The sequence below is a fragment of the Trueperella sp. HMSC08B05 genome (genome assembly GCF_001808405.1).
In the GTDB taxonomy this organism is placed as follows: domain Bacteria; phylum Actinomycetota; class Actinomycetes; order Actinomycetales; family Actinomycetaceae; genus Trueperella; species Trueperella bernardiae.
Map to the genome: position 1 here is coordinate 18,008 of NZ_KV793231.1, position 55,778 is coordinate 73,785.

Consider the following 55,778-nt stretch of genomic DNA (forward strand, 5'->3'; position numbering starts at 1 on the left):
CACGGTGCCAACCGAGACCGTCTCATCTTCTCCGACCTCGATCGACTCGAGGACGCCGGCTGCCGGGGCCGGAACCTCGGTGTCAACCTTGTCGGTGGAGACCTCGACGATGGGCTCGTCGGCCTCGACCGTGTCGCCAACGTTCTTCAGCCACGTCGTGACCGTTCCCTCATCGATGGATTCGCCCAGTGCGGGCATCTTAATGGGTTCAGACATGTCTTGCTCCTAGGTCAGTTGTGGGTGTGAAGCGGCTTGCCGGCGAGGGCCAGGATGGCCTCGCCCACCGACTCGTTCTGAGTGGGGTGAGCGTGGATCAGGCCGTCGAAGTCTTCCGGGTAGGATTCCCACGCGACCATCAGCATGCCTTCGCCCACCTGCTCACCCATGCGGGCGCCGATCGAATGGAAGCCCACGATCGGGCCGTCCTTTTCACGGACCAGCTTAACGAAACCGGTGGTGCCAAGCATCTGGGACTTGCCGTTACCTGCGAGGTTGAAGGTGGAGGTCTCCACGTTGTCCTTGCCGAACTTCTCCTCGGCCTTCTTCTGCGACAGGCCCACGGAGGCGATCTCGGGGTTGGAGAAGGTGACCTTCGGGATGTTGTCCTCATTAACGACGGCGGGGTTGTTGCCCGCGATCTCGTCGGCCACGAACAGGCCCTGGAGGAAGCCGCGGTGGGCGAGCTGAACGCCGGGGACGATGTCGCCAACGGCGTAGATGTTGCCAACCCCGGTGTGCAGGCGCTCGTTCGTGATGACGAAGCCGCGATCGATGGTGATGCCCTGCTCCTCGTAGCCGAGGTTGGCGGTGGAGGGGCCGCGGCCGATGGCGATCAGCAGGTATTCGGCGTCGTACTGCTTGCCGTCCTGGGTGAAGACGTGAACGCCGCTCTCGTCCTCCTCAACCCGGTCGAACATGGTCTTGGTCTTGAAAGCGATCTTGCGCTTGCGGAAGGAGCGCTCGAGCATCTTCGACACGTCCTCGTCCTCGTTCGGCACGAGATGATCGAGGCCCTCGATGATCGTCACGTCGGCGCCGTAGGAGTTCCACACCGAGGCGAACTCGCAGCCAATCACGCCACCGCCAAGCACGATGACCGACGACGGCACAACATCCATGGTCAGCGCCTTGTCGGAGGTGATGACGCGGTCGGTGATGGTCTGGCCGATCGTCTTCGAGTATGAACCCGTGGCGAGCACGATGTTCTTGCCCTTGATGCGCTCACCGTTGACCTCAACCGTGTCCTTCGCAACCAGGCGACCCCAGCCGGCGATCGTGTCAATACCCGCGGCGTTCACAAGGCCGGTCAGGCCCTTGAACATCTTCTCAACCACGCCATTCTTGTACGTGTTGAGCGCCCCCATGTCGATGCCTTCGAAGGTGCCCTTAACGCCAATGGAGGGGCCTTCGCGCATTTCGTCTGCAACCTCGGCAGCGTGTAGGAGAGCCTTGGTGGGGATACAGCCGCGATGAAGGCAGGTTCCACCAACCTTGTCGCCCTCAATGAGCGCCACCTTCATACCGAGCTGGGCGGATCGCAGAGCGCATGCGTAGCCTCCGGAACCCGCGCCAAGAATCACTACATCGTATTCCTTTTCAGTCACTTACCTCTCCCTCGAGATCGCCATGGCCCGGTGGGTCCAGACCCGTTCCCTATAATTATTCCACTTTGCGGCCGACATTTCTTCCTCGGCGGGGACAATCGCGTGACTCCAACAGGGCGCGCGGTAGGCTGGGGGAATGTTGTTTTCGAAAAAGAAGGGGCCGCTTTCCCAGCGCCGCGCCAAGAAGGTAACGGTCGAACACCTGACCGAGTTCGTGGCCACCCGCCAGGGGGTCGCCGCCTACTTCGAGGCCGCCACCTCGCGTGACCCGAGCTCGATCGTGCTCGTGGCGAGCGACGGGGAATGGACCCGACGCAAAATCCCCAGCATCGCCGACGCCGCTGAGGTCGCCCGCGATCTGGGGATTGAGCTGTATGAGGTGGCCCGCACCGGTTATCCGCGCGAGATGCGCGAGTGGTCGGCGAAGAACCGGGGCCGCTAGTTCTCCACGGCGGCGAGCAGGGTGCGCAGCATGGCGCCGGTGGCACCCTTCGGCATCACCCCGTAGGGCTTGCCGCGGTTGAACGACGGGCCGGCGATGTCCACGTGCGCCCAGTTCGGCGCGTCCACGAACTCCTTGAGGAACAGGCCGGCCACCAGCATGCCGCCGTAGCGCGAGCCGGAGTTCTTCATGTCGGCAACGTCCGAGTCGAGGCTCTCTCGCAGGTGAGCGGGCAGCGGCATGTGCCAGGCGTCCTCGCCCACCTCGCCCGCCAGGTCGGTGAGGGTCTTGGCGTAGTCGGTGCCCATGATGCCGGTGGTGCGCTCGCCGAGCGCCACCATCTGGGCGCCCGTCAGGGTGGCGATATCAATGATGGTCTCGCTGCCCTCGGCGCTGGCCATGAGCAGGCCGTCGGCGAGGACCAGGCGGCCCTCAGCGTCGGTGTTGTTGATCTCTACCGAGGTGCCGTTGCGGTAGGTAATGACGTCGTCGGGGTGGCCGGCGATACCGGAGACCATGTTCTCCGCGATGCACATCCAGCCCACGATGCGGCGCTTGACGCCCAGCCGCGCGGCGGCCACGAGCACCTCGAGCACGGTGGCGGCGCCGCCCATGTCGGTCTTCATCTCGGTCATGGCATTCGACGGCTTGAGCGAGTAGCCGCCCGTGTCGAACGTGATGCCCTTGCCCACCAGCGCGATCGTGCCCTCCGGCGCGCCCTCCGGGGCCCACTCGATGCGCACCAGGCGCGGGTGGCGCTTCGAGCCACGGCCCACGTGGATGATGCCGGCGGCGTTGATCTCCTCCAGCTCCTTCTCCCGGTACACGGTGACGGTGCAGCCGGCCGCGCTCGCCTCGTCCTCGGCGATCTGGGCGAGCACCTCGGGGTAGAGATCGTTGGGGGCGAGGTTGACAAGGTCGCGGATACGGTTGCCCGCCTCGGCCAGGATCTCGCCGCGCGCCACGGCGTCGTCATCGGCCTCTGGCAGCACGAGCGCGCCGAGCGGTGCCTTCTTCGGCTCCTTGTACTCGTCGAAGACGTAGGCGCCGAGCAGCGCGCCCTCAACAGCCTCGGCCACCTCGGCGACGGGGGAGGCGACGTACAGCTCATCGACCCCGGCGGCAGCGCGCGCGAGCTCGCCAAACTTGTCGCGGGTAGAATCGCCGTTCACGACGACGAACACCAGCTTGCTCGTATCGGCCGGGTTCACTAGCCGGGCAACCCCCTCGCCGGGCTGAAGCGTGGTCAGCGCGGCAACAACGCCGCCAGTGAACTCCGCGTCCTCAACGAGCGTGTCGAGGGTGTAGGACTCGCCATCCTTCGACGCGAGGATCGCGAGGTGGCGAGAAAGGTCCTGGGTGAATTCGTGACAGATAATATTGGTCATTGCCCCAGTATATGTCGCGATAGCCAGAGATTTCTTTCCCGGCCTCCGCGGCTTGGATGGCGGCGGGGTAAACTGAGGCGAACCGAGTTGAGGAGAGGCCCGTGAGCCAAGAACTGACAGACACCCGCACCCGCGCCCACGGGTGGCCCTCCGTCCTCATTTATGCCCTCGGGGTTGGGGCCGTGATCTTCCTGTGGCGGGCCGTGGTGGCGGCCACGAACTCGATGGTGGGCGGGCACTACGGGCTGGCGGTCACCTCCATCCTCGCCGCCCTGTGCTGGGTGCTCGGATTCGCCGGCGCCAAGCACAACGGCCGGCGCATGCGCTACCTGGCCTTCGGGGCGTGGGGGATTAATGTGTTTGCCCCGCTCGCCGGACTGGTGGTGGACTTCCACTACTCCAACCCGTGGTTCGAGGCGGGGCGCACCTACTTCTACCTGCCGACCCTCGGAGCGATTGCGGCCTTCGCGTGGCTCATGTGGTCAAGGCCCGCGGCGATGGCCGCGCGCCAGATGGAAAAGTAGGGCCTACTTCGACTTTGCGCCGCGGGCTTCCTTCATCTCTGCGCGCGTGCCGCCCGCCGGGTATTCGCCCCGTGACACCTGCGGGGCGGGCAGGCGCCAGCGGCGCAGGTAGAAGCACCGGCCGAGCATCTGGAGGTAGAAGCCCGAGGGGACCTCGCCAAACTTGTGCATGGCCGCCTGCTTCGCCCGGCGGCTGACCCACATGGCGTGCAGTAGCATGATGAGGAAGACCACGTACATGCCCCACACTACGGGGATTACGATCTGCGGGAAGCGGCCCTGGAAGAGGATGAGGGGAAGCAGGAGTAGCGCGGCTGGCATGAAGAATGCAGAGATGGGTGCGGCGGCGTCGATGTAATCGCGCCCGAAGGAGCGGATGGGGCCGCGGTGCTGGGCGGGCATGTTGCGCTCGTCGCCCGTGCGCATGGCCTGCTGCTGCTTTTCGTACAGTTCATTCGAGCGGGCGCGCTCTTCGGCCTTGCGTTGGCGCTTTTCGGCCTTGGACAGGGACTTGGTGTCGGCAACAAGGGGGCGGCGGTTGCGCGCTTCGACGTCCTTACGCCGAGGCGTGGGCGCGCCCTTGGCAGCGGTGTAGCCCTTGCGCTGTGGCTCCACAGGAGTGGAGAGCGAGGAGTCTTCCAAATCCGACGTCTTCTTTGATCCGAACACGGCCATCCTTATCTTTGAGCTGTTGGTGTTCAGTCTAACGGCACGGCCCGACATTTCTGGAAACCGCGGCGGTTATGCCCGCCACGGTGTGCGCTAAAGTGGTGGGTATGTACCACGACGTAGTTTCTTCAGTAGATGAATCAATGAACGACTCCCTGGCCGCGCTGTCTGAGCTGGTCGCCATCCCGTCAATCTCCGCCGATTCCTTCGACCAGTCCACCCTTGCCGAATCCGCGCAGTGGATCGCGAACAAGGCCCGCGGCCTCGGCTTTGACACGCGGGTCATCCAGGTCGAGGGCGAGGCCGGAACGGGCCGCCCCGCCGTCCTCGCTACGCGCGCGGGCGAACCGGGCAAGCCCACCGTGGTCCTCTACGCTCACCACGACGTCCAGCCCGTGGGCGACCTGGCCCTGTGGGACACTGACCCGTTCGTGGCCACCGAGCGCGACGGGCGCCTATACGGCCGCGGCACCGCGGATGACAAGGCCGGCGTCGTCGCCCACCTCGCCGCTGTCGCCGCAGCGCGCCCGGGCGTGGGCATCACCCTTTTCATCGAGGGCGAGGAGGAGGTCGGCTCGCCCACGTTCGTCGACTTCCTGCACGCCTACAAGGCCGAGCTCGACGCCGACGTCATCGTGGTGGCCGACTCGAACAATTGGAAGGTGGGCACGCCGTCGCTCACCACCTCGTTGCGTGGCGTCACCCAGGTGTCGGTCACGGTCACCGCGCTCGACCACGCGCTGCACTCGGGCATGTACGGCGGCCCGGTCCTCGACTCGGTCACCCTCGCCTCGCGCCTGATCGCCACGCTCCACAACGACGCGGGCGACGTTGCAGTCGAGGGCCTGCTCGCCACCGACGACACGCCGGTCGACTACCCCGAGGAGGAGTTCCGCTCAGATGCGGGCCTACTGGAGGGCGTGCGCCTGGTCGGCTCGGGTTCGATCACCTCGAGATTGTGGACTAAGCCCGCGATCGCCGTCACCGCCATGGACGTCACCCCCGTCCGCCTCACCTCCAACACGATCTCCCCGTCCACCACCTTCGTGCTCTCCCTGCGCGTGGCCCCCGGCCAGGATTCGGGCGAGGCGGCCGAGAAACTCATCGATCACCTCAAGGCCCACGCGCCCTTCGGCGCGCACGTGGACTGCGTAATCAACGAGCGCGGCCCGGCCTTCCAAGCCTCCGGCCAGAGCGAGGCCTCCCAGCTCATGGAGTGGGCGCTTGGCGAGGCCTGGGGCACGGACCCGGTGGACATCGGCGTGGGCGGCTCGATCCCGTTCATTGCCGACCTAGCCCGTGAATTCCCGCAGGCTCAGATCCTCGTGACCGGCATCGAGGACCCGGACACGCGCGCCCACTCGGCCAACGAGTCGCTCCACATCGGCGACTGGCGTAATGCGATCGCCGCCGAGGCGCTGCTGCTCACCCGGCTCGGCGAGTAGATGCACGTCACCCTCGTCTGCTCGGCCCTCCCCGGGATGGGGCCGCGTGCCGTGTGTGAGCGGGCGAGCGCCGCGTGGCGTGAGGTCCGCCCGTACGACGACGTCCTCGCACTTCTCACGTCCGAAGGCGCGACCGTAGCCCACGCGGGCACGGGGCTCGACGACGTCGTGCAATCGCGCCACCTGAGCGCCCGGGCGGTTGAGGTGGGCGCCGGGGCGGAGCGGCGAGTGCACTGGGTGTGGGACGGCGGGGCGATGATCGACCTGGCCGATTCCTTTTCCTGGAACGGGCGCCCAGAGGGCTCCACGGCCTTCCTGGGCGCCGACCTCCTCGCGCTGCGCGATGCCGGCGCCCGGCGCATTCACGTGCACCTGCCCGACCTCATGAGCCCCACCGACCTCGGCCGCGGGGTCCTGGGGGAACTGGCGGGGGAGTCCCTCGGGGATGACGGGCTGGGGGCGGCCCTCGAGGCGGCGCGCGCGGCCCTGCGGGATATGGCACTGACCGTCACCTACCCCTCCGACCTGCCGCTGCTCGGGGTCAACGGGATGGCCCGGGCGTGGGCCACCCGTGGCTTCGACGGCTACCGCGCCCAGGACTTCGAACGCGAGGCGGGCGCGTGGATCCACGAGCTGGGTCAGGCCGCGGGTGCCAGCACGCGGCGCTCACTCGTGGGCGCCGATATCGACCCGCGGGCCGGGTACGCGGGCCCGGGAGGGGGACTAGGCCTCATGCTGCAGCTACTGGGGGCATCGACGTCGTTGGTGGGCGACCACCTCGTGGCCGGGCACATCCCGGAAACCGACCTCATCGTCTACGTGCTGGGAACCATCGGCGTGGATCTGCCCTCGGGGCTCCACGCGGCCGCCCGTTCGGGCGAAGAACAGGGCGTGCCCGTCGTCGTACTCAGTGACGCCGCAGGCATGCGCAAGGGCGAGCTACCCCGCCTCGGGCTGCACGGCGCCTACGAGATGCGCCCCGAACGCTTCGTCGACGACGCGGACACGCTCGCCGACCTGTCCCGCCTGCCCCAGCTCGTCACCACCTCGATGCGCACGATCGCCTCCACCTGGGGCTGGGATTAGGCCTGCCCAATCGATCACGCTCAGCTGAATGGGACGTGGCCAACATAGAGACTGCCAGCGTGAGGCGGTAGTGTGTGTCCAGAACACTATTTTATGGAGGTATTCATGAGCGAAACCGTCGCAACCCACGGCGTTACCCTCACCGAGGTCGCCGCAGCCAAGGTCAAGTCCTTGCTCGAGCAGGAGGGCCGTGACGACCTTCGCCTGCGCATCGCAGTTCAGCCGGGCGGCTGCTCCGGCCTCATGTACCAGCTCTACTTCGACGAGCGTCTCTTCGACGATGACGCGGTGGCGGAGTTCGACGGGGTCGAGGTCCTCGTGGACGCCAAGTCGGCTCCTTACCTTGACGGCGCCACGATCGACTTTGCTGACACGATCGAGCGTCAGGGCTTCACCATCGACAACCCTCAGGCACACGGCACCTGTGCGTGCGGAGAGTCGTTCCACTGAGACCAGAGTTCCCTGCCACGTGGTGGGGAACAACTATGTGAGGAGAAGAATGCGCGTACTTGCTAGTGTGACCGCTCTCGCGCTCGCCTTTGGCGCCGCCGCCTGCAGCTCGGAGTCCGATCCGCAGGCGCCGGAGGAGACCACCACGTCAGCCAACCAGACGCCGGGCACGCAGATGCCCACGCTCGACGATTCGGGGGAGAACCCGATCCTGTCCTTCCCCGACTCGAATGCGCCCGCGGGCTTGAAGGTCGAGGTGTTGGAGAAGGGCGAGGGCCGCGAGATCGCGGCCACCGACACGGTGGTGGCCCACTACGTGGGCCAGGTGTGGGGCTCGGAGGAGCCCTTTGATTCTTCCTTCAGCCGCGGGGCGCCGGCAGCGTTCTCGTTGTCGAAGGTGATCCAGGGTTGGACGCAGGGGCTCGCGGGGCAGACCGCCGGCTCGAAGCTCATCCTGTCCATCCCCTCCGACCTCGGCTACGGTCCGAGCGGTGGCAACGAGGCGGCGGGCATTGGTGAGACGGACACGATCGCGTTCTACATAGAGCTGGTCGACGCATACGGCGTGGACCAGGCGGGCGATGCGAACGCCACGATGCAGGCCGACCTGGCTGACCTCCCCGTGGAGATCGAGGGTGCGCTCGGCGAACCGGTCACGGTTACGGTCAAGGAGGGCGCTGAGGCCCCCACCGGCGAACCCGTGGTGACCGTGATCGCCCGTGGTAACGGCGAGCCGGTCGGTGGCGAAGGCACCACGATCTACGACCAGTACGCGATGTCCTTCTGGGACAACTCCGCCTCCGAAGTCACCTACGGCACTTACGGGCCGCAATCGCAGACACTCGGCGCGGGTAGCTTCTTCGATTCCCTTGCGGGGATCCCGGTGGGTTCCCGTGTGCTCGTGGAGGTCCCGGCCTCCGAGGGCGGTGAGGATGCGGCGGCGCCGGCCTACGCCGTCGTCATTGACATCCTCGGGCAGATCGAAGCCGCGCCGGCCGCGTCGTCCGGCAACTAATCGAGACTCGCCGGCAACTAGTCGAGACACAAAAGTGGGGCCCTCACGGGCCCCACTTTCTTATTGCGTCTTAGCGGACGATGAGGGTAGCGTTCTTCGCGTCGGCGTAGCGGGCAGCCACGTCCTGCCAGTTGAAGACGTTCCACACGGCCTTGACGTAATCGGCCTTGACGTTGAGGTAGTCAAGGTAGAAGGCGTGCTCCCACATGTCGAGCATGAGGATCGGGTAAGTGCCCACCGGGACGTTGGCCTGCTGGTCGAACAGCTGGAAGGTGGTCAGGCTCTTGCTGATCGTGTCGTAGGCGAGGACGGTCCAGCCGGAGCCCTGGATGCCGGTAGCAACCGCGGTGAACTGCTTCTTGAAGTTCTCGAACGAACCGAAGGCCTCGTTGATCGCCTCAGCCAGCTCGCCCTCGGGCTCGCCGCCACCGTTCGGGGAGAGGTTCTTCCAGAACACGGAGTGGTTAGAGTGTCCACCCAGGTTGAAGGCCAGGTCCTTCTGGAACTGGTTGATCTTGGAAAAATCGCCCGCCTCGCGCGCCGCGGCCAGGTTCTCGAGGGCCTTGTTGGCGCCGTCGACGTAGGCCTGGTGGTGCTTGCTGTGGTGCAGCTCCATGATCTTGGCCGAGATGTGCGGCTCGAGAGCGGCGTAGTCGTAATCAAGTTCGGGCAGTGCGTACACCATGTTTCCTCCAACGTTGAACCCGCGGGCCCTCGTGGCCGCGGAGGTCTACGCCCTCCAGTATCTCGCAAGGACAGGCCCATGTGGGTATTAAGTCCGTATATGCGCGCACAGCGAAACTCGTCCCGATCGGCGATCGTGGATGAGTTCTACGAAACTGGCACGAATCGGTAGTATTGGCTCAGAGCCGAGTTAGTGGAGGTAAAAATGACTCAGGACGCTGGCAAGACCTCGGTCGACGTGCTGGTGTATTCGGATAACCGCGATACCCGTAACGATGTGATGAGGGCCGTGGGGCGCCGCGTCGGCAAGGGTCCCGCCATCAATTGGACCGAAGCGGCCACCTGGGAGGGCGCCTACCTCTTGGTGGAGGAAAACCACTTCGATCTGCTCATCCTTGATGGCGAGGCGGCCAAGCTTGGCGGAATTGGCTTTGGAAAAATGGTACGCGACGAGCTGGTGGAGGACATGCCCTACATCGTGCTCATCGGCCGCCCGCAGGACGAGTGGCTGGCGCGCGTGTCCGCGCCGAACGCGATCCTCAACCACCCGGTCGATGCGCGCGCGCTCTCGGCCGCAGTCGCCGATGTCCTTGGGGAGACCCTGAAATCATGATGACCTGGCCGGAGATCACCGCCAAAGTCATTAGCCGCCAGGACCTGACGGCCGAAGAGACGGCCTGGGCGATGGACAAGGTGATGAGCGGTGAGACCTCTCCCGTGTCGCTGGCCGGCTTCCTCACGGCGCTCGCCACGAAGGGCGAGACGATCGACGAGATCCTCGGGCTTGCCGACTCGATGCAGTCCCACGCCACCCCGGTCAGCCTGCCCTCGGATTCGCTCGACATCGTGGGCACCGGCGGCGATCGGCTCCGCACGGTCAACATTTCGACCACGGCCTCCTTGGTCATCGCCGCGGCCGGGGTCAAGGTGGTTAAGCACGGCAATCGCGCCTCCTCCTCGAAGTCAGGCGCGGCCGACTGCCTGGAGGAACTCGGGGTTAACCTTGACCTGCCCGTGGAGGCGGTGGAGCGAATCTTTGATCAGATCGGCATCACCTTCCTCTTCGCCAACAAGTTCCACCCGTCGATGAAGCACGCGGCCACCGCGCGCCGTGAGCTCGCCCTCCCCACCGCGTTCAACGTGCTCGGCCCGCTGACCAACCCGGCCCGGCCCGAGGCAGGCGCGATCGGCGTGTCGAACGCGCGGCAGGCGCCGCTGGTGGCGGGAGTGCTTGCCCGGCGCGGCACGCGCGCTCTTGTCTTCCGCGGCACGAACGGACTCGACGAGCTCTCCACCGCCGCGCCGAACGAGGTGTGGGAGATTCGCGACGGCGAGGTCACCTATCATGGCCTGGACGCCACGGCCGATTTGGGCCTGGCGTCCGCCACGGTGGATGATCTGCGGGGTGAGGACGCCCGCTACAACGCGGCCGCCGCGCGTCGGGTGTTGGACGGCGAGCGGGGAGCGGTGCGTGACGCCGTGGCCCTCAATGCCGCCGGCGCGATTGTGGCCGACGGGCGGCTCGAGGGCGTGCGCCCTGGCGACGGGGACTTCGTCACGCGCATGCGCGCCGGTCTGGCGATCGCCGAGGATGCCCTCGATTCGGGCAAGGCCTCCGAGCTGCTGACGCGCTGGGCCGAGCTGGCCCGTGCCGAGAGCGCGCGGGGCTAAGGAGTACCGGGCCAGAGAGTTCGGATACGGGTGTGGGGGTGACGGCAGCGGCCGTCACCCCCACACCCGACTTCGCGGTGTTTAATCGAGCCCGATGTCGAAGGCCGCCTCGAGGTCAGCCTTGGAAAACTCCTGGAAGGCCAGGTAGGTCTTGACATTTTTGACTCCCGGCACCTTGGCGATGTTGCCGGGGATGACCTGGGCCAGGTCCTCGTGCTGGGGGACAGTGACGAGCGCGATGAGGTCCACGTCCCCCGTCACGGAGTAGACCTGGCGCACCGACGACACCCCTGCCACGGCGTCGGCAACCTCGGGGATCTGATCGACTTCGGCGTCGATCATGACAATGGCTGTGATCATGGGTGCTCCTTTTCGTTCGATCGATAGGTCTAGTTTAGCGGGCCGTGGCCTGGGATTATTCCTCCGCGCGCGACTGGGGCAGCAGGGGGAGGGCCACAGCGTAGCCGCCCGCGAGCGAGCGCGTGAGCAACTCGGGCCGGGCGACCTTGATGAGCCGCACGTCCTCGTGCATGAGCCAGGTGGACAACAGGCGTACCTCGTCTGCTGTGACGTGGGCGGCGAGCTCCGGTACGGGCAGCTGCTCGGTGGCCGCGTCCAGCCACGCACCGAGTGCCTCCGGGTCTTCGCCCGGCCGGGTGGCGGCGCTGGCCCGCAGCATGCCGTAGTCGATCACGACGACGTCGAAGCCGCGCCTGCCCCTGCGCGCGGCCACGATGCGCGGATTGCCCACGAGGCTGCGTAGCTCCTCGAGGCTCTTCGCCCCGCCGACCAGAGCGTAGAGGCGGTCCCGTTCGCCGGCCGCCTGCTCGTAGCGCGCCTCGGCGGCAAGGGAGCGGATCTTGGCCAGGGCGTGCGCGGCCGCGGGCGCCACGTTGCCGGCGAGCGCGCTACTCACTGCGGCTACCGCCTGCTCCTGGGGAGCGCCGGTGAGGCAGGGCGCGTCGCACTTGCCGAGCTCATGCAGGTGGCAGGCCGGGCGCCCGTCGGGGGTGGCGGGCAGGCGCGGCGTACACTCGCGCAGGCCCGTTGCCGCCTGTAACAGCTCGACCGCCCGACTCGCCTGCTTGGCGCTACCAAACGGGCCGAGCGCCTGGCCCAACTGGTCGAATCTCACCTTGCGTGTGACCTTGAGGCGCGGAAAGGGCTCGGAGGTAAGCGCCAGCCACGGACGTTGCGCGGAGCGGCGCGACCTGCGGTTGTAGGGCGGGTCCAGTTCGTTGATGAGGCGGACCTCGAGGACGCTGGCCTCGAGCTGGGTGGCGGTGGCAGTAGCCTCCACCGACACCGCTAGGTCGACCATCTCGGCCATCCGTGCCCGGCGTTCTGCCGCCGTGAAGTACTGGCGTACCCGCTTGTAGACGTTGACCGACGTGCCCACGTACAGCACCTCGCTGCCCGGGCCGATGAAGCGGTACACGCCCGTCCCGCGCGGCAGCCCGTCGGCCAGGTGGGCCCGGGCGCGGCGCTTGGCCGGCACCGGGTCCGTGGCAGTCATGAGGTCGGCCAGGTGCGTGACCCCGATCCCGCCCAGGCGGGAGAGGATGGCGTGGAGCAGATCGACAGTCGCCCGCGCGTCGTCAAGCGCTCGGTGGGTGGGCTGAACCTCCGCCCCGCACACGCGCGCGAGCGTGGCGAGCTTGTAGTTCGGAGTCTCGTCGCGGGTAAAGACCTTGCGTGCAAGCCTGACCGTGTCGATCACCGGGTGGGCGGGCAACGAGTAGCCCAGCTCACTGCAGGCGCCCTTGAGGTGGGAGATGTCAAAGCGGGCGTTGTGGGCCACGAACACGGCCGGCTCGGTGCCGACGAACCGGAGGAAGCCGGCCATGACCTCGGCCAAGTCAGGGGCGAGGGCCACCATCGAGTTCGTGATCCCCGTCAGCATCGTGATGTTGGCCGGGATCGGCACGCGGGGATTGACGAGCGAAGTGAACTCCTCGATCACGTCCCCTCCGCGCACCTTGACCGCCCCGAACTCGGTGATGGAGTTGAGGCCGGGCCGCCCGCCCGTCGTCTCCAGGTCCACTACCACGAAGGTGACGTCAAACAACGACGGGCCCAGCTCATCGAGCGCGAGCTGGACGGGCGCGGGCGGGGGAGCGCCCTCGCGATGGGCATGGCGCGGGGTGAGGTCGAGTGAGCGGCCGGGGTGTAATTCAGTCATGCCCCAAGCCTAGAACCCAGCTCCGACAATTAAACTCGGGTGCCGTCGTCGCCCTGGCGGTGGGCCCAGGGCGCGCTGAAATACACGCCGGCGGCAGCCGAGACCAGGCCGATCATGCCAAAGACCATCCACCAGTCGCGCGAGAAGTACAACACGTCGGCCACGCCCAGGATGAAGAGGACTGCGACGGCGCCGGTCACCAGGAAGAACAGGCGTGATAGCACGGGCTGAGAGGCAGGCGCGATGGGCTCGGCCGGCGGCAGGTCGGCCGGATCGAAGGCCTCGTCGTCGACCTCCGCCGGGGTCCACGTGCGAAACTGCTCGCGCGGCCCGCGCTCTATCTCCTGCTGGAGCTTGATCCACTCGCCATCCCAGTCGTGGCCATCTTCTTCACGCATGCGCCCACTCTACCGCGTCACGGGCTAGGCCCAAGCGCACGCACCGGCTTCACGATTGACGCTAAGATTGTGGCGGGCACATGTTTCTCAGTTAAGGAAGGTACCTATGACTATTCGCCGCATCGCACTGCTGACCGCAGGAGGATACGCCCCCTGCCTCTCCACCGCCGTGGGTGACCTCATCGAGCGCTACACCAAGGAGCTTCCCGACGCCGAGATCATCGGGTACCAGCACGGCTACCACGGCCTGCTCACGGGCAACTTCGTGGTGTTCGACGACGAGGCGCGCGCCAAGGCCAACATCCTCACCAAGTTCGGTGGCTCGCCGATCGGTAACTCCCGGGTCAAGCTCACCAACTCCCAGAACCTGGTGGATCGCGGCCTCATTAAGCCCGGCGAGAACGCCCTCGAGGTGGCGGCCGAGCAGCTGCGCAAGGATGGCGTGGACGTGCTGCACACGATCGGTGGCGATGACACGAACACCACGGCCGCCGATCTTGCCGCCTACCTCCACGAGCACGATTACGAGCTGACCGTGGTGGGCCTGCCCAAGACGATCGACAACGACATCGTCCCGATCCGCCACTCGCTGGGCGCCTACTCGGCGGCCGAGCAGGGCGCGCTGTTTGCCCAGAACATCGTGGGCGAGCACCGAGTCAACCCGCGCATGCTCATCATCCACGAGATCATGGGCCGCGGCTGCGGCTACCTCGCCGCGGAGACCAGCCGCTACTACCGTGAGTGGCTCGAGGCCCAGGACTGGGTGCCCTCGGCCGGCCTGTCGAAGGAGCGTTGGGACATCCACGCGCTCTACCTGCCCGAGATCACCTTCGACCTCGACGTCGAGGGCTCCCGCCTGCGCAAGATCATGGACGAGCAGGGCAACGTCAACATCTTCCTCTCCGAGGGCGCTGGCGTGAAGGAGATCGTCGAGGAGATCCTCGAGGACGGCGGCGAGGTGGAGCGTGATCCGTTCGGCCACGTCAAGCTCGACACGATCAACCCCGGCGAGTGGTTTGCGAAGAAGTTCTCCAAGATCATCGGCGCGGAGAAGGTCATGGTCCAGAAGTCGGGCTATTTCTCCCGCTCGGCGAAGTCGAACGAGCGTGACCTGGAGCTGATCGGCCAGATGTGCGACCTCGCGGTCGAGTCCGCGATCAAGGGCGTCTCCGGCGTGGTCGGCCACGACGAGGAGAACGGCGACGTGCTCACCACGATCGACTTTACGCGCATCGCGGGCCACAAGGCCTTCGACGTGACCCAGCCGTGGTTCACGGAGCTCATGGAGGCCATCGGCCAGGACTGGGAGCCCCAGCCCACGGCCGAGTAACGGCTGAGCAACTCATAGAAGGCGGGGAGCGAGCGCTCCCCGCCTTCCGTGTGCCGGACCAGATTCGCGCCGGGGCGGTTTATGCCTAGAATCGTTCTATGTTCGAAGATGCAGATGAGATGACCCGCGAGCTCCTGTCGGCATGGAAGGAGCGCTCGGCCAAGCACCAGCCGGCCTACCCGGACGCGGATTTTCTTGGCACCACGGTCGACTATCTGCGCTCCTTGCCCCCGCTCATCTTCGCGGGCGAGGCCGATTCCCTCACGGCGGAGATGGCGCGAGCCTCCCGCGGTGAGACGTTCGTGCTCCAGGGCGGGGACTGTGCCGAATCCTTCGTGGACGCCACGGCTGACAGGATCCGGGCGAAGATTCGTACGATCCTGCAGATGGCGGTGGTGCTGACCTACTCGGCGTCGGTGCCGGTGGTGAAGCTGGGCCGGATGGCCGGTCAGTACGCCAAGCCGCGCTCGAACCCGATGGAGGGCCGCGACGGGCTGGAGCTGCCCTCCTACATGGGCGACGCCGTCAACGGGTATGCCTTCACCCCTGAGGCGCGTACGCCCGACCCGCACCGGCTGGTAGAGGCCTACCAGCACTCAGCGGCCACCCTCAACTTGATCCGCGCCTTCACGGGCGGCGGTTTTGCGGACCTGGCGAAGGTCCACGAGTGGAACCGCGGTTTTTCCGCGAACCCCGCCTATCATCGCTACACGGCGATGGCACGCGAGATCGATAGGGCGATGCAGTTCATGCGCGCCGCCGGAGCCTACACCGATTCGCTGAAGACGGTTGATTTTTACTCTTCGCACGAGGCGCTCCTGCTTGACTACGAGGACGCGATGACCCGCATCGATTCGCGCACGGGCCTGCCCTATAACACGGGCGCGCACTTCCTGTGGATCGGCGAACGCACGCGCGATGCGGACGGCGCGCACGTGGAGATGCTCTCGCACGTCCAAAACCCGATCGGGGTCAAGCTTGGCCCGAACGCCACCACGGACGAGATCCGCGCGCTCATCGACAAGCTCAACCCGGAGGGCAAGGAGGGCCGGCTGACCTTCATCACGCGGCTTGGGGCTGAGAAGGTGGGGGATAAGCTCCCCGAGATCATCGACGCGGTTCGCGACGACGGCCGGCCGGTCACCTGGATGTGCGACCCGATGCACGGCAACACGATTTCGGTGGGGGACTTCAAGACCCGCCGGCTCGACGACGTGTTGGACGAGGTGCGCGGCTTCTTCCGTGTCCATCGCGAGCTGGGCACGATCCCTGGTGGCCTGCACATCGAGCTCACGGGCGACGACGTAACCGAGGTGCTCGGCGGTTCCGAGGCGATCGTGGAGGCCAAGCTGGGCGAGCGCTACGAGACGCTCGTGGACCCGCGCCTCAACCATCAGCAGTCCCTCGAGCTGGCCTTCCTCGTCTCTGAGATCCTGCGCGAGAACTTCTAGCGCAGGGCGCGCCTCGGACGCCTGGGCGCTAGACGATCGTGATCGTGATGACCGAGCCGGGCTTGACCTTCTCGCCCGCGCCGGGCGACTGAGCTCGCACGGTGCCGAAGTAGCCTCCGAGGAAGCGGTCGTAGGCGACCACGAATCCGGCGTCTTCGAGGATCTGCGTGGCCTCGCCCTCCTGCTTGCCAAACACGTTGGGCACTTCGATCAGTTCAGGGCCCTTGGAGACCGTGAGCGCGATGGAGTCTCCCCGGTAGCGCGATTCGCCCGCTACGGGCTCCTGGGTCATGACGACGCCGGCCTCCACCGTGTCGGAGAATTCCTCGGTCACCGTGCTGGTCAGGCCCAGTTCTTCGAGGCGGGCATTGGCCGAGTCCAGCTTGTCGCGGGTGAGGTCAGGTACCGAGATGGGTTCGCGCCCCTTGGACACGGTGAGCTGCACCAGGCTTGAGTGAGGCACGGATTGGCCGGGCTCGGGCGACTGCGAGATGACCGTGCCCGCGGGCACGGTCTCCGAGTAGGCCTCCGTGACCTCGAGGGTGAGGCGGCCGTCTTGCAGGATCGTGCTTGCCTCATCTTGGGTCTTGCCGGCGACGTCCGGTACGACCACGTGTTCGATCCCGAGCGAGACGACCATAGTGACGGGCTGGGAGGGGTGGATCGGCTCGCCGACGTCGGGATCCACGCTGATGACGGATCCGGCCTCGATGTCGTCGGAATAGTCCTCCGTGACCTCGTAGGTGAGGCCGGCGTTCGTGAGCGCGGCCTCGGCGTCGGCCTGGGCGAGGTTGATGACGTTGGGGACGTTGACTCGCAGGCCGGGGCCCTCCGAGTAGTACCACCACAGCCCGTAGGCGCTGCCCCCGATGAGGGCGATGAGCAGCAACAGCAGGACGGGCCAGCGCCGGCGGCGCGGCCTGTCTTGGCTGACCTCCGTGTGGTGGCGGCGTTCGAGCACCGCAGTGTGCGACATGGCTGGCGGGATGGACGCCGGCAGGGCGTCGTCGGCCGGCTCGCGTTCGGGCGACGCGTCCGAACGCGAGCCGCCGGGAGCCGGAGCCTTGGACGCGACCGGGGCTACGGCGTCGGCGGGCAACACCGACGTGCCACCGGAGGGTACCCGCGCCGACTCGGATGGGAAGACGGGAATGCGACGGATGAGCGTTTCTTGCGGGAGGGAGGCGATGACGTCGGTGAGCGCGTCGAGCGCGGCGCGGGCATTGACCGGGCGCTTCGAGGGGCTCTTGGCGGTAAAGAGCGCGATGAGGGAGTCGACGGTGGCGGGCATCCAGTCGGCCTGGTCGGACAGGCGCGGCATCGTCTCATTGACGTGTTTGAACGCGACGTTCATCGCGGTCTCGCCGCGGAAGGGCAACTGGCCGGCGATGAGCTCATAGAGCATGACGCCCACCGAGTAGATGTCGGCCGTCTTGGACGTGGTGCCATCCGAGATGAACTCCGGGGCCACGTAGCCCACGGTGCCCAGCATCGAATTCGTGTGCGTGGAGGTGGCGTCGGTGGCGGCGCGGGCCAGGCCGAAGTCGGTGAGCTTGGCCTGGAAGCGCGGCTCGAGTGCGGTGGTCTCCAGTGGTTCGGTGAGCAGGACGTTTTCGGGTTTGATGTCGCGATGGATGATGCCGGCGTCGTGAGCAACCGCGAGGCCCTCGAGCACCTGGCGCGTCAGCTCAAGGCTGATGCCGAGGGGGAGCGAGCCGTAGGTGTTGAGCTCCGAACGCAGGTCCGGCCCGGACATGAGCTCCATGACGAGGTAGGGACGATCGCCCGTGGGCAGCGTGGCCACCCCCTGGTCGTGGACGGCGACCACGTGCTGGCTGGACAGGCCTGCGGCCGCGCGCGCCTCCGAGATGAAACGACGCACGAAGTCAGGCTGCTCGGCCAAGTGGGCGTGGATGACCTTGATCGCGACCTTGCGCTCCAGGCGCCGGTCCGAGGCCTGGTAGACGGTCGCCATGCCGCCGCGCGCGATGCGCGCGCTGATTACGTAGCGATCGTCAATGACCTCGCCGAGAAGTGGATCAAGTTTCACGCTTCCTACCTTAGCGAAAGCCGGCCACTACCATAGGCAGTGACCGGCCGTGTCTTTCGCTTTAGAAGCGGGCCATGGCCGCCTTTACCTTCGCCACGTAAGCGACGGTGTCGGAGCGCATGCCGTACTTTTTCACGCCGCCAAGGCCCTGGTAGTAGCCCGCGATGCCCTCATCGAAGCTCGATGCATTGTTTTGCAGGTAGCGGATGATCGACACGCCCGCCACCACGTTGTCATACGGATTGAGCAGGTCGAGGTTGCGGCCGACCATCTGGGAGGCCCACTGGCCCGAGGACGGGATGACCTGCATGACGCCGATCGCGTTGGCGGGAGAGACCGCCGTGGCGTCAAAGCCGGATTCGACGAAGGCGTGCGCGAGGGCCAGGCACGGGTCGACCCCCATGTCACGAGCCACACTGACGATCATCGACTGGACCTCGGCGCGCGAGGGCTGGGCCTTGCTGATGAGCGCGTACTTGTTGTCGTTCGCGGCCTCGACCGTGGAATCGGCGTACGTGTAGCCGGGGAAGTTGTTCTGCACCAGCTGCGGGCGGGAGGTCTGCGTTCCCGACGACGACTGGCCGGTGTTCGCCTGCGGAGCGGACTGCGCCGCGCCGCTGATGACGAGGGTCTGGCCCACGCCGATGCGGTTCGGGTTCGAGATACCGTTGGCGGCCACGAGTGCGGCGACCGTGGTGCCGTGCTTGGCCGCGATACCCGACAGGGTGTCGCCCGCGCGGACCACGTAGGTGGTGGCGGCCGGGGCGACGGGCTTGGTGGCAGGAGCGGCGGGGGTGGCCGGCTTAGCTGCGGGAGCTGTGGTGGCAGGTGTCGTGGCCGGTGCGATCGTCAGGCGCTGACCCACGTGGATGAGGTTAGGGTTCGCGATGCCGTTATCGGCGGCGAGCTTGGCCACGGTGGTGCCGTGGGCGGAGGCGATCCGGCCTAGCGTGTCGCCGGCCTTGACCACGTAGGCCGTGGTGGCCGGGGCGGACTGGACGGGCGCCGCAGGAGCCGCGGGGGCCGCCGCCTGTGCGGCCGAGGGAATCTTCAGCTGCTGGCCGGGGAAGATGAGGTTGACCGGATTTAAGGAGTTGGCCCGGGCGATCGCGGTAATGGTGGTACCGGCGCGCTTGGCGATTGTGGAGAGCGTGTCGCCAGGCTTGACCTGATAAGTCATCTCGGGGTCCTTGAAGACCGGGGTCTTAAAGACCGGGGCTTGCGGGGCCGGAGCGGTGGCCGCTTGTGCGACGGGTGTGATGAACGTGGCGGCCGTGGTTGCTGCGAGCGCGGCACCGGAGCGCCGAAGCCATGAGGACATGGAACCTCCATTAGGGCTTTGCACGTGTGACATATGTGCAAAGTGGTAAGAATGTTATTAATGATTCACCTGAGACATTAGTCGACTCGGCGGCGTGTTTCCACCCAAATCTTGAAAAGTGGGCTATATTGTGCGCGTGTTTGACGACCTTGAGTATCTGTCAGTGCCAGAAGTCGGCCATCGGCTGGGGATTCGCCAGCAGGACGTGCGCACAATGCTAAACGACCGTCGGCTGCTCGCCGTGCGGCGCGGGCCCAATCGCGCGCTCATGATCAGCGTTGACCAAATCGCAACCAAGGATGGCGCCGACGTCGCCCTGCCTTCGCTTCACGGCACGCTTACCATGCTCGCCGACCGCGGTATTGACGAGGAGGAGGCCTTCGCCTGGCTCCACACCGACGAGTCGGAGCTGGGGGTAGCGCCGATCGACGCGCTACGCGCCGGCCATCACAGGGCCGTGCGCCGCGTCATCTTGGGGCTGGGCTAAGTGCTAGGAGCGCCGCTCTTCGAGGCTGCTCATCGCTGCGCGCAGCAGGGGTGCCTCGGGCAGGGCGTCGGCCGCCGCTAGCGCCTGCTCCTCGTAGTCCCGGATCATCTGCTCGTGCGCAGCGAACGCGCCCGAGGAGCGCACGATGTCACGCACCGCCTCGACGTCGGCGTCGGTGAGGTCGCGCCCGAGGGCGCCGTCAACCAGGGCGCGGTCGGCGTCGCTGGCCATCTCCCGTACGAGCGCGAGGAGGGCGGTGTGCTTACCTTCGCGGAGGTCGCCTCCGGCGGGTTTGCCGGTCTGGTTGGGGCTGCCAAAGATGCCGAGCTCGTCGTCGCGCAATTGGAAGGCGATGCCGAGTGGGCGGCCGACAGCCGAGAGGGCGTCGATATCGGCGGGGGAGGCCCCGGCGAGCGCGCCACCGATCATGAGGGGCAGCTCCACCGAGTAGCGGGCGGACTTGTGGCGTAGGACGAGGAGGGCCTCGTCCAGTGCGGTGCCGAGGTCGTCGCGCAGGGGGGTGGTTTCGGCGCGCAAGTCAAGGTACTGGCCGTAGGCGGTCTCGGCCGTCATCTCGTGGAAGAGCGTGCGGGCGCGGGAAAGCGCTGCGGCGTCGGCGGCCTCTGCCCGGTCAATCTCGAGTGCCGCGAGGGAGAGCAGGAAGTCGCCGAGCAAGATCGCGGCTTTGGCCCCGAAGTCCTCGGCCTGGCCGATCATGCCCAGGTCGGCGTGCGTGGCGCTGAAGGCGCGGTGTGAGGCGGGTGCGCCGCGGCGGGTGTGAGATTCGTCGATGATGTCGTCGTGGACGAGGGCGGAGAGCTGATAGAGCTCGGCCGCGGTGCCGGCGTAGACGGGGCGGCCATCCCCGCCGAAGGCCTCGTGGCCGGCCGCGATGAGGAGGGCGCGTGTACGCTTACCGGACGCGGCGAGCGTGCGGGCCGGGGCGAGGAACTCCCGCCAGTGGCAGGTGGCGGCGGGGTCGTCGATAAAGGGCGCAGATTCGTCAAGCGCGCGGATGAGGCTGTGCGAGACAGCCGAGCTAAAACTCTCCATGCCCTGAGCCTATCGGCAAGGGCGAAAGTTAACCACATCCGCGCTTCGCGTACACCCTATCCACATTTGTGGGTATACACGGCAAGGATTACGCAGGGCGTTCGCAATACTTGCGTCATGGAAAGAATACGACTCAATCACCCCCATGAAATGCTCGCCCTCTTCCCCTACCTCTTCGGCTTCAAACCGAAGGAATCCGTGGTCCTTGTGGCGCTGACTGGAATCCACGGAAGGGTGGGCGGGCCCGTCGCTCGCGTCGATGCCCCCAGGGTGCACGCGGGCATCATCGACGTCGCACTCGAATTCGTCGACACGTTCTGCGTCAAGGACCTCTACATCGGCTGGTACGGCTCCGACCTGCACACCATGCTCGATGACCGCGATTCGGTGGACATCCTCGACACGGTGGGCCTTGCCTGCCAGCAACTGATCAACATGCGCACGGGTGGCGACGGCTGCGTCACGGTGGGGATCACCGACTACGACTCGTGGGCCGCCTGCCTCGACGCCCGCCACGGCACCTGGGAGGACCTGTGCGCCGAGGATCTCGTTATGCCCTTCGCCGAACTCGAGGCTGCCCCCGCCGTCGCCCAGGCCGTCTTCGACGGCAACGCGCCCGCGGGCAGGGAGCCGCCGCAGAAGCGGATGCGCCTGGAGTGGCCCGAGCGTCGTGACGCCGTAGCCGCCGCGCGCGCCTGGAAGGGAGGCAAGCGGCGCGGAGTGAAGCTGTGGCAGGGCGTGCTCGACGCGCTCGACGCCGGGGCAGACCCCGCAAGCGCGATCGGAAGCGAGGAGACGGCCGGTCAGCTCATCGCCGCGATGCACGACATCCTGCTACGCGACCAGCTCATCCTCTTCGGTGTGGACAAGGGCACGGTGAAGATGGGAGGAATCTCGGCCCGGCAGCTCATGAAGAAGCTGAGTGCCCTTCGAGAGCCCGCGCCCGAGCGCATCGGGATCATGATCGACCTCTTCGAATACCTAGCGGAGCGTTCCGACGACGCCGAACCGGCGCCCGCCGCCATGGCCGGCTACCTCTCCTGGTGGCAAGGAGACACAGATCGGGCGCTGATGAACGCCGTGTTGGCGATCGGATCGGACTACACGTACCCGCTGGCCAAGCTCGTTATGCACGCGCTCCACGTCAATCTGCCCTCGCCCAAGGACTACCCGCCTAAGCTCGTGAGAGAGCGTGAGCCGTCTTGGAACGGGGTTGAATAAACGTGTACATTTGAGAATAAATCCGACATAAGGAGGGGCGATATGGCGGTTATTGTTCCTGTCAGTCACGGCGGACGCGACGACGCGCTGAGTAGTGCCATCAGGCTGTGCAGGCGCGAAGATCAACCGCTCATCGCCCTCCTGCGCCGCCCAATCGGCGAATTCGAGCAGGAAGAGATCGATTCGGAGATCGATGAGCTGACCGACCGGCTCGATGGAGCCGACATCGGCTTCAGGATCGACGTGCGGGTCGATGAGACCGACCTGGCCACGCAGATCTCGGAGCTGGCGCGGGAGGAGTCCTCGTTCGTCGTCGTCTCGCTCGCACACAAGCCCGCCGGCGGAAAGCTCAGGCTCGGCTCGCAAATCCAAAAGCTCCTCCTCGAGTGCCCGTGCTCTGTGCTCGTGGTCCGCGAGCAGGGCGCTGAGGGGAATAATTAGGCCACGCGTGCGTTGACCTTAAGCGCGGAATCATGATTCGTCACGATTACCGCTATAATGGGCGAGTTGTACTACGAAAGGTTGCATGTGGCCGCATCAAAGTCTCAAGCTGTTACCCCCTCTTCTACCAGAGAGGTGTCAGTCGATGTCGCTGCGTTGCCGGGGATGAAGGTCGCCGAGCTACGCGCGCTCGCAAAGGAGCTCGGGCTTCAGTTGAACTCGCGTGCGGTCAAGGCGGAGCTGGTTGAGGCGATTACCGCCGCGGCGCCCGGAAAGGTTGCCGGCACGGACGGCCCCGCGAAGGCGGAGACTCCCGCCAAGAAGGCACCTGCTGCCAAGCAGGCCGCCAAGAAGGAAGCGTCCGCCAAGGCGACTGCCGCTGACGAGCAGGCCACCCAGCCCGCACCCGCCGAGCTGTCCAAACTCAAGGTGGGCGAGCTGCGTGAGAAGGCCACCGAGCTGGGCGTGGAGAGCCCCTCGAAGCTGCGCAAGGCCGAGCTGGTTGAGGCTATTCTCGCCGCCGCCCCGGCCAAGGCCGCGGTCGAGCCGAAGGTGGAGGACGAGGACGAGCCCGAGGAGAGCCCAGCCTCCCCGGATGAGCCGGAGACGGACGAGGAACTCGATGAGGACCTGGATGATGAGGACCTCGACGAGCTTGAGCTCGATGACGACCTGGACGAGGACTCCGGCGAGGACGAGGAGGGCGAAGACGAGGAGCGAGAAGACGAGTCGGCCGACCAGTCGGTGGTCATTACCGCCGAGGCGGCCAAGACGTCCAAGGGCGCGTTCGTCGTCAAGGATTCGGACGATACCGACGAGCCGGCCCAACGCGTACTCGTGGCGGGTGCTACCGCCGATCCGGTCAAGGATTACCTCAAGCAGATCGGTAAGGTGCCCCTGTTGAACGCGGCCGAGGAGGTCGAGCTCGCCCAGCGCATTGAGGCGGGCCTGTTCGCCCAACACATCCTCGACACCACGGAGATTGAGGACCGCAAGTACCACCGCGAGCTCGAGATCATCGCCCGCGACGGGCGCAACGCCAAGAATCACCTGCTCGAGGCGAACCTGCGCCTCGTAGTCTCGCTCGCCAAGCGCTACACCGGACGCGGCATGCTCTTCCTGGACCTCATCCAAGAAGGCAACCTTGGCCTCGTGCGCGCGGTGGAGAAGTTCGACTACGCCAAGGGCTTTAAGTTCTCCACGTACGCAACCTGGTGGATCCGCCAGGCGATCACGCGCGCGATGGCCGATCAGGCCCGCACGATCCGCATCCCGGTGCACATGGTTGAGGTCATCAACAAGCTCGCGCGCGTCCAGCGCCAGATGTTGCAAGACCTCGGGCGCGAACCCACTACCGAGGAGCTGGCACGCGAGCTCGACATGACCGAGGAGAAGGTCATCGAGGTGCAAAAGTATGGCCGCGAGCCGATCTCGTTGCACACGCCGCTGGGTGAGGACGGCGATTCGGAGTTCGGCGACCTCATCGAGGACTCCGAGGCCGTGGTCCCGGCCGACGCGGTGGGCTTCACGCTCCTGCAGGAGCAGCTCCACCAGGTACTTGACACGCTCTCGGAGCGCGAGGCCGGCGTGGTCTCGATGCGCTTCGGCCTCACCGACGGCCAGCCGAAGACTTTGGACGAGATCGGCAAGGTCTACGGGGTCACGCGCGAGCGTATCCGCCAGATCGAGTCGAAGACGATGTCTAAGCTGCGCCACCCGTCGCGGTCGCAGGTGTTGCGCGACTACCTGGAGTAACGGCCGGGGCCGCCCGGGCCGCCCAGCATCACGCGCCTGGAGTAGGACGCCTAGCTGATGGGCGCCCAGCACCGGGCGCGTTCCCATTGGGCGGGGTAGACGGGGGCGCCGTCGCGGTTCGTGGCCGTGTCAGTGTAGCGCTGGCCGCGCTGTTCGAACTCCACGTAGTAGCGTAGGAGGCTGGCGCAGGTTTCGGCGTCGTGCATGGCGCGGTGGCGCGGTGCGGGCGGCAGTCCGAGCCGTTTGGCCACCCCGCGCAGCGAATGCGATCCCGGGGGCAGGTATATGCGTGACTGGTCCATCGTGCACACGCACGCCCCCTCGTCGAGGCCAAGGTCGTACCCGGCCCGCGCAAGCTCGCGGCTGAGGAAGGCGCGTTCGAAGGCGGCGTGGTGGGCCACGAGCACCCGCCCGGCCAGCAGCTCGAGCACCCGCCCGGAGATCTCCGCGAAGCGCGGAGCGCCTGCGAGCGCGGCGTCGGTCAGGCCGTGGATCTCCACCGCGGAGGTGGCGCGGCCGGGGTTGACGAGACTCTGCCACCGCCCTTCCTCGACTAGGTTGCGGTCAAGGAGGATGACCGCGATTTCGACGATGCGGTCGGCGCGGCGGTCGAGCCCGGTGGTCTCGACGTCGACAACGGCGAAGGAAGTCATGGCCACCATTGTTCCACACCGCCTTTAGGCCGCAGGCGAACGTGGGTGAGATAAGAGGAATAATGCGGGCGCGACGTGCTTTGATCGTAGTGTGAACGCAATACTTGATACTCCCGTGCTAACCGCCGCTGACCGCTGCGATGCCTGCAACGCACAGGCCTACGTCCGTGTGGAGTTGCCGTCGGGTCAGCTTCAGTTCTGTGCCCATCACTGGCGCAGGCACATGCCAGCCTTGGAGAAGGTGGCCATTACTGTCATTGACGAAACGAACCGGGTATAACACTCGTTCGCGGGGGCCGGCGCGAGCCGGCCTTTTTCTTTGCCCGAATGCGCTTCGTGGCGCGTTCTACTCCGCGTGCGTCCCTCACAGGGTGGCGGCGAGCGGCTATCATGCCAAGCGTGTCAAGTACTGAAAAGCAGGAATATAACGCCCGCCACCTGTCGGTCCTCGAGGGCCTGGAAGCCGTGCGCAAACGCCCGGGCATGTACATCGGCTCCACCGATTCGCGCGGGCTCATGCACTGCCTATGGGAGATCATTGACAATTCGATCGACGAGGCGACCGAGGGCTATGCGTCCTCGATCCGCGTGACGCTGTTCTCGGACGGCTCGGTTGAGGTGGAGGACAACGGGCGCGGCATCCCGGTGGACGAGGTGCCGGGCACGGGCGCCTCCGGCGTCGAGGTGGTGTATACCAAGCTGCACGCGGGCGGCAAGTTCGACTCGGCCAACTACGGTTCGGCCGGCGGCCTGCACGGTGTGGGCGCCTCGGTGGTCAACGCGCTCTCCCAGCGCCTCGACGTGGCCGTCAAGCGCGAGGGCAAGGTGTGGGAGATGTCCTTCCAGCGCGGCGAGCCCGGCGTGTTCGACGACGCCGGCGCCCCGGCCCCCGACGCCCCCTTCACCCCGTTCACCACCAGCTCCGAGCTGCGCGTGACCGGGAAGGTGGCGAAGAAGGTGACGGGCACGCGGGTGCGGTATTGGGCTGACCCGGAGATCTTCCCGAAGGATACCGAGTTTTCCTACGCGCACTTGATCGAGCGCGTGCGCGAGAAGGCCTTCCTCGTGCCGGGCCTCGAAGTCGTCGTGCGCGACGAGCGCGGCCTGCCCGAGCGCGCCGACGCGCCGGTGGAGGAGGTCTTCAAGTACGACGGCGGCGTGGTGGACTTCGTCGACCATCTGGCCACCGACCCGGCCGTGTCTCGCACCATGCACCTGACCGGCCAGGGCACGTTCGACGAGACCGTCCAGGTGCTCGACAAGAAGTCGGGCCATCTGCGGGCACGAGAGGTGGAGCGTGTGTGCGACGTCGACATCGCGCTGCGCTGGGGCAACGGTTACGACACGCGCGAGGAGACCTTCGTCAACATCATCGCCACCCCGAAGGGCGGCACGCACCTGGTGGGCTTCGAGCAGGGGCTAGTCAAGGTGGTCCGCGCCCAGATCGAGGCCAAGTCGCGCCAGCTCAAGGTCACGGCGCGCGATCCGCGCATCGAAAAGGACGACATCCTGGCGGGCCTCACGGCCGTCGTCGCCGTGCGCTTCCCCGAGCCGCAGTTTGAGGGGCAGACCAAGGAGGTGCTGGGCACGGCACCTATCCGCGCGATCGTGGCGAAGGTGGTCGAGGAGGGGCTAACGCGCGAGTTCGCTTCCACCAAGCGGGATGCGAAGGGCGAGAACCAGCGCGTTTTGGAGAAGGTGGTGGCGGAAATGCGCGCCCGCGTGGCCGCCCGCACCCAGAAGGAAATCTCGCGGCGGAAGAACGCGTTGGAGACGTCGTCGTTGCCGGCGAAGCTGGCCGACTGCCGATCGGACGACATCGAGCGCACCGAGCTGTTCATCGTGGAGGGAGATTCGGCGCTCGGCACCGCCAAGCTCGCCCGCGACTCCGAGTTCCAGGCCCTGCTGCCGATCCGCGGCAAGATCCTCAACGTGCAAAAGGCCTCGCACACCGACATCTTGAACAACCAGGAGGTCTCTTCGATCATCCAGGTGGTAGGGGCCGGCTCGGGGCGCACCTTTGACCTGGACGCGGCGCGCTACGGCAAGGTGATCTTCATGACCGACGCGGATGTGGACGGCGCCCACATCCGCACCCTGCTGCTCACGCTGTTCTTCCGCTACATGCGCCCCCTTGTGGAGGCCGGGCGCGTGTATGCGGCGGTCCCGCCGCTGCACCGGGTGGAGGTGGCAGGCCGCGGCGGAAAGAAGGGGGAGTATATCTACAGCTACTCCGACGCCGAGCTGCACCGCATCCTCGCCCGTCTGGAGAAGAGTGGGCGCACGTACAAGCAACCGATCCAGCGCTACAAGGGCCTGGGCGAGATGGACGCCAACCAGCTGGCGGAGACCACCATGGATCCATCCCACCGGATGCTGCGTCGAGTGTCGCTCGCCGACGAGGAGGCGTTGCGTTTCGCCGAGGACACCTTCGAGCTGCTCATGGGATCGGAAGTGGCGCCGCGGCGCGATTTCATCGTCGAGGGCGCGGACGATATTTCGCGCGAGCAGATCGACGCGTAGGCGTTGCACGGCACCATTGGTAGACTGAGGCATATGCAGACGGGAGAGATCACGGGACGTTCACTCGCACAGCGTTTGGCTGCGCCGAGCGAGCTGGCGGGGCCAAGCCCCCACCTGGGGTTGACCTGGGCCCGGCTCGCCGCAGGGGACCTCGACGAACTGTCCGAGCTCCTGGCCGAATCGGCCGACCCGGAAATCTGCGACGAGCTCCGCATCCTCCAGCAGGTCACGCCATGGGTAGAGGCCAGCGAGGAGGAGCGGAAGAACCTGGACGCGATCGTGGGACGCGACGCCAGCGGTCAGCTCCAGGCGATCGGGCTTGTCTTCAACAATCCCCACCCGCTCACCGAGGCCCAGGCCAACATCTACGGCGTGATCCGTCCGCACTGGCGCGGCCGTGGCATCGGCCGGGCGCTTCTCGAGTGGCAGGACGGGCGGGCGCGTCAGCTCATGCTCGACGCCGGCTACGACCTGCCGGCCTCTATCCGTTCCAGGGCACGGCTATCGAACATGGAACGACGCCGCCTGCTCGCCGCTGGCGGGTTCTCCCCGCACACGCGCTGGACGTACATGGACGTGGACTTGGGCGCCGAGCACGCCGAGCACGCGCGCGGTGCAAGGGCGCGCCTCGAGGAGCGCGGCATGGAGCTTATCGCCTTTGACGACAAGCATTCGGATGAGGTGCTGCGCCTGCACAACCGGATCTCGATGGTGATGGATCGGCGCCAGCCCATGTCGCAGGCCGAGTGGGTGGACTGGATGACGCCGGAGGATCGGGCGACGTCGGTGCTACTCACTGACGGGTCGAACCTGGTGGGCTACTCGCTCAACTCCGCCGACGGGTCCACGATGTGCGTGAAGTTCTACGGGGTGGAGCGCGGTTTTCGCCACCAGGGCATTGGCACCGACCTGGTGGTGGCCCAGATGGGAACCGCGTTGGAACGGGGGATCGCGCACATGCGCGTGCCGGTGATCTCCGAGGCGACGCCAGCTACCGACTTCCTTACGTCTTATGGCTTTTTCGAAGGCTCCTCCCAGATCCTCTACTCGATTGATATCTGATGGCTGACTGGACGTGGAGTGCGCTGAGCGCGGAGGACGGGCCTCACGTGTACGCGATCATCGCGGCGATTGAGGAGGCCGACTCCGCAGCGAACCGAACCACCCGGCACGAGGTGGAGGGATATTTTGCCGACTCCCACGCCTGGCGCGCCCAGGGCGTGTGGGAGGGGGAGGAGCTCGTGGCCTTTGGCCTGGCCCGGACCCCGGCAAAGAACGCCGGCGAGCACCCGATCACGATCTCTGGTGGGGTGGCGCCGTCGTGGCGCTCGCACGGGGTGGGCCACAACCTGCTCGAGCGCCAGCTCCGCACGGCCCACGATCTTGCCACCGAGCTTGGTCTGGACGACGCGCTGGTCCAAATGTACGTGGATGCCTCGCAGGGCGCCCTGTTTGAGATGGCCACCCGTTTCGGCTTCCGCGCCAATTCGCGCTACGTGCAGATGCGGCGGAGCCTGGACGTACCCGCCACGGTCACTGAGGTCTCCTCCTACATTCAGATCGTCAAGATGGGCACGGACTGGGTGAAGGATTCGCGCAAGGCCCATAACCGCGTGATGGCCGAAAACGAGATGTCCGCGATGAGCGGCAATGCGTGGGCCAAGCGCCTGGAGCAGATGGACGAGGACCTGTGCCTGGTGGCGATCGATCTCTTCGGGGATCGGCCCCGGCTCGCCGGCTACGTGCTGGCCTCCCGCTTCGCGTCGGGCCTCGACGGCCACGGAGTCGACAACACGGTGCCGGACGAGGGCTACATCGAGGAGATCGTGGTGCTGCCCGAATGGCGCGGCAAGCACGTGGCCTCTAACCTCCTGGCCACCGCCGTGGAGCGTTTCCGCGCGGCGGGTCTGAGCTACATCGGGCTGGACGTCACGGCCGACGGCGCGGACTCGGACCTCGTCACGGTCTTCGAGCACTTCGACTTCACGCGTGTGGCCGAGACTTATATCATGACCACGCGCGTCTAGCCGGCCCGGCCTTAGCCGATCGCCATGACCACCGAGCTGAGCTGAGTTCCGGAACCGTCGCGCCGCTCGTCAACGTCGGGGAGCGCCACCGGCTTGCCATGGGCGTCGCTCGCGCGCGGGGGCAGCTCACCCACCCACGCCATCTGCAGCTGGTCCTCGCCGCGCAGGAAGCGCTGTGTGCGCACGCCGCCGGTGCCGCGGCCCTTGGCGGGGTAGCGGTCGAGCGGGGTGACCTTGGCTGAGCCGGGCACGGTGCCGGGAAGCGATCCGGATGAGCCGGCGATGGTGAGCACACAGTGGGCCGCGAGGTCGCCCGCGGGCACTACTCCGAGCGCGATCACCCGCGCCTCGCCGAGGCGGATGCCGGCAATGCCCTGGCCTGCCCGGCCTTGCGGGCGCACGCCGGCCGCTGGGAAGCGCAGGAGCTGGGCGCCGGAGGTGACGAGGACAATCTCGTCGTTATCGGAGGCGGGGGCCGCGCCGATCACCTCGTCCCCGTCGGCGAGCTTGATGAGGTCGATCGCGCCGCGGTCGGGGTAGTCAGGGTTGACGCGTTTGATCTTGCCTTGGGCGGTGGCGAGCGCGAGGACGGGCGGCTCATCGAGGTTGACCAGGCCGACCACGTGCGAATCCTTGCCCGCCAGCAGGAGCTCGCGCACGGGCGCGCCGCCGGACAGGCCCGGGGCCTGCTCGGTTTCGGGGATCGCGGGGATGTCGACCACGTTCAGGCGCGTGACCGAGCCGTCGGAGGTGATGACCCCGATCGCGGACAGGTTGGTGGTTGCGACCTTGGTAACCACGGCGTCGTGGCGCTGGCGCGGACCGGAGCGCGAGGGCTCGGTGGGGGTGACGACGCGGGCGATGAGGCCGTCGCCGGACAGGAGCACCCAGCACGGATCGTCCTCGACCTTGAGCGTGGAGGTGGCCGTGGCGGCCTCGGATTCGAGTAGCACCGTGCGGCGCGCAGTGGCGAACTCGCGGGCGGTCTGGGCCAGCTCAGCAGAGACGAGTGAGCGCAGCTTGGCCTCGGAGGCGAGGATCTCGCTCAGCTGTTCGATCTGGCTTTCCAGCTCGCACTTTTCCTGCTCCAGCTCGATCTGGGAGAACTTGGTCAGCCGGCGCAGGCGTAGCTCGAGGATGTAGTCGGCCTGGACCTCGGTGAGGTCGAAGACCTTCATCAGGCGGTCCCTGGCGATCGCCGAGTCGTCGGAGGAGCGGATGACGGCGATGACCTCGTCGATGTCGAGGATCGCGATGAGCAGGCCCTCCACCAGGTGCAGGCGGTCCTTGGCCTTCTGGAGTCGGAAAGCGGTGCGGCGCCGGGTGACGGTGAGGCGGTGGTCGAGGAAGACCTCGAGCAGGGCCTTGAGGCCGAGCGTGCGCGGCTGGCCGTCCACGAGCGCCACATTGTTGATGCCGAAGGAATCTTCGAGCGGGGTGTGCTTGTACAGGTCGGCCAGCACGGCCTCGGGGTTGAAGGAGTTCTTCACCTCGATGACGAGGCGCGTGCCGTGCTTACGGTCGGTGAGGTTCTGCACCCCCGTGATGCCCTGCAGTTTCTTGGACTGCACCCCGTCCTTGATCTTGTCGATCACCTTTTCCGGGCCCACCAGGTAGGGCAGCTCGGTGAAAATGATGCCCTTCTTGCGGGCGGTGATGTTTTCGATGTGGGCGGTGGCGCGGGTGCGGAAGACGCCGCGGCCTGTCTCGTATGCCTGGCGGATCCCGTTCAGCCCCACGATCTTGCCGCCCTCCGGCAGGTCGGGGCCGGGAATGTAGCGCATGAGCTCGTCGAGCGTCGCCTCGGGGTGATCCAGCAGGAAGCGCGCGCCGGCGATCACCTCGCCGAGGTTGTGGGGGGCCATGTTCGTGGCCATGCCCACCGCGATGCCCGACGAGCCGTTGACCAGCAGGTTCGGGATTGCGGCCGGCAGCACCTCGGGCTGCATGTAGGTGTTGTCGTAGTTGGGCACCATGTCCACGACGTCCTCATCCAGGTCCGCCGTCATCGCCAGGGCGGCGGGCGCCATGCGCACCTCGGTGTAGCGGGCGGCCGCGGGCCCGTCGTCGAGCGAGCCGAAGTTGCCGTGCCCGTCCACCATGGGCAGTCGCATGGTGAAGGGCTGGGAGAGGCGGACCATGGCGTCGTAGATGGCCGAGTCGCCGTGCGGATGGAGGCGGCCCATGACCTCTCCGATCACGCGCGAGGACTTGACGTGCCCCCGGTCGGGGCGCAGGCCCATGCGGTCCATCTGGAACAGGATGCGGCGCTGGACGGGTTTGAGGCCGTCGCGGGCGTCGGGCAGGGCGCGCGCGTAGATGACGGAATAGGAGTACTCGAGGAAGGACGTGCGCATCTCCTGTGACACGTCGATGTCAACGATTTGCTCAGTGGTGGCCATTCTTCCATTATCTGGCCCACGCGAGCTGCTACCGGCGAGCCGGCACCCCGTGTTGCCGTGATGTTCGTGACCCGACGTCGCTTGCCGGGCGTGGTTTTGGGACAATGGGGCAATGATTGATATGCGATCCGACCTCGACGATGCGCTGTTGACCCTGGTGGCGCAGGAGTCGCCCGTTCTTGCTGACATCCGCCAGGCCCTTGGCGACGACGTCGTGCGCGCCTTCTACGTCCGGCCCGAGACGGTCTTCGACGCGGACTCGGTCTATGACAGGATCGTCGCCTTCATCGTTACCGTCACACGGCTCGTACTCGTCTATTCGGACACGAACTACGAGATGGACACTCGCGGCGAGTACGTCACCACGGCGCAGTCGGTGTGCCTGTCGGAGATCAAGGAGCACCACGTGGTGCGCCGGCGTGAGTTTCGCGGGGAGCGCGTGGGCGAGCTCAACTCCATCCTACTGCGCCTGCGCTGGGGTGCCGCCTACAGTCAGGACCTCCAGCCTGGCGCATGCGACGACCCGAACTGCACGAACGACCACGGATACGTGGGTGTGGTGACGAACGAGGACCTCCAGCTCTTCCTCGACCGCCACGTCGATTCCACCCATTTCGCCCAGGGGGTGGCCTTCATCGACGACGTGGAGCGGATCCTCGGGCGGCTTTCATGATCCGGCCGGGCCAGGAGAACATTGCCGGCGTCCTGCCGGGCGTGCTGCGCGCCCTCGGGGCGGGCGGCGAGTCCGCGCTCGAGTTCCCCTCCGCTCGCCGCGCGTGCGTGGTTATGGTGGACGGCCTGGGCTACCGCAACCTCGACCAGCGCCGCGGGCACACGCCGACCCTGCGCTCTCTTGACATGCGCGCCATCACCACGGTGGTGCCGTCGACGACGGCGGCCGGCATCTGCGCGCTCGGCACCGGCGCTCTGCCGGGCAGGACGGCCATGGGCGGATATGCCCTGCGCCTGCCGGGCAGCACGGACGTCTTCAACCTCATCGCGTGGAACTCCCCGCACGTGGATCCGGTGGAGTGGCAGACCGTGCCCACCGTCTTCGAAAGCACGGACCTCGACACAGTGAAGATCCACCCACGCCGCTTCGTCGACTCCGGGCTCACGCTTGCCGCGCTCCGCGGCGGCCGCACCGCCGTCGCCGAAAAGCTCGAAGCGCGCGTTGACGCCGCGATCGCCGAACTCAAGGCTGGTGCCGACCTCGTCTACCTGTACTGGGGCGACCTCGACTCCACCGGCCACCACAACGGCTGGGAATCGGAGGCCTGGATCTACGAACTCGAGCACTTGGATGCCGAGCTCGGCCGGCTACGACGCCTCCTGCCGCGCGACACGCTGCTCGTGCTCACGGCCGACCACGGCATGATCGACGTCAACGAGCGCTATGACATCGCGGACGTGGAGGAGCTCACCCGCGGGGTGGAGGTCGTGGCCGGAGAATCGCGCGCGCTACACCTGTACACGGCGGAACCGCAGGCAGTGGCTGCGCGCTGGCGGGACGTGCTGGGGGAGCGGGCCTGGATCTTCACTCAGGGCGAGGCCGAAAAGGCCGGGTTGTTTGGGCCGATGGGGAGCTTCGCGCGCGAGGTCTTGGGAAATGTCCTCGTCTTCGCGAAGGGCAACCTGGCGATCGTCGACTCGCGCTACCAGAGCGAAGGCGCAATTGGGCTCGTCGGCGTGCACGGCTCGCTCACCGAGCAGGAGATGATGGTCCCGCTCGTCATCGACCACGCCTAGAACTATGGTGTGGTCCTAGTCGTCCTTCGAGTATCCGAAGACGATCTCGTCCCACGTGGGCATCGCCGGGCGGTTGCGCCGTTTCTTCGGCTTGTCCACCTTTTCAACCTTGGGGGCCTCCGGTGCGACGCCGGGCAGGGCCTGCTGGGCCTCATCCTTCGAGGCGTCCCCATCTTCCTTTGCCGCGGGCGTGGGCAGGGAAAGAACCGTGGCGTCCTGGGCCGCCTCCGGCTCGGAGTCAGCCGGGTGGGCGCCGTCGAACTCGGGCATCGGCTGGACCTGGCCGCGCTTGGAGTTGAGGGAGGCGAGCATCGAATCGATGTCCACGGGGCTGCCCGCAGAGGCCGGCTGGGCGTCGATCACCGAGGCCTTCTGCTCCGGCTCGGCCGCCGGCGTGTTTGGCTTACGCCAGGGGCTCGCGGGGGCCGGGATCTGGTTTTCGGTGAGCCAGGTCGCCTCGTCGTTGCGCGCCTGGAGAGTCTGGGCCTTCGTGTTAACCGACCAGCGGGCGACGTTGACCACCCCGCCGCTGGTGTACGTGGCGGAGAGAATCCACGGTTCGCCTTGCTCGCGGCGGGCGTCCCACGTGACCTCCCCGGCCTCCACCCCGCGGGTCAGCAGGCGTGAGGCCACCAGCTCCTCCAGGCTCATGCCGCCGTCCTCGTGGCCCTGGCGGTACAAGCGGGCGTTCTGGGCCACGTACTCGCGCTCGGCAAAAATTGGGTAGGCCAAGTTGGTCAGCTGCGAGGGCGGGAGCGAGGAGATCTCGGAGACCTCGGCCACCGTGCGCCCGGCGCGGAAGTACGCCTGGATCTCGCGCGGCGTGATCGGCTTGGGTGCATCCTCGCCCGCGGCGCTCACGTCTGTGCGCAGAGCCGCCCGCAGTTCGTCGGTGATTGGAAGTACGTATCGATTGCCATCTGAATCATTCAGGCTCAGCTTTTGCCCATCCTGAAGCCCCAACAATTCGAGCTCGATCATGTTTGCCTCCTACATTCCTGCAACAAGCGTGCCACCTGGCGGCATTCAATGGGGCCACGGGCGGCGGTGTGTTGGCCAATGTGAGCCAAATTGTCTCACGTATTCACTAATTCAGAACCAATGTTGTCAAACGCGGCAAGCTCTGGTAGAAAGTGCGTGAACATCGAGCTATTCAAGGGGAGATCATGGCCACAGATTACGATGCGCCGCGAAAGCAGGATGAGGAACTAAAGGAGGATTCCCTCACCCAGCTCAACGCGCGAAACAACAATCACCAGTCCAACTCTGTTGATGAAGACGAGGTGGAGGCCGCCGAGGGCTTCGAGCTTCCGGGTGCGGACCTGTCGAACGTTGAGCTCTCCGTTGCAGTTGTTCCCGCCCAGGATGATGAGTTCACCTGCTCCCACTGTTTCCTCGTCCATCACCGCTCCCAGCTGGCATACGAGGAGGACGGCCTGCCCGTCTGCGCCGAGTGCGCTTCCTAGGAGGACCGATGGTGTGGCCCTTCGGGAAGAAGAAGCAGGTAGTAGGCGCGGACGCCGTCGTTGATGAGGCGGAGGTCGAGGCAGCGGTAGAGGCGCCCACGGTCGGTCCGTTCGACGCCGGCGATGTGACGATCGGCAAGCGCCTGGACGCCGGCTCGCTGTGGATCCCCGTCATCCCCGACACGACTCTCCAGTTCACCCTTGACCGCCGGCGCGAGCAGGTACTCGGCATCGTGTACTCGAAGAACTCTTCGGCCCTGCAGCTACAGGTGTTTGCCGCTCCACGCTCGGCGAAGCTGTGGGACGACGTGCGGCGCGACATGCGCACCTCGATCGCCAACCAGGGCGGTTTCTCGCAGGAGGTGGAGGGCCCGCTCGGCCCCGAGCTGCACGCGCAGATGCCCGTTCCCAATTCCAAGGCGATGGCCCCGCACCGCTTCCTCGGCGTGGATGGGCCGCGCTGGCTGTTGCGCGCCACGCTGTATGGCAAGGCCGGTTCGGATGAGGCGGCGGCGAACGAGATGATCGAGATCGTCCGCGACGTGGTGGTCAACCGCGGTCAGGCCCCGCACCCGCCGCGCGAGCTGCTCCCGCTCGAGATCCCGGAGCAGGTGACGGCGCAAGAATGACGCGGCGGCGCGAGCTGGTTGGCACGGTCCGCTCCATCACCTACCCCGGTGCGGGGTTGGTGCACCGGGTACTGGTCCGGCTCGACACCGACGACGGCCCGCTCACCTTGCATTTCATGTCGAGGACCACCCTCGAATGCGTAGATATCGGCACGAAGATCCGCGTAGCGGGCGCCCTCACGCGCCACCGCGGCGTGCCCACCATGTTCAACCCCAGCTTGGAAGTGACGAACGACGATGACTGAGTCCACGAACACCACCGGAATGCGCGCCCTGGTTGAGGACGACTTCGACGTCGTGGCGGCCGTGGGCGGCGTGCGCGGGGTGGTGGAGGCCACGATCCCCACCGTCCTTTTCCTCGTTCTCTACACCGTGATGCACAACCTCAACCTGGCTGTCGGCATCTCGCTGGCCTCCTCCCTGGCCTTTATCCTGATCCGGGCGATCCAGCGTATCCCCGTCACCCCCGCGCTCGGCGGCCTGTTCGCCATCGCCCTGTCCGCCTTCGTCACGTGGCGCAGTGGGGAGGCGTCGAACTTCTTCGTGTGGGGGCTCCTGACGAACGCGGGCTACGCCGCGGCCCTACTCATCTCAATCCTCGTGCGTTGGTCGGCGCTCGGGTTGCTCATCGGGTTCTTCCGTGGGGACGCCACAGGCTGGCGCACCGACCCCACCCAGCGGGTCACCCGCCGCCGCTACGTGCTCATCACGTGGATGTGGCTGGGCTTATTCCTCCTCCGACTTGCCGTCCAGGGCCCGCTCTACCTCGCCCACGCCACCGAGGCGCTCGGGATCGCCCGTCTCTTTATGGGCGTGCCGTTCTTCGCGTTGGTCGGCTGGTTCACGTGGTTGCTGGTCAAGGACTTGCCCGACGTGCCCGCGGTTATGGACGAGACCGACGCGACCGGCGTCGTGACCGAGGAGCGCTAGAGGATCTCCTCGATGTCGGCCAAACCCTCGGAGGCATTGGCGCCCACGAGGACGAGGAGCTGATCGCCGGCGTCGATCGACATGTCGGTGCTGGGGAAAAGTGGAACGCCGTCGCGCACCACGCCCGTGACCAGAATGTCGGGCGGGAGGGCGATCTGACCGAGCGCGTGGGCGGTGAAGAGCGAGCCCTCGGAGACGGTGGCCAGATACATCGTGGCGCCGGACTGGAACTCCATGCGGCGCACGAGCTTGCCGGTGGAGACGGCCTCGGAGATGATCCCGGCCATGATCTGCGGGGTGGAGACTGCGACGTCGACGCCCCAGGATTCGTCGAAAAGCCAGGCGTTGGACGGGTTAGAGACGCGGGCGATGACGCGCGGCACGCCGAACTCGGTCTTTGCCAGGAGGGAGAGGACGAGGTTTGCCTTGTCATCTCCGGTGGCGGCGACAACGGCGTCGGTGTCGTTCAACCCGGCGGCCTCGAGGACGGACAGTTCGCACGCGTCGCCGAGGACCCAGTCCGCCTCTGGCACGGAGGCCACGCGCATCGCCTCGGGCTTGATGTCGATGAGGGTCAGTTCGTGCCCAGCTTCGCTCATTTCGCGGGCGAGCGAGCGGCCAACTGAACCGGCTCCGGCTACCAGAATCTTCATGTCACCGTACCTTCGCGGGGTGGTTGGTCACGCGCTGGATCGCCTGGGCGTCGGCGAGCGCCGCGACGAAGCGCAACTCATCCCCGTCCTGGATCACGGTGGAGGCCGTGGGCATGACGAGTTGGAGGTTGCGGGTGATATAGGCCAGGCGCGCCCCAGTTTCGGCCTCAATGTCGGCTACCGTGCGCCCATACCAGGAGGGATCGAGGTCAACGAAGAAGAGCGCGGTGCCGGTGGCTGAGTCGATGTGCTCCACGTATGGCCCGAGCGGGATGAGGTTGCGCATCACCTGGTCCGCCGTCCAGGAAACGGGGGCCACCACGTCGATACCGAGCTTGTTGTAGACCCCGGCACGCGAGGAATCGTAGATGCGGGCCACCACGTTGTCCACGCCGAACGTTTCGCGCACCACGCGGGCGGCGATGATGTTCGAGTTGTCCCCGGAGGACACGGCGGCAAAGCCGGCCGCCTCTTCGATGCCGGCTTGGCGCAACGCGTCGCGGTCGAAGCCGACGCCGGTGACCTGCTGGCCCTGAAAGGAATCGGGAAGGCGCTGGAAGGCGTGCGAGTTTTGATCGATGATGGCCACCGAGTGCCCACGATCTGCGATGTTGACGGCGAGGCTGGCGCCAACCCGGCCGCAGCCCATAATGACGAAATGCACGACTTAGACGTTACCCCAAATGCGTTTACAGCGTAACCTAACCATGTGAACCTCGAAGTCTCCCAGCACGGTAAGGACATCGTCCGCTCGATCACCAGGTCGACGTCGGTGTCCATCATCGCGCTGGGCATGGTCCTCGTGCCGCAGGTGGTGCTGCGGTCGGCGTCGTACTCGGAGAAGGTCACGGCGATTTTCATCGCTCTGGTCAGCGCGTTTCTCACGCTGGTGGGCTCCCTGTTTATCGCGGGCCTGTTGCACCGCCACGTTCCGCAGAAGGCCTCCCACCAGCTGGCCGAATGGTACGTGGGGCACTGGGCGGGCCTACTCCTTTCCGCCGCCCGGATATTGGCCTACGCGCTGATCCTGATCCTTGGCGTGGGTCTCGCGGTTAATTCTGCTGAGGCACTGCTCGATATCTCGTGGGACTGGGCGCTCGAATCGGTGCTCATCTTGCTTGTCGCCGTCCCGGCGCTGGCGGGGCGGATGCGCCGCATCGAGCGCTGGGGCGTATTCTTCGCCGCGGGCGCGGTGCTGGGCATGGTGGTCCTGCTCGGATACGGCCTAATCCTCGAGGCCACCGGCTCGATCGACTTCGAAAACATCCGCCTCGCCCAGGAAAACTCCTTCACCTCCGACCGGGTGGTCGGCCAACTGAATTACTACGTGGAGTCGGTCCTGGCAGGCGCGATGGTGGGCGCGATCTCCTCGCTCATTTCCGAGCGGATCCTCAAAGATTCCGCCGAGCGCCGGGTGAGCAGGCGCAGGCTTGGCGCCTTCATGCTGGCCGCCTTCCTCATCATCGCGATCGTGTTCTACTTCATCGTGGCGCTGCATATGCCCGGCCACCGCGAGGCCCTGCCCACGCTCACGATGTCCTATTCCTTCTTCGGGCCCGTCGGCCAGGTCGTCTACGTGGTGCTGTTCGCGCTGCTTGGCCTGGCGGTGGCGATCACGGCCTACGCCCAGCTGCCGCGCCTCCTGCGTGAACTCGCGCTCGACGGCCTCCTGCCGCGCAAGCTCGCCGCCGCCGACGCCGTCGCCCCGCGGCGCGCCATCGTGGCACTGATCGCCGCGCTCGCCGCCACCGTGACGCTCGCGCTCGATTCGGCGCGTTCGATCGCAGCCGTCTTCGTCTTCATCGTCTACATCATCATTGCTTTCGTTAGCGCCGCGATGGTCTCGCGCTCGCGCACGATCCTCACCGACTCCACAGTAGGTGAGGAACGCCGGGTGGCCCGCGGCCTAGCGTGGGTGTTTGCGTTCTACGGGCTGGCGGCTCTCGGGGTTGCGGGCCTGGTGGTCTACGCCCAGCCGATGTGGGCGCTGGCCGGCGTCGTCGCCCTGTCGGTGCCAGTCCTCTTCCTCGTGGCCTATTCGCGCGGGCAGTCGAAGGTGCGCGAGCAGCTGAAGCTGGGGGACGTGAGCGAGGGGCGCCACCTGCCCACGCGCGTGCACGGTGTGGTCATCATTGACCGGGTCGACGCCGCCACGATCTCGGCCGTCACCTGGGCGCGCGCCATGCGCTTGTCCTCCCTCACCGCGGTCTGCGTGGACATCGATCCGCGTCAGACTCGCCGGATCCGGGAGGCATGGGAGGCCTCACTTGTGCCGGTGGACCTCACGATCCTCGGAGAACCGAAGGGCGCGTGGCGCGGCCCGGTGGTCGACTACATCCGCTCCCAATTGGCCCAAAGCCCGCACGATATCGTCAACGTCATCATCCCGCGCGTGATCTACTCGAGCGCCTGGGAGCGCTTTTTCCTGCGCCACTCCACCCCGCGCGTAATCTCGGACCTACGCTTCGAGCCGCGGGTGATGATCACTGAGGCACCCTACCGCCTGGGCGAGGGGGACTAGTGCTGCTCGAAATCACGGACATCGGCCACGGCGGCGTGGGGATCGCCCGGCACGAGGGCCAGGTGGTCTTCGTGCGCGGGGCGATCCCGGGCGAGCGCGTGGAGGCCGAGCTCACCGCCAGCCGCTCGCGTTACCTCACGGCCGTGGTGTGCGAGGTCATCGAGGCCAGCCCCGAGCGGGTGGCCCACCCCTGGCCCGAGGGCGCGGCCGGAGTTACCGGCGCTGCCGACTTCGGCCACATCACCCTGGAAGGCCAGCGCGCCCTCAAGGAGCGCGTCGTCCTTGGCAATCTGCGTCGGATCGGCGGGCAGGAGCTGTACGAAACGGCGCTCGGGCTCGGCTTTTCTGTGGCCGCGGTGGACGACACGGACGGCTGGGGGAGTCGCACGCGCTTCGACGTCGTGAAGCTGAAGCGCGGGGTGGGAATGTACCGCGAGGGCACGAACGAGCTCGCGGCCATCACCTCCATGCCACTGGCGCTACCGGAGCTGGAGCGCCTCATCTTCGACCCGGCGTGGGACCGAGTGATCGCGCCGGGCACGCGCCTGCACGTGGTGGGCCCGGCGTCGGGGGAGGACGTGGTGGTGGCAGACCGCGTCTATGCCGCCCCAGGCCGCGAGGCTGCTGGCCACATCTGGGAGCGCGCCGCCACGGAGGCCGACGTGTACGACTACCGCGTGTCGGCCGCCGGCTTTTGGCAGGTTCACACCCGCGCGCCCAGCACGTTACTACGTGCCGTCATGGGGGCGGCCGCCGTGAGGCCGGGCGAGTCGGTGCTCGAGCTGTTCTCCGGCGCGGGACTCTTCACCGTGCCGCTTGCCAAGGCCGTGGGCGATGCTGGCCGGGTGCGGGCGATCGAGGGTTCGCAGCGCGCCGTGACGGATGCGACCGCAAACCTCGCGGGCATGCCATGGGCGAGCGCGAGCGCGGCCAGGATCGACGAGCGGACCGCAGCCAAGGTGAGCGCGGACGCCGTCGTGGCAGACCCGCCGCGCGCGGGCCTGGGCAAGAAGACCGCGTCGGCGCTGGCGAAGGCCGAGGCGCGAATCGTGCTCGTCTCCTGTGACCCGGCCGCGATGGCCCGGGACGTGGCAGAATTGGTGGCAGGCGGAAAGACGGTGGAGTCCATGGCGGCCTTCGACATCTTCCCGCACACGCATCACGTCGAGGTGGTCACCGCGCTGCGATAGAGCGAAATCGATAGACAGGCTCCCCGGAGGCTGATAGTTTGATATCGAGATAATGTGATCCGGGACGTTCATAAGGAGAGCTATGAGCATTGATACCTTTAAGGCCAAGTCCACGCTGCTCGTGGGGGAGAAGGAATACGAAATCTACCGGCTCGACGCCGTGCCGGGCACCGAGAAGCTTCCCTACTCGCTTAAGGTCCTCGCCGAGAACCTCCTGCGCACCGAAGACGGCGCAAACGTGACCGCCGATCAGATTAGGTCGCTGGCTAACTGGGACGCCTCGGCCGAACCCAGCCACGAAATCCAGTTCACCCCCGCGCGCGTGGTCATGCAGGACTTCACCGGCGTGCCCTGCGTGGTTGACCTTGCCACGATGCGCGAGGCCGTGACCGAGCTGGGCGGCAACCCCGATCAGATCAACCCGCTCAACCCGGCCGAAATGGTGATCGACCACTCGGTGCAAATCGACGTCTTCGGCACCGCCAACGCCCTCCAGCGCAACATGGAGATCGAATACGAGCGCAACCAGGAGCGCTACCAGTTCCTGCGCTGGGGCCAGAGCGCCTTCCAGAACTTCAAGGTGGTCCCGCCGGGCACCGGCATCGTCCACCAGGTCAACATTGAATACCTCGCGCGCGTCACCATGGCCCAGGTCAACGACGGCGTGCTGCAGGCCTACCCCGACACGTGCGTGGGTACCGATTCGCACACCACGATGGTCAACGGCCTGGGCGTGCTCGGCTGGGGCGTGGGCGGCATCGAGGCCGAGGCGGCCATGCTCGGCCAGCCCGTGTCCATGCTCATCCCGCGTGTGGTGGGTTTCAAGCTCTCGGGCCAGATCCCCGCGGGCGCCACCGCCACCGACGTCGTGCTCACCATCACCCAGATGTTGCGCGAGCATGGCGTGGTGGGCAAGTTCGTGGAGTTCTACGGCGAGGGCGTGGGCGCCGTGCCGCTGGCCAACCGCGCCACGATCGGCAACATGTCCCCGGAGTTCGGCTCGACCGCCGCGATCTTCCCCATCGACGACGTCACGCTCGACTACCTGCGCCTCACCGGCCGCGACGAGGAGCAGATCGCCCTCGTGGAGGCCTACGCCAAGGAGCAGGGTATGTGGCATGACCCGTCGGTGGAGGTGGAGTACTCCGAATACCTCGAGCTGGACCTGTCCACCGTGGTGCCCTCGATCGCCGGCCCGAAGCGCCCGCAGGACCGCATCGTGCTGTCGGAGGCCAAGTCCGCCTTCCGCGACGTGCTGCCCACGTACGTTAAGGAGGAGATCGAGATGGAGATCGACTCCGCGCTCGAGGCGACCTTCCCGGCTTCCGACCCGGTGGCGCCGGGTGCGGACGACGAGCACCCAGCCCCCGTCGAAGAGCCCGGGGCGGGCCGTCCTCACCGCGTCACCCCGGTGACGCTGGCCGACGGCACGCTAACCGAGTTAGACCACGGCGCGGTGGCGATCGCGTCGATCACGTCGTGCACCAACACTTCCAACCCGTCGGTCATGATGGCGGCCGCGATGCTCGCTCGCAACGCGAACCGCTTGGGGTTGCGTCCCAAGCCGTGGGTGAAGACCTCGATGGCGCCCGGCTCACAGGTGGTGACCGACTACTATGAGGCCGCCGGCCTGTGGGACGACCTCAACGCGCTCGGCTTCAACCTGGTCGGCTACGGCTGCGCCACCTGTATCGGCAACTCCGGCCCGCTGCCGGAGGAGGTCTCGAAGGCGGTCAATGACGCCGACCTTGCGGTGGTCTCCGTGCTCTCCGGCAACCGCAACTTCGAGGGCCGCATCAACCCGGACGTGAAGATGAACTACTTGGCCTCTCCGCCGCTGGTCATCGCCTACGCGCTGGCCGGCACGATGGACTTCGACTTCGGCACCGAGCCGCTCGGCCAGGATAGGGACGGCAACGACGTGTTCCTCGCCGACATCTGGCCCGACGCCGACGAGGTGCAGGCCACGATCGACGCCTCGGTCAACCGCGAGATGTTTACCTCCTCCTACTCCGACGTGTTCGCTGGAGACGAGCGCTGGCGCTCGCTCGACACCCCGGAGGGCTCCACGTTCGCGTGGGACGGGGAGTCGACTTACGTGCGCAAGCCCCCGTACTTCGAGGGGATGACGATGGAGTTAACCCCGGTGGAGGGCATCGAGGGCGCCCGCGTGCTGGCCAAGCTGGGCGACTCGGTGACCACCGACCACATCTCGCCGGCAGGCGCGATCAAGTGGGATTCGCCGGCGGGCCTGTACCTGGCCGGGCGCGGCGTGGAGCGGCGTGACTTCAACTCCTACGGCTCGCGCCGCGGCAACCACGAGGTGATGATCCGCGGCACGTTTGCCAACATCCGCCTGCGCAACCAGCTACTCGACGGCGTGGAGGGCGGCTACACCCGCAACTTCCTTTCCGGCGAGCAGGAGGCGATCTTCGATGCCGCGCAGGCCTACCGCGAGGCGGGCGTGCCGCTCGTGGTGCTCGCGGGCAAGGAGTACGGTTCGGGCTCCTCGCGCGACTGGGCCGCGAAGGGCACCGCGCTCCTCGGCGTCAAGGCGGTCATCGCCGAGTCCTTCGAGCGCATCCACCGCTCGAACCTCATCGGCATGGGCGTGCTCCCGCTTCAGTTCCCGGCCGGTGAGAACGCCGATTCGTTGGGGCTTGCGGGCACCGAGGTCTTCACGATCGCGGGGATCGAGGAGCTCAACGAGGGTCGCACCCCGAAGACTGTGAAGGTCCGCGCCGAGAAGGACGGCTCGGTGACCGAGTTCGACGCCGTGGTGCGCATCGACACCCCCGGTGAGGCGGACTACTTCCGCAACGGCGGCATCCTGCAGTACGTGCTGCGCAACCTCGCGCGTTCGGCGTAAGGGCATGTGAGCGGGGCGGTGGCCGGGCCTGGCCACCGCCCCGCTCGCGTCCCCGGCGTACAGATTCGTAGAGGTGTGTGGCTCTTGCGCGAAGGAGACGATGGGCAGGTGCAGTGGTAATCTCTATGGGTAGTTCAAAGGAGACCCGGTGATTCTTGATTCGATTACATGCCCCGCGGACCTCGCCTCGCTGAAGAAGAAGGAGCTGGACAAGCTCGCGGCGGAGATCCGCCGCTTCCTCGTGGTCAACGTGGCGAAGACCGGCGGGCACCTCGGCCCCAACCTCGGGGTTGTTGAGCTCACGATCGCCCTCCACCGGGTCTTCGATTCCCCGCGCGACGTGCTCGTGTGGGATACCGGCCACCAGGCCTACGTGCACAAGATCTTAACCGGGCGCAAGGACTTCGATCGCCTGCGCCACGAGGGCGGGCTCTCGGGCTATCCGAGCAGAGCGGAGTCCGAGCACGACGTCGTCGAAAACTCCCACGCCTCCACCGCCCTGTCGTGGGCGGACGGGATCTCGCGCGGCATGCAGATGTCGGGCAAGGATCACCACGTGGTGGCGATCATCGGTGATGGCGCGATGACGGGCGGCATGGCCTGGGAGGCTCTCAATAATATCGCGGAGGACCCGGAGCGCCCCGTCGTTATCGTGCTCAACGACAACGGGCGTTCGTACGCGCCCACCGTGGGCGGGATCGTCCGCCGCTTTGACCCGGTGCGCAAGCTGGACGCCGTGCGAGTCAACCGCGATTATGAAAACTTCCTCGACTGGGGCAAGCGCACGCTCCAGGACGGCGGCCTGCCGGGCAAGCTCACGTACGACACGCTGCGCGGGATCAAGAAGGGCATGAAGGAGATCTTCTTCGACGCCGGCATTTTCGACTCCTTGGGGCTCAAGTACATCGGCCCTGTCGACGGCCACGACATCGTCAGCCTGGAAGAGGCGCTACGGATGGCGCGCGACTTCGGTGGGCCAGTGGTGGTCCACGCGATGACCGAGAAGGGCCGCGGTTACAAGCCTGCGGAGGAGAACAAGGCCGACCGCTTCCACGCCGTGGGCAAGATCCACCCCGAAACCGGCCTGCCGATGGAACCCTCCCGCTTCGGCTGGACCTCGATCTTCGCCGAGGAAATCCTTCAGATCGCGCGTAAGGACGCCGCGATCGTGGGCGTCACCGCCGCAATGCTCCAGCCCGTGGGCCTGTCGCTCATGAAGGAGGAGTTCCCGCGCCGCGTCATCGACGTCGGCATTGCCGAGCAGCACGCCGTGACCATGGCGGCGGGTCTGGCGAAGGCCGGCTTCCATCCCGTCGTGGCGCTCTACGCCACGTTCTTGAACCGCGGCTTCGACCAGCTGCTCATGGACGTTGCCCTCCATGGTGCGCCCGTCACCATCTGCCTCGACCGTGCGGGCGTGACTGGCGACGACGGCGCCTCCCACAACGGCATGTGGGATCTGTCGATGGCGGCGATGATCCCGAACCTGGCGGTGGCCACCCCGCGCGACGAGCCGCGCATGCGCGAGCTCCTCCACGAGGCCACCGCCATCGAGGCGCCCACGATCGTGCGCTACCCGAAGGGGTCGGTGCCGCCCGAGCTGCCGATCACTCGCAAGCAGGGTAGCCTCGATGTGCTGTTCGAGCGCGAGGCCAATGGCAAACCGCTGGTCTTCGTAGGGATCGGCCCCCTGGCCCACACCATGGTCGAGGCCGCGGAGCAAATGGACGAGTCCCTCATCGTGGTCGACCCGCGCTGGGTGCTCCCCACGAACCCCGACCTCGTCGAACTCGTGGCAAGCTCGGCGGGAGCGGTGGTGCTCGAAGATGGGCTCATCGACGGGGGAGTGGGAGACGAGTTACGCTCCGCGCTGGCCCGCGCCGGATCGGACGTGCCCGTGCGCAACCTCGGCGTCCACAAGGCATTCCTCTCTCACGCCTCGCGCTCGACGATCCTTCACCGGGAGGGCATGGACGCAGCCGCTGTCATCGCGGCCGCCGCCAGCCTACGCTAGCCTCGCACGGCGTCGTCGATGCGGCGCGCCGTGAGCTCGATCTGCCAGGGGCGCGCGCCGTCCTCGGCCAGGTGCGCTTCAAGTTCGGTGAGGGAGTCCCACCCGTTCCATGCCACGAGTTTCTGCGTGCGCGGCTTGAGCACCACTTCCTGGCGGATGCCCAGCTCTTCGGCGATCTCGAGGACCGTGGGGCGCAGGCGTGCCCACCTCTCCGCTGCCTCGGGGCGCTTGCGCACCCACTCGTTCGTGGGCGGAAACGGGTCGCGCTGCTCGCTGAACCTGCGTTCGGGCAGCATGCGCTCGTCGAGGTGCCAGGCGATGTCGATGGCGTGCCACCACGTGTCAGCATCCTGCTTGCGGGCGCCCTTGCGAAGAAGGGAAGACGTGGCGACGTCGGCGCGCGAGCGCGGTTTGCGCTTGGCGAGCTCGGCCAGCACGGCATTGGGCAGCACCTTGTGGGGCGCGAGGTCGCGGCGCTTGGCCAGATCGTCGCGGGCGTTCCACAGCTCGCGCAACATGGCGAGGGCGCGCTGGTCGCGGATCCCGGCCTGGCGCGACGAGCGGCGCCACGGTTGCTGATGCGGCGGGGCGGGCTTGCGCAAGCGCACCTCTTCGCACTCCTGCGCAAACCACTCGAAGCGGCCCAGCTCCTTGAGCTCGGCTGTCATGACCTCCCGTAGCTCGCCCAGTAGCTCCACGTCGAGCGCGGCGTAGGTGAGCATCGGCAGGGGAAGGGGGCGCTGGGCCCAATCCGAGCGCGAATACTCCTTCGCCAGCGTCCAGCCGAGCGCCCGCTCACACACGGCCTGCAGGGAGATCTTCTCGTATCCGAGAAGGAGCGCCGCGACCTCCGTGTCGAACACTGACGTGGGGCGCAACCCGAGCTCGGCCATGCACACGAGGTCCTGGTGAGCGGCGTGGAGGATCCACGCCTCGTTCATGATCTTCTTCAGCCCGTCCAGGCGGTCCTCGATGCCCACCGGGTCGATGAGCACCGTGCCCGCACCTTCGCGGCGGATCTGGATGAGGTAGGCGCGCGAGGAATAGTGCATCTCGTTGGCACGCTCTGTGTCCACGCCGAAAGGCCCAGTTCCGGCGGCAAGGCGGGCGACGGCGTCGTCGATGTCATCGTGCGTGACGGGCGGCAGACCCTCACGCGGCTTATCGAGCAGGCGGGCGGGTTCGGGCAGGGTCAAATCTTATCCACCTTACGGATGCTTCGCACTGCCTCACTCGGGCCGAGGCCCGCCATCGAGGCCGCGAAATCGGCCCACGCGTGCAGGTGCTCCGTGAGGTAGACGGTCTGCGGGGTCCACGAGGCGCGAAGCTCCAGTTCCACGCGCGAGGAATTGATGTAGAGCCCGCCAAACGTTTCGTTGAACACGCGGGTGACCGTGCCGTTGAGACTGTGGTAGGAGGCGCCGGCGCCATCGAGCGCGTCGACCAGCCACGACCACGCCACCTCGCCTAGCAGCGGATCGTCACCCATCGTGGCGTCCATCGGCGCCTGGGCGTGCATGACCACCCGGAACGTGCCGTTCCAAGCCGGCTGGCCCGCCGGGTCGTGCAACACCACGAACTTGGCCGAGCCGCGCAGGAAATCCGGATCGAGATTCGGCGAATCGTTCACCTCGGCCTGCAAGGCCACCGCCCACGGCGCGATCCGCGTGGGGCCCGGAATCTGGGCAACGTGGATCTCGGGACGAAACTGCTGGCCCTTAAGGGACTCGAGAGCAGTCACAAACTCCGAAGGCGGCTGTTGATTGGTCACATTAAGACTGTAGCGGCGCGCGGGCGCGCTGTGGCCGCGGCGCGCCGTTGGAGTCCGCCCATCTTAGCGAAAGACCGCCACTCCGGGCCCCTCGAAGCGCACCTGCCCCGACTCAATCGCCGTGGCGTCCCACGCGAGCACGAGCTCCCCGCCCGGGGCTGCTAGGCTCCGCGGTCCGTCCGCGATGGAGAAGACCACGGTGGTCCCGCCCCGCCGCATCCAGCCCACCTCGCCGTCCAGGTCGAACTCGGTGCGCAAGCGGTCGCCCGAGGCGATGTCCGGATCCTGGCGCAGCGCGATGAGGGCGCGGGTGAACTCGAGTAGGCGGCGGTGACCCGCGTCCTCCGCCTCAGACCAGTCGAGCTTGGACTCCAGGAAGGCCTGCTCGGACTGCGGGTCCGGCATTACCACCTCCTCATCTCCGTAGACGGAGGTCATGTCCCACGAGGAAAATTCCGCTTCGCGCCCGGCCTTGATGAGCGGGCCGAGCTCGGGGCCGTGGTCCGTGAAGTAGTTAAACGGGCGGGCCGTGCCCCACTCCTCGCCCATGAACAGCATGGGGGTGTAGTGGGAGAGCAGGATGAGCGCGCGCGACACGGCGAGCGCGCCGGGGGAGAGCGAGCGGGCGGGTCGGTCGGAGATGAGGCGGTTGCCCACTTGGTCGTGGTTCTCGTCGAAGACGATGAAGTGGTGGCCGCTCACGCCTTCGGGGATCGGCTTACCGCGCGGGGCCGGCTCGAACCTCAGTTCCTGGCCCACCCTGACGAAGCCGTGGCGGAAGGCTTGGCGCATCGCGGCCGGGTGCGTGTAGTCGGCGTAGTAGGCGTTCGCCTCGCCGGTCAGCCACACGTGCAAGGCGTGGTGGACGTCGTCAGCCCACTGCATGTCCATCCCGAACCCGCCCTCGCAGGTGGGAGCCACCATCGCCGGGTCGTTGAGGTCCGACTCCGCCGTGAGGGTCAGACGCCGGCCGAGCGCGCGCCCGAGCTGCGCCACCTCGTCCGAGAGCTGGGCGAGGAAGTGGTAGTCCGAATCGTCGCGCAGGTGGGGGACGGCGTCGAGGCGGAGAGCATCGAAGTGGTAGTCGCGCAGCCACTGGAGGGCGTTGTCGATGAGGTAGCGGCGCACGTGCTCCGCCCCCTCGGAATCGAGGTTGAGCGCCTCGCCCCACGGCGTGTGGTGGCGGCTGGTGAAGTACGGGCCGAACTGGGCCAGGTAGTTCCCGTCGGGCCCAAAGTGGTTGTAGACCACGTCCAGGCACGCCGACATCCCACGGGCGTGGATCGCGTCCACGAGCGCCGCCAGGTCCTCAGGGCGGCCGTAGGGGCGATGGATGGCGTAGATCGACACACCGTCGTACCCCCAGCCGCGCGTTCCCGGCATGGGCGCGATCGGCATGAGCTCGACGACGTTGACCCCCAGCTCGCGCAAGTAGTCCAGCTTCTCGATCGCTGCAAGGAACGTGCCCTCCTCGGTGAACGTGCCCACGTGCAACTCGTAGAAGACCTTGCCGGCGAGCTCCTCGCCGTGCCAGTCGGTGTCCGTCCAGGTGAACGACGCCAGGTCCACCAGTTCGCTCGGACCGTGCGGCCCCTCGGGCTGGCACATCGAGCGCGGATCCGGCAGGGCCATCCCGCCGTCGACTCGCAGCTGGTAGCGCGTGCCGGTGGGCAGCTCGTCGGACAGGGCAAAGTGGCCATCGGCCGTGGGCTGCAAGGCGAGCTCGCGGCCCTCGATGATCGCGGTAACGGACCCGGCGCTGGGCGCCCACACAGAAATCTTAGGCATCAATCTTCTCCAAAACGGCGGCGGGGAATCGGCCGAGGACCTCGGCGAGGTCGCGGGTGCCACCCTCGAGCTCGGCGCCCGTCAGTACGTTGAGCCAGGATCCCTCGGGCAGGACCACGGTGTACTCGCCGGCAAACTCGGGCACGTGGCGCATCGCCACCGTGGCCAGGATCGCCTGATCGGCGCGGGTGCGGGCGAAGGCGAGCGCGTAGCCGGTGGACACGGGCAGTGCCTGGTAGCCGCACTCGGCCGACGCGAGCTCGGGCAGCTCCCGGCGCAGGCGCGCAAGCCGCGAAGTAAACCACAGCTTCTCCTGATCCAGGCTGGGGGAGGAGGGAAGGCCATCGCGGTCGAGCTTGGCAAGCATCTTGGCAAGCCCTGTGAAGTCCACTGGGCGGCGGTTGTCCGGATCCACCAGCGAGGTCTGGGTGACCTCCTCGCCGTTGTAGGTGTCCGGCACGCCAATCGCCGTCATTTGAATCGCTTTCTGGCTGAGGATCATCGTGCGGGTCGCGGCCCGGGTCAGCTCGTGGAAGTCGGCGAGAAGGGCCAGGGCGTCGTCGTCGGACAGGATCGCGCTCGCGTAATCGAGCATGCCCTGCTCACCGGCCTCGTTCTGCTCGGTCCACGTGGTCCACGACTTTTGCTCGCGGGCGGCCTTGAGCAGGTAGTCCTCGAGCCGACGTTGCTCGATCGGGCCGCCGTCCCACGTGCCGATCAGCGTCTGCCACAGGAGGTTTTCCATCTGCCCGTCGAGGTCGGCGGGGCGCTCGTCGGCCACGAGGTCGCGCGCCTGGGTGAGCGTCGCGATCCACTCCTGCGCATACTGGGAGATAGGCGCGATCCGTGCGCGCACGTCCTCGCACCTCTTCGTGTCGTGGGTGGAGAGCGTGGACATCGTTACCGGCCATGTCAGGTGCGTGCGGGTCTGGAAGTCGTGGAACTGGTCCGGGGTGGTGGTGAAGTGGCTCGGGCCCCCGCCCACCTCGTTCGCGCTGGTCAGCGCGGTGTACCGGTAGAACGTGGTGTCCTCGACTCCCTTGGCCATGACGGCGCCGCACACCTGCTGGAAGCGCACGATCACCTCGTTGCGCCGTGATTCGTGCGTGCGCCCGGCCGATCCAATCTCGTTGCCGAGCAGGATATCGATGACGACGTCCAGGCTCTCCTGCCGATCCGCGTCGAGGTTGCGGGCGGCGCGCTCGGCGGCCGCGCGCAGCACGCGCTCGTCTTCCGGGTCGGGGCGCTCGCCTGGCACCACGTAGGCGCGGTAGCGGTCCATGTGGACCACGAGCTCGACCACGACGTCGCGCAGAGAGCGGAACGTGTGGTCGCGCAGCCGGACGTCGGAATGGCAGATGGCCGCCAGCAGGCTGGCCAGCCGGTCCACTTCGGCAAAGAGCGAGGTGGCCACGATCTGCCGCTTGGCCTTGACCTCCACGGTGGCCACCGAGTCTGTGGAGCCCGACATCTCGCCGTACAGCTGGGTGAGGGCCGGAAGGCCCTCCGGGGCGGTGAAAAGGCCTTGCAGGCGCTGCAGCGTGTCGTAGCCCGTGGTGCCGGCCGCCGGCCAATCGGTGGGCAGGGTCTCCTCGCCCTCCAAGATCTTCTCCGCCACCGACCAGGCACCGCCCGAGGCCTCGTGCAAGTTGCGGAAATAGCCGCGGGGGTCCGCCAGCCCGTCGGGGTGGTCGATGCGGAAGGCATCGATCAAGCCCTCCTCGAACAACTCGATGAGCAGCGCGTGGGACTGGCGGAAAACTCCCTCGTCCTCCACGCGGATCGCCGCGAGTGTGTCCACGTCGAAGAAGCGCCGGTAGTTGATCTCTTCGTTCGCCACCCGCCAGTGAGCCAGCCGGTAGTACTGGGCGTCGAGCAACTCCGCGAGCGGCAATGCCTCCGTGCCCCGGCGCACGGGGAACACGTGGTCGTAGTAGCACACCACCTGGGTGGGCCCATCCTCCTCGAAGCCGGGTACCACCATCTTCTCGATCGTGATCTCGCCGGTGGCGAGCACCTTGCCAATCCTGTCACCCAGCACCGGCATGAGTAGCCCGTCCCCCGAATCGGACAGCGAAATGTCAAACCACGCGCGGTAGGGCGAATCCTCCCCATCCCGCAGGGCCGACCACAGCGCCCGGTTGCGATACAGGGGCGTGGGCACCGCCATGTGGTTCGGCACGATGTCGACGATGAGGTGCATGCCGGTGTCGTGAATCGCCCTCGACACGCTCCGGAACGCCTCGATGCCGCCGAGGTCGGCGGAGATGCGCTCGTGGTCGACGACGTCGTAGCCGTGCATCGAACCCGGCGCCGCCTGAAGGATGGGGGAGAAGAACACGTCCGTGATCCCGAGGCTGGCAAGGTAGGGCACGATGGCCTCAACCGCGGCGAAATCGAAGTCGGGGCTGACCTGGATGCGGTAGCTCGTCACCGGCTGGTGGCGGCCCTTGGACGGGACATGAGAATGGTGGCGGACGACGACATCTTCAACAGGCATAAAACTCCTTGGTGGCGAAATATTGGGCAAGCCCCCGCAGCGCCGCTGACAGCCGGCGGGGGCTCGCATCACTTATGCGGTGCCAACACGTGCTCACGCACGGCGGTATCGGACACGGTTCCCACCGCCGGGCCGGCCTCCGAGCTGGCGGCGTTGAGGGAGGTGCGCAGGTCGCTATCCATGAGCCCGCGCTCGGTGGCATTGTGGCGCACGAGGATCGTGATCGACCTCGCTGTCACAGGGAAGACATCCCCGCCACCCAAGACGGCGCCGAGCGTGGCGTCGTCGTCGGTAGACAAAATCACCGTCCACGTGGTGTCCGTGTCGGTGCCGGGGATCGTGAAGTCCAGATCTTCTTCGGAGGCGTTGTAGGCCAGCAGGAAATCGTCGTCGATCACGCGCTCGCCGCGCGCGTTCGGCTCCGCGATACGCTCGCCGTTCAGGTACACCATGACCGAGCGCGCAAACCACGTGTCCCAGTCCTCGTCCTCCATGAGCTCGCCATTGTTCGCGAACCACATGATGTCCCCGCGCTCCGACTCGCCGCCGCGGCCGGCGTCGCCCATAAAGAAACGACGCCGCCTGAACACCGGGTGGTCGTGGCGCAACCTGATGACCTGTTGTACAAAGGCGTGCATGTCGAGTTGGGCCTCGTCCAGGTCCCAGTTCACCCACGCCAGCTCGTTGTCCTGGCAGTACGTGTTGTTGTTGCCCTCCTGCGTGCGGCACAGCTCATCGCCGTGGGAGATCATCGGCACGCCCTGGGAGGTGAGCAGGGTGGTGAAGAAGTTCTTCATCTGCCGCGTGCGCAGCTTGAGGACCTCCGGGTCGTCCGTGGAGCCCTCGACTCCCATGTTCCACGACTTATTGTTTGACGAGCCGTCCGCCCCGCCCTCGCCGTTTGCCTCATTGTGCTTCTCGTTATAGGAGACGAGGTCGGCAAGCGTGAAGCCGTCGTGGGCCGTGATGAAGTTGATCGAGGCGAACGGGCGGCGCCCCGAATGTTCGTACAGGTCCGACGAACCCGTCAGGCGCGAGGCGAACTCGGACAGCACGGAGGGCTCCCCACGCCAAAAATCGCGCATCGTGTCACGATAATCGCCATTCCACTCGGTCCACAGCGGCGGGAACTCGCCCACGTTGTACCCGCCCTCGCCCACGTCCCACGGCTCGGCAATGAGCTTGACCTGGGAGATGATCGGGTCTTGCTGGATAATGTCAAAGAAGGCCGACAGTTTGTCCACCGCGTGCAACTCACGGGCAAGCGTGGAGGCCAAGTCGAAACGGAAGCCGTCCACATGCATGTCCACCACCCAGTAGCGCAGCGAATCCATGATGAGCTGCAACGAGTGCGGGGAGGACATGTTGAGTGAATTGCCCGTGCCCGTGGTGTCGAAGTAGTGGGCCAGGTCGCCGTCGACCAACCGGTAGTAGGCGCGGTTGTCAATGCCGCGGAAGGACAGGGTGGGGCCCATGTGGTTGCCCTCGGCCGTGTGGTTGTAGACCACGTCGAGGATCACCTCGATGTCGGCGTCATGGTAGGCCTTGACCATCGCCTTAAACTCCTCCACCTGCGAGCCCACCTCGCCCGAGGAGGAGTAGGTGTTTTGTGGGGCGAAGAAGCCGATCGTGTTGTATCCCCAGTAGTTGGACAGGCCCTTGTCCTGCAACGAGGTGTCATTGACGAACTGGTGGACCGGCATGAGCTCAACCGCGGTCACCCCCAGCTCCTTGAGGTACTGGACCATCGCCGGGTGAGCCATACCCATGTACGTGCCGCGCAGCTCTTCGGGGATATCCGGGTGGATCGCCGTCATGCCCTTGAGGTGGGCCTCGTAAATCACCGTGTTGTGGTACTCGTGCTTAGGCGGGCGGTCATGGCCCCAGTCGAAGAAGGGGTTGACCACCACCGACAGCATCGTGTGCCCGAGGGAGTCCACCTCGGCACGCTTATCTGGATCATTGAAGTCGTAGGAGAAGTTTGCCTGGTGGTTATCCACTTGGCCCTCGATCGCCTTCGCGTACGGGTCGAGGAGGATCTTCGACGGATCGCAACGGTGGCCGTTTTCCGGCTCGAAGGGGCCGTGGACCCGGAACCCGTAGCGCTGGCCGGGCCGGATGCCGGGCAGGTAGCAGTGCCAGACGTGGGCGTCGACCTCGCGTAGCTCCACGCGCGATTCGCCCCCCGAATCGTCGATGAGGCACAGCTCGATCTTGTCTGCCACGGAGGAGAAGATCGCGAAGTTCGTTCCGGTGCCATCGAAAGTGGCGCCGAGCGGATAGGGTTTTCCAGGCCAAATTTCCATAACATATAGACTCTCACGTCTGGCACTGCTTTGGGTAAAGATGAGGCCAGAGGCGAAAAAGCGCAAGTCGTTCGCGCGATGGTGCAGGTGCGCACGGCTTGACGCCATGGGGTTTTATACAGGGAAGATGCGGCACGTATGGCCGCTGAGGATAGATGGTGGGCGATACTGGGATCGAACCAGTGACCCCTTCCGTGTGAAGGAAGTGCGCTACCGCTGCGCTAATCGCCCTAGGATCAGGTGATCTCTGCTCAAAGACAGTAGCTGACAATCGAGGGTAGAAGCAAACGCAATCGGCGTAGCGCACGTCACGTTATCCGGATTAGACACCGGTCGAAGATTATGGCTATATTAATCAGGCAGTCAGCGAGACGCGATCGAGCTGATATGCGGATGTAGCTCAGCTGGTAGAGCACCACCTTGCCAAGGTGGGGGTCGCGGGTTCGAATCCCGTCATCCGCTCGAAGGCCAAGTAATGTAGGATTACTTAACCACTTGGTGGGTTGGCCGAGAGGCGAGGCAGCGGCCTGCAAAGCCGTATACACGGGTTCGAATCCCGTACCCACCTCTCAATCAGGGCGATTGGCGCAGTTGGTTAGCGCGCTTCCTCGACACGGAAGAGGTCACTGGTTCGAATCCAGTATCGCCCACCACGTCCCCAGCACGCTGGGGATTTTTTCATGCCCGCTGCACGTTGGCGGCGAGGAGCACCTGGCTTTCCCACGGCGTTGTGGCTGGCCCGGCCGTCGTCGTGAGGAAGCCCGGCCGTCGTCGCGGGGCCGCTCGCAAACGCGACACTAAACCGCAAGATGCGGCACTAATTTACCGTGAATTAGTGCCGCATCTTGCGGTTTTGTATAGCATCTGCGCGGAGGAGGGCAGGGCGCAGGTGCGCCCGGCGGGCAGGGCGGGGCGCGGGTGCGCCCGCCGCGGTGCGTGTGGGTGCTAGTCTTCGGCGGGCTCCACTCGCCGGAAGGCGCTCATAGCAAGCAGCGCGGAGACCGTGAAGAGCATGATGACGACGACGATCCGGACGTCAACCACCGCGCCCGCGGCGCGCGCGATGCCGGTCGAGGCGAGGATGAGGGAAAGTGAGCCGAAGATGGCGGTGCTGATACGC

The 55,778-nt window shown here is 66.6% G+C and carries 48 protein-coding genes, 4 tRNA genes and 1 pseudogene (1 of these 53 cut by a window edge); 30 read left to right on the plus strand and 23 right to left on the minus strand.

Features of this window, described 5'->3' with window-relative positions; translation table 11 throughout:
* Both HMPREF3167_RS10020 and lpdA read right to left on the minus strand, forming a co-directional pair.
* A pseudogene (locus HMPREF3167_RS10020) lies at window positions 1-216 on the minus strand (biotin/lipoyl-containing protein); the annotation flags it as partial.
* Window positions 217-230: 14 nt separating this feature from the next.
* Window positions 231-1,604, minus strand: coding sequence for a dihydrolipoyl dehydrogenase (gene lpdA / locus HMPREF3167_RS01285; RefSeq protein ID WP_062612287.1), 1,374 nt, complete (start codon window positions 1,602-1,604; stop codon window positions 231-233).
* Between the two features lie 136 nt (window positions 1,605-1,740).
* Between lpdA and HMPREF3167_RS01290 the strand changes: the two genes are divergently transcribed.
* A complete protein-coding gene (locus HMPREF3167_RS01290; RefSeq protein WP_062612289.1) occupies window positions 1,741-2,046 on the plus strand; it encodes a hypothetical protein in 306 nt (101 codons plus the stop codon).
* On the opposite strand, the gene HMPREF3167_RS01295 is transcribed toward HMPREF3167_RS01290, so the two are convergent.
* Window positions 2,043-3,434 (minus strand): leucyl aminopeptidase, encoded by a 1,392-nt coding sequence (locus HMPREF3167_RS01295; protein ID WP_070445049.1) that lies wholly within the window; start codon window positions 3,432-3,434, stop codon window positions 2,043-2,045. The genes HMPREF3167_RS01290 and HMPREF3167_RS01295 overlap by 4 nt on opposite strands.
* Before the next feature lie 101 nt (window positions 3,435-3,535).
* On the opposite strand from HMPREF3167_RS01295, the gene HMPREF3167_RS01300 reads away from it, so the two are divergent.
* Window positions 3,536-3,958 (plus strand): hypothetical protein, encoded by a 423-nt coding sequence (locus HMPREF3167_RS01300; RefSeq protein ID WP_062612292.1) that lies wholly within the window; start codon window positions 3,536-3,538, stop codon window positions 3,956-3,958.
* Window positions 3,959-3,961: 3 nt separating this feature from the next.
* Here HMPREF3167_RS01300 and HMPREF3167_RS01305 read toward each other — a convergent pair whose 3' ends face one another.
* Window positions 3,962-4,633 (minus strand): DUF3043 domain-containing protein, encoded by a 672-nt coding sequence (locus HMPREF3167_RS01305; protein WP_062612294.1) that lies wholly within the window; start codon window positions 4,631-4,633, stop codon window positions 3,962-3,964.
* A gap of 101 nt (window positions 4,634-4,734) precedes the next feature.
* On the opposite strand from HMPREF3167_RS01305, the gene HMPREF3167_RS01310 reads away from it, so the two are divergent.
* From HMPREF3167_RS01310 to HMPREF3167_RS01325, 4 genes are all read left to right on the plus strand, one after another.
* Entirely contained in the window at window positions 4,735-6,072 is a 1,338-nt protein-coding gene (locus HMPREF3167_RS01310) for a dipeptidase (protein ID WP_070445271.1), read from the plus strand.
* On the plus strand, window positions 6,073-7,158 hold the full coding sequence (locus tag HMPREF3167_RS09755; protein ID WP_070445052.1) for a hypothetical protein: 1,086 nt from the start codon (window positions 6,073-6,075) through the stop codon (window positions 7,156-7,158).
* A 105-nt stretch (window positions 7,159-7,263) separates the two neighbouring features.
* Window positions 7,264-7,608, plus strand: coding sequence for a HesB/IscA family protein (locus tag HMPREF3167_RS01320; RefSeq protein WP_062612299.1), 345 nt, complete (start codon window positions 7,264-7,266; stop codon window positions 7,606-7,608).
* A 49-nt stretch (window positions 7,609-7,657) separates the two neighbouring features.
* Complete coding sequence (locus HMPREF3167_RS01325) at window positions 7,658-8,623, plus strand: FKBP-type peptidyl-prolyl cis-trans isomerase (protein WP_083281020.1); 966 nt, start codon at window positions 7,658-7,660, stop codon at window positions 8,621-8,623.
* A gap of 70 nt (window positions 8,624-8,693) precedes the next feature.
* Here the strand turns inward: HMPREF3167_RS01325 and HMPREF3167_RS01330 are convergent, their stop codons facing one another.
* Window positions 8,694-9,308: a superoxide dismutase gene (locus HMPREF3167_RS01330; RefSeq protein WP_070445056.1), complete on the minus strand. Its 615-nt coding sequence runs from the start codon at window positions 9,306-9,308 to the stop codon at window positions 8,694-8,696.
* 204 nt (window positions 9,309-9,512) lie between these two features.
* Between HMPREF3167_RS01330 and HMPREF3167_RS01335 the strand changes: the two genes are divergently transcribed.
* On the plus strand, window positions 9,513-9,920 hold the full coding sequence (locus HMPREF3167_RS01335; RefSeq protein ID WP_070445059.1) for a response regulator transcription factor: 408 nt from the start codon (window positions 9,513-9,515) through the stop codon (window positions 9,918-9,920).
* Window positions 9,917-10,978, plus strand: a complete 1,062-nt coding sequence (gene trpD / locus HMPREF3167_RS01340) for an anthranilate phosphoribosyltransferase (RefSeq protein ID WP_148132365.1) — start codon at window positions 9,917-9,919, stop codon at window positions 10,976-10,978. Before HMPREF3167_RS01335 ends, trpD begins: the two co-directional genes overlap by 4 nt.
* An 81-nt stretch (window positions 10,979-11,059) precedes the next feature.
* On the opposite strand, the gene HMPREF3167_RS01345 is transcribed toward trpD, so the two are convergent.
* The 3 genes from HMPREF3167_RS01345 to HMPREF3167_RS01355 are packed head-to-tail and all read right to left on the minus strand — an operon-like array spanning window position 11,060 to window position 13,558.
* Window positions 11,060-11,338: an Lrp/AsnC family transcriptional regulator gene (locus HMPREF3167_RS01345; protein ID WP_062612309.1), complete on the minus strand. Its 279-nt coding sequence runs from the start codon at window positions 11,336-11,338 to the stop codon at window positions 11,060-11,062.
* A gap of 55 nt (window positions 11,339-11,393) precedes the next feature.
* A complete protein-coding gene (locus HMPREF3167_RS01350) occupies window positions 11,394-13,160 on the minus strand; it encodes a DEDD exonuclease domain-containing protein (protein WP_070445065.1) in 1,767 nt (588 codons plus the stop codon).
* Between the two features lie 29 nt (window positions 13,161-13,189).
* Window positions 13,190-13,558, minus strand: a complete 369-nt coding sequence (locus HMPREF3167_RS01355) for a hypothetical protein (RefSeq protein ID WP_062612313.1) — start codon at window positions 13,556-13,558, stop codon at window positions 13,190-13,192.
* Window positions 13,559-13,664: 106 nt separating this feature from the next.
* Between HMPREF3167_RS01355 and HMPREF3167_RS01360 the strand changes: the two genes are divergently transcribed.
* Together HMPREF3167_RS01360 and HMPREF3167_RS01365 are read left to right on the plus strand one after the other, a co-directional pair.
* Window positions 13,665-14,888, plus strand: coding sequence for a pyrophosphate--fructose-6-phosphate 1-phosphotransferase (locus tag HMPREF3167_RS01360; RefSeq protein WP_062612314.1), 1,224 nt, complete (start codon window positions 13,665-13,667; stop codon window positions 14,886-14,888).
* Between the two features lie 98 nt (window positions 14,889-14,986).
* Window positions 14,987-16,339, plus strand: a complete 1,353-nt coding sequence (locus HMPREF3167_RS01365) for a class II 3-deoxy-7-phosphoheptulonate synthase (RefSeq protein ID WP_070445068.1) — start codon at window positions 14,987-14,989, stop codon at window positions 16,337-16,339.
* A gap of 28 nt (window positions 16,340-16,367) precedes the next feature.
* Here the strand turns inward: HMPREF3167_RS01365 and pknB are convergent, their stop codons facing one another.
* Together pknB and HMPREF3167_RS01375 are read right to left on the minus strand one after the other, a co-directional pair.
* The gene (gene pknB / locus HMPREF3167_RS01370; protein WP_070445070.1) at window positions 16,368-18,389 is read right to left on the minus strand and encodes a Stk1 family PASTA domain-containing Ser/Thr kinase; all 2,022 of its coding nucleotides are present in this window, start codon (window positions 18,387-18,389) and stop codon (window positions 16,368-16,370) included.
* 61 nt (window positions 18,390-18,450) lie between these two features.
* Window positions 18,451-19,710, minus strand: a complete 1,260-nt coding sequence (locus HMPREF3167_RS01375) for a LysM peptidoglycan-binding domain-containing protein (RefSeq protein WP_070445073.1) — start codon at window positions 19,708-19,710, stop codon at window positions 18,451-18,453.
* 136 nt (window positions 19,711-19,846) lie between these two features.
* On the opposite strand from HMPREF3167_RS01375, the gene HMPREF3167_RS01380 reads away from it, so the two are divergent.
* Window positions 19,847-20,197 carry an Rv2175c family DNA-binding protein gene (locus HMPREF3167_RS01380; RefSeq protein ID WP_246825729.1) on the plus strand — a complete coding sequence of 117 codons (351 nt, stop codon included), beginning with the start codon at window positions 19,847-19,849 and terminating at the stop codon, window positions 20,195-20,197.
* A 3-nt stretch (window positions 20,198-20,200) separates the two neighbouring features.
* Here the strand turns inward: HMPREF3167_RS01380 and HMPREF3167_RS01385 are convergent, their stop codons facing one another.
* On the minus strand, window positions 20,201-21,250 hold the full coding sequence (locus HMPREF3167_RS01385) for a polyprenyl synthetase family protein (RefSeq protein ID WP_062612322.1): 1,050 nt from the start codon (window positions 21,248-21,250) through the stop codon (window positions 20,201-20,203).
* 117 nt (window positions 21,251-21,367) lie between these two features.
* Here HMPREF3167_RS01385 and HMPREF3167_RS01390 point away from each other — a divergent pair, with 117 nt between their 5' ends.
* Genes HMPREF3167_RS01390 through HMPREF3167_RS01400 form a run of 3 tightly spaced genes read left to right on the plus strand, consistent with a single transcriptional unit; the run spans window position 21,368 to window position 24,667 of the window.
* Window positions 21,368-22,471 (plus strand): DUF4192 family protein, encoded by a 1,104-nt coding sequence (locus tag HMPREF3167_RS01390; RefSeq protein WP_083281022.1) that lies wholly within the window; start codon window positions 21,368-21,370, stop codon window positions 22,469-22,471.
* Between the two features lie 42 nt (window positions 22,472-22,513).
* Window positions 22,514-22,912, plus strand: a complete 399-nt coding sequence (locus HMPREF3167_RS01395) for a universal stress protein (RefSeq protein WP_062612325.1) — start codon at window positions 22,514-22,516, stop codon at window positions 22,910-22,912.
* Window positions 22,913-22,969: 57 nt separating this feature from the next.
* The gene (locus HMPREF3167_RS01400) at window positions 22,970-24,667 is read left to right on the plus strand and encodes an RNA polymerase sigma factor (RefSeq protein WP_371440118.1); all 1,698 of its coding nucleotides are present in this window, start codon (window positions 22,970-22,972) and stop codon (window positions 24,665-24,667) included.
* A 50-nt stretch (window positions 24,668-24,717) separates the two neighbouring features.
* Here the strand turns inward: HMPREF3167_RS01400 and HMPREF3167_RS01405 are convergent, their stop codons facing one another.
* On the minus strand, window positions 24,718-25,320 hold the full coding sequence (locus tag HMPREF3167_RS01405; protein WP_062612693.1) for a 3'-5' exonuclease: 603 nt from the start codon (window positions 25,318-25,320) through the stop codon (window positions 24,718-24,720).
* Window positions 25,321-25,710: 390 nt separating this feature from the next.
* On the opposite strand from HMPREF3167_RS01405, the gene HMPREF3167_RS01410 reads away from it, so the two are divergent.
* From HMPREF3167_RS01410 to HMPREF3167_RS01420, 3 genes are read left to right on the plus strand one after another with little or no spacing between them, the layout of a single operon-like run.
* Window positions 25,711-27,843: a DNA gyrase/topoisomerase IV subunit B gene (locus HMPREF3167_RS01410; RefSeq protein WP_068538349.1), complete on the plus strand. Its 2,133-nt coding sequence runs from the start codon at window positions 25,711-25,713 to the stop codon at window positions 27,841-27,843.
* A gap of 33 nt (window positions 27,844-27,876) precedes the next feature.
* Window positions 27,877-28,905, plus strand: coding sequence for a GNAT family N-acetyltransferase (locus HMPREF3167_RS01415; protein WP_062612329.1), 1,029 nt, complete (start codon window positions 27,877-27,879; stop codon window positions 28,903-28,905).
* Window positions 28,905-29,870: a GNAT family N-acetyltransferase gene (locus HMPREF3167_RS01420; protein ID WP_062612331.1), complete on the plus strand. Its 966-nt coding sequence runs from the start codon at window positions 28,905-28,907 to the stop codon at window positions 29,868-29,870. Before HMPREF3167_RS01415 ends, HMPREF3167_RS01420 begins: the two co-directional genes overlap by 1 nt.
* An 11-nt stretch (window positions 29,871-29,881) precedes the next feature.
* Here HMPREF3167_RS01420 and HMPREF3167_RS01425 read toward each other — a convergent pair whose 3' ends face one another.
* Window positions 29,882-32,272, minus strand: coding sequence for a DNA gyrase/topoisomerase IV subunit A (locus tag HMPREF3167_RS01425; protein WP_070445079.1), 2,391 nt, complete (start codon window positions 32,270-32,272; stop codon window positions 29,882-29,884).
* Between the two features lie 112 nt (window positions 32,273-32,384).
* On the opposite strand from HMPREF3167_RS01425, the gene HMPREF3167_RS01430 reads away from it, so the two are divergent.
* Window positions 32,385-32,945, plus strand: a complete 561-nt coding sequence (locus tag HMPREF3167_RS01430) for a DUF5998 family protein (RefSeq protein ID WP_068538347.1) — start codon at window positions 32,385-32,387, stop codon at window positions 32,943-32,945.
* Window positions 32,942-34,021 (plus strand): alkaline phosphatase family protein, encoded by a 1,080-nt coding sequence (locus HMPREF3167_RS01435; protein WP_068538346.1) that lies wholly within the window; start codon window positions 32,942-32,944, stop codon window positions 34,019-34,021. The genes HMPREF3167_RS01430 and HMPREF3167_RS01435 overlap by 4 nt, the downstream gene beginning before the upstream one ends.
* 15 nt (window positions 34,022-34,036) lie before the next feature.
* On the opposite strand, the gene sepH is transcribed toward HMPREF3167_RS01435, so the two are convergent.
* Window positions 34,037-35,002 carry a septation protein SepH gene (gene sepH / locus HMPREF3167_RS01440; protein ID WP_062612338.1) on the minus strand — a complete coding sequence of 322 codons (966 nt, stop codon included), beginning with the start codon at window positions 35,000-35,002 and terminating at the stop codon, window positions 34,037-34,039.
* 185 nt (window positions 35,003-35,187) lie between these two features.
* On the opposite strand from sepH, the gene HMPREF3167_RS01445 reads away from it, so the two are divergent.
* The 4 genes from HMPREF3167_RS01445 to HMPREF3167_RS01460 are packed head-to-tail and all read left to right on the plus strand — an operon-like array spanning window position 35,188 to window position 37,046.
* On the plus strand, window positions 35,188-35,487 hold the full coding sequence (locus HMPREF3167_RS01445; RefSeq protein ID WP_062612340.1) for a DUF4193 domain-containing protein: 300 nt from the start codon (window positions 35,188-35,190) through the stop codon (window positions 35,485-35,487).
* Window positions 35,488-35,495: 8 nt separating this feature from the next.
* Window positions 35,496-36,116, plus strand: a complete 621-nt coding sequence (locus HMPREF3167_RS01450; protein WP_068538345.1) for a DUF3710 domain-containing protein — start codon at window positions 35,496-35,498, stop codon at window positions 36,114-36,116.
* The gene (locus tag HMPREF3167_RS01455; RefSeq protein WP_062612344.1) at window positions 36,113-36,361 is read left to right on the plus strand and encodes a single stranded DNA-binding domain-containing protein; all 249 of its coding nucleotides are present in this window, start codon (window positions 36,113-36,115) and stop codon (window positions 36,359-36,361) included. The genes HMPREF3167_RS01450 and HMPREF3167_RS01455 overlap by 4 nt, the downstream gene beginning before the upstream one ends.
* Window positions 36,354-37,046, plus strand: a complete 693-nt coding sequence (locus HMPREF3167_RS01460; RefSeq protein WP_070445085.1) for a DUF3159 domain-containing protein — start codon at window positions 36,354-36,356, stop codon at window positions 37,044-37,046. The genes HMPREF3167_RS01455 and HMPREF3167_RS01460 overlap by 8 nt, the downstream gene beginning before the upstream one ends.
* Here the strand turns inward: HMPREF3167_RS01460 and HMPREF3167_RS01465 are convergent.
* On the minus strand, window positions 37,043-37,699 hold the full coding sequence (locus tag HMPREF3167_RS01465) for a potassium channel family protein (RefSeq protein WP_062612348.1): 657 nt from the start codon (window positions 37,697-37,699) through the stop codon (window positions 37,043-37,045). The two genes, HMPREF3167_RS01460 and HMPREF3167_RS01465, sit on opposite strands and share 4 nt — an antisense overlap.
* A 1-nt stretch (window position 37,700) precedes the next feature.
* Window positions 37,701-38,363: a potassium channel family protein gene (locus HMPREF3167_RS01470; RefSeq protein WP_236698629.1), complete on the minus strand. Its 663-nt coding sequence runs from the start codon at window positions 38,361-38,363 to the stop codon at window positions 37,701-37,703.
* A 45-nt stretch (window positions 38,364-38,408) separates the two neighbouring features.
* Between HMPREF3167_RS01470 and HMPREF3167_RS01475 the strand changes: the two genes are divergently transcribed.
* The 4 genes from HMPREF3167_RS01475 to dxs all read left to right on the plus strand — a co-directional run bounded on the left by HMPREF3167_RS01475 (window position 38,409) and on the right by dxs (window position 46,293).
* A complete protein-coding gene (locus HMPREF3167_RS01475) occupies window positions 38,409-40,220 on the plus strand; it encodes an APC family permease (RefSeq protein WP_068538343.1) in 1,812 nt (603 codons plus the stop codon).
* Window positions 40,220-41,410: a class I SAM-dependent RNA methyltransferase gene (locus HMPREF3167_RS01480; protein WP_070445088.1), complete on the plus strand. Its 1,191-nt coding sequence runs from the start codon at window positions 40,220-40,222 to the stop codon at window positions 41,408-41,410. The genes HMPREF3167_RS01475 and HMPREF3167_RS01480 overlap by 1 nt, the downstream gene beginning before the upstream one ends.
* A gap of 82 nt (window positions 41,411-41,492) precedes the next feature.
* A complete protein-coding gene (gene acnA / locus HMPREF3167_RS01485; protein ID WP_070445091.1) occupies window positions 41,493-44,279 on the plus strand; it encodes an aconitate hydratase AcnA in 2,787 nt (928 codons plus the stop codon).
* 148 nt (window positions 44,280-44,427) lie between these two features.
* Window positions 44,428-46,293 carry a 1-deoxy-D-xylulose-5-phosphate synthase gene (gene dxs / locus HMPREF3167_RS01490; protein WP_070445093.1) on the plus strand — a complete coding sequence of 622 codons (1,866 nt, stop codon included), beginning with the start codon at window positions 44,428-44,430 and terminating at the stop codon, window positions 46,291-46,293.
* Here the strand turns inward: dxs and HMPREF3167_RS01495 are convergent.
* The 6 genes from HMPREF3167_RS01495 to HMPREF3167_RS01520 form a co-directional block, all read right to left on the minus strand.
* On the minus strand, window positions 46,290-47,489 hold the full coding sequence (locus HMPREF3167_RS01495; protein WP_062612355.1) for an HRDC domain-containing protein: 1,200 nt from the start codon (window positions 47,487-47,489) through the stop codon (window positions 46,290-46,292). The two genes, dxs and HMPREF3167_RS01495, sit on opposite strands and share 4 nt — an antisense overlap.
* The gene (locus HMPREF3167_RS01500; protein WP_062612357.1) at window positions 47,486-48,064 is read right to left on the minus strand and encodes a DUF3000 domain-containing protein; all 579 of its coding nucleotides are present in this window, start codon (window positions 48,062-48,064) and stop codon (window positions 47,486-47,488) included. Before HMPREF3167_RS01500 ends, HMPREF3167_RS01495 begins: the two co-directional genes overlap by 4 nt.
* 63 nt (window positions 48,065-48,127) lie before the next feature.
* The gene (treZ, locus tag HMPREF3167_RS01505; RefSeq protein ID WP_070445096.1) at window positions 48,128-49,852 is read right to left on the minus strand and encodes a malto-oligosyltrehalose trehalohydrolase; all 1,725 of its coding nucleotides are present in this window, start codon (window positions 49,850-49,852) and stop codon (window positions 48,128-48,130) included.
* Complete coding sequence (treY, locus tag HMPREF3167_RS01510) at window positions 49,845-52,352, minus strand: malto-oligosyltrehalose synthase (protein WP_070445098.1); 2,508 nt, start codon at window positions 52,350-52,352, stop codon at window positions 49,845-49,847. The genes treZ and treY overlap by 8 nt, the downstream gene beginning before the upstream one ends.
* A gap of 68 nt (window positions 52,353-52,420) precedes the next feature.
* Window positions 52,421-54,658 carry a glycogen debranching protein GlgX gene (gene glgX, locus HMPREF3167_RS01515; RefSeq protein WP_083281024.1) on the minus strand — a complete coding sequence of 746 codons (2,238 nt, stop codon included), beginning with the start codon at window positions 54,656-54,658 and terminating at the stop codon, window positions 52,421-52,423.
* A 156-nt stretch (window positions 54,659-54,814) separates the two neighbouring features.
* A tRNA-Val gene (locus tag HMPREF3167_RS01520) sits at window positions 54,815-54,889 on the minus strand.
* Between the two features lie 158 nt (window positions 54,890-55,047).
* Here HMPREF3167_RS01520 and HMPREF3167_RS01525 point away from each other — a divergent pair.
* The 3 genes from HMPREF3167_RS01525 (at window position 55,048) to HMPREF3167_RS01535 (ending at window position 55,311) form a co-directional block, all read left to right on the plus strand.
* Window positions 55,048-55,120 (plus strand) — tRNA-Gly (locus tag HMPREF3167_RS01525).
* A gap of 35 nt (window positions 55,121-55,155) precedes the next feature.
* Window positions 55,156-55,226 (plus strand) — tRNA-Cys (locus HMPREF3167_RS01530).
* An 8-nt stretch (window positions 55,227-55,234) separates the two neighbouring features.
* Window positions 55,235-55,311: transfer RNA gene (locus HMPREF3167_RS01535), tRNA-Val, on the plus strand.
* Window positions 55,312-55,603: 292 nt separating this feature from the next.
* Here the strand turns inward: HMPREF3167_RS01535 and HMPREF3167_RS09760 are convergent.
* Window positions 55,604-55,778, minus strand: partial view of a hypothetical protein gene (locus tag HMPREF3167_RS09760; protein ID WP_160326856.1) — the 3' portion only. The gene runs 2 nt beyond the window's last position; the window shows 175 of its 177 coding nt (coding positions 3-177); only part of the start codon is in view: it crosses the right edge, with 1 base visible at window position 55,778; its stop codon occupies window positions 55,604-55,606.

What these genes read in the sequence shown, in the direction of transcription:
- HMPREF3167_RS01365 (WP_070445068.1), top strand. Translation starts at nt 14,987, where the DNA reads ATGTTCGAAGATGCAGATGAGATGACCCGCGAGCTCCTGTCGGCATGG.
- HMPREF3167_RS01410 (WP_068538349.1), top strand. Translation starts at nt 25,711, where the DNA reads ATGCCAAGCGTGTCAAGTACTGAAAAGCAGGAATATAACGCCCGCCAC.
- treY (WP_070445098.1), bottom strand. Translation starts at nt 52,352, where the DNA reads ATGCCTGTTGAAGATGTCGTCGTCCGCCACCATTCTCATGTCCCGTCC.
- HMPREF3167_RS09755 (WP_070445052.1), top strand. Translation starts at nt 6,073, where the DNA reads ATGCACGTCACCCTCGTCTGCTCGGCCCTCCCCGGGATGGGGCCGCGT.
- HMPREF3167_RS01420 (WP_062612331.1), top strand. Translation starts at nt 28,905, where the DNA reads ATGGCTGACTGGACGTGGAGTGCGCTGAGCGCGGAGGACGGGCCTCAC.
- HMPREF3167_RS01415 (WP_062612329.1), top strand. Translation starts at nt 27,877, where the DNA reads ATGCAGACGGGAGAGATCACGGGACGTTCACTCGCACAGCGTTTGGCT.
- HMPREF3167_RS01385 (WP_062612322.1), bottom strand. Translation starts at nt 21,250, where the DNA reads ATGGAGAGTTTTAGCTCGGCTGTCTCGCACAGCCTCATCCGCGCGCTT.
- HMPREF3167_RS01320 (WP_062612299.1), top strand. Translation starts at nt 7,264, where the DNA reads ATGAGCGAAACCGTCGCAACCCACGGCGTTACCCTCACCGAGGTCGCC.
- HMPREF3167_RS01375 (WP_070445073.1), bottom strand. Translation starts at nt 19,710, where the DNA reads ATGTCCTCATGGCTTCGGCGCTCCGGTGCCGCGCTCGCAGCAACCACG.
- HMPREF3167_RS01405 (WP_062612693.1), bottom strand. Translation starts at nt 25,320, where the DNA reads ATGACTTCCTTCGCCGTTGTCGACGTCGAGACCACCGGGCTCGACCGC.
- HMPREF3167_RS01460 (WP_070445085.1), top strand. Translation starts at nt 36,354, where the DNA reads ATGACTGAGTCCACGAACACCACCGGAATGCGCGCCCTGGTTGAGGAC.
- HMPREF3167_RS01445 (WP_062612340.1), top strand. Translation starts at nt 35,188, where the DNA reads ATGGCCACAGATTACGATGCGCCGCGAAAGCAGGATGAGGAACTAAAG.
- HMPREF3167_RS01360 (WP_062612314.1), top strand. Translation starts at nt 13,665, where the DNA reads ATGACTATTCGCCGCATCGCACTGCTGACCGCAGGAGGATACGCCCCC.
- HMPREF3167_RS01345 (WP_062612309.1), bottom strand. Translation starts at nt 11,338, where the DNA reads ATGATCACAGCCATTGTCATGATCGACGCCGAAGTCGATCAGATCCCC.
- HMPREF3167_RS01455 (WP_062612344.1), top strand. Translation starts at nt 36,113, where the DNA reads ATGACGCGGCGGCGCGAGCTGGTTGGCACGGTCCGCTCCATCACCTAC.
- HMPREF3167_RS01295 (WP_070445049.1), bottom strand. Translation starts at nt 3,434, where the DNA reads ATGACCAATATTATCTGTCACGAATTCACCCAGGACCTTTCTCGCCAC.
- HMPREF3167_RS01325 (WP_083281020.1), top strand. Translation starts at nt 7,658, where the DNA reads ATGCGCGTACTTGCTAGTGTGACCGCTCTCGCGCTCGCCTTTGGCGCC.
- HMPREF3167_RS01465 (WP_062612348.1), bottom strand. Translation starts at nt 37,699, where the DNA reads ATGAAGATTCTGGTAGCCGGAGCCGGTTCAGTTGGCCGCTCGCTCGCC.
- HMPREF3167_RS01430 (WP_068538347.1), top strand. Translation starts at nt 32,385, where the DNA reads ATGATTGATATGCGATCCGACCTCGACGATGCGCTGTTGACCCTGGTG.
- HMPREF3167_RS01330 (WP_070445056.1), bottom strand. Translation starts at nt 9,308, where the DNA reads ATGGTGTACGCACTGCCCGAACTTGATTACGACTACGCCGCTCTCGAG.
- sepH (WP_062612338.1), bottom strand. Translation starts at nt 35,002, where the DNA reads ATGATCGAGCTCGAATTGTTGGGGCTTCAGGATGGGCAAAAGCTGAGC.
- HMPREF3167_RS01310 (WP_070445271.1), top strand. Translation starts at nt 4,735, where the DNA reads ATGTACCACGACGTAGTTTCTTCAGTAGATGAATCAATGAACGACTCC.
- HMPREF3167_RS01350 (WP_070445065.1), bottom strand. Translation starts at nt 13,160, where the DNA reads ATGACTGAATTACACCCCGGCCGCTCACTCGACCTCACCCCGCGCCAT.
- HMPREF3167_RS01395 (WP_062612325.1), top strand. Translation starts at nt 22,514, where the DNA reads ATGGCGGTTATTGTTCCTGTCAGTCACGGCGGACGCGACGACGCGCTG.
- acnA (WP_070445091.1), top strand. Translation starts at nt 41,493, where the DNA reads ATGAGCATTGATACCTTTAAGGCCAAGTCCACGCTGCTCGTGGGGGAG.
- trpD (WP_148132365.1), top strand. Translation starts at nt 9,917, where the DNA reads ATGATGACCTGGCCGGAGATCACCGCCAAAGTCATTAGCCGCCAGGAC.
- HMPREF3167_RS01335 (WP_070445059.1), top strand. Translation starts at nt 9,513, where the DNA reads ATGACTCAGGACGCTGGCAAGACCTCGGTCGACGTGCTGGTGTATTCG.
- HMPREF3167_RS01435 (WP_068538346.1), top strand. Translation starts at nt 32,942, where the DNA reads ATGATCCGGCCGGGCCAGGAGAACATTGCCGGCGTCCTGCCGGGCGTG.
- glgX (WP_083281024.1), bottom strand. Translation starts at nt 54,658, where the DNA reads ATGGAAATTTGGCCTGGAAAACCCTATCCGCTCGGCGCCACTTTCGAT.
- HMPREF3167_RS01400 (WP_371440118.1), top strand. Translation starts at nt 22,970, where the DNA reads ATGGGCGAGTTGTACTACGAAAGGTTGCATGTGGCCGCATCAAAGTCT.
- HMPREF3167_RS01390 (WP_083281022.1), top strand. Translation starts at nt 21,368, where the DNA reads ATGGAAAGAATACGACTCAATCACCCCCATGAAATGCTCGCCCTCTTC.
- treZ (WP_070445096.1), bottom strand. Translation starts at nt 49,852, where the DNA reads ATGCCTAAGATTTCTGTGTGGGCGCCCAGCGCCGGGTCCGTTACCGCG.
- HMPREF3167_RS01290 (WP_062612289.1), top strand. Translation starts at nt 1,741, where the DNA reads ATGTTGTTTTCGAAAAAGAAGGGGCCGCTTTCCCAGCGCCGCGCCAAG.
- HMPREF3167_RS01425 (WP_070445079.1), bottom strand. Translation starts at nt 32,272, where the DNA reads ATGGCCACCACTGAGCAAATCGTTGACATCGACGTGTCACAGGAGATG.
- HMPREF3167_RS01450 (WP_068538345.1), top strand. Translation starts at nt 35,496, where the DNA reads ATGGTGTGGCCCTTCGGGAAGAAGAAGCAGGTAGTAGGCGCGGACGCC.
- HMPREF3167_RS01305 (WP_062612294.1), bottom strand. Translation starts at nt 4,633, where the DNA reads ATGGCCGTGTTCGGATCAAAGAAGACGTCGGATTTGGAAGACTCCTCG.
- HMPREF3167_RS01355 (WP_062612313.1), bottom strand. Translation starts at nt 13,558, where the DNA reads ATGCGTGAAGAAGATGGCCACGACTGGGATGGCGAGTGGATCAAGCTC.